This window comes from Streptomyces sp. NPDC001530, from assembly GCF_042894545.1.
GTDB lineage: Bacteria > Actinomycetota > Actinomycetes > Streptomycetales > Streptomycetaceae > Streptomyces.
In genome coordinates this window covers 469,259-525,277 of record NZ_JBIAVS010000003.1, presented here as the reverse complement: position 1 = coordinate 525,277, position 56,019 = coordinate 469,259, and the positions used below count along the sequence as shown (strand labels likewise).

46 protein-coding genes, 1 tRNA gene and 7 pseudogenes (2 of these 54 only partly in view) are annotated in these 56,019 nt (G+C 69.8%); 26 read left to right on the top strand and 28 right to left on the bottom strand.

From position 1 onward, the window contains the following. From ACFY0T_RS07930 to ACFY0T_RS07920, 3 genes and pseudogenes are all read left to right on the top strand, one after another. A protein-coding gene (locus tag ACFY0T_RS07930) for a hypothetical protein (protein ID WP_388865644.1) crosses the window boundary here: on the top strand, nucleotides 1-391 show its 3' portion. Its footprint begins 116 nt before the window's first position; only the last 391 of its 507 coding nucleotides appear in the window; its start codon lies beyond the left edge, outside the window; it ends in the stop codon at nucleotides 389-391. Between the two features lie 165 nt (nucleotides 392-556). Next, nucleotides 557-871 (top strand): annotated as a pseudogene (locus ACFY0T_RS07925) (MerR family transcriptional regulator); the annotation flags it as partial. A gap of 21 nt (nucleotides 872-892) precedes the next feature. After that, a pseudogene (locus ACFY0T_RS07920) lies at nucleotides 893-1,027 on the top strand (site-specific integrase); the annotation flags it as partial. Nucleotides 1,028-1,322: 295 nt separating this feature from the next. Here ACFY0T_RS07920 and ACFY0T_RS07915 read toward each other — a convergent pair. Beyond that, nucleotides 1,323-2,078 carry a helix-turn-helix domain-containing protein gene (locus ACFY0T_RS07915; protein ID WP_388865642.1) on the bottom strand — a complete coding sequence of 252 codons (756 nt, stop codon included), beginning with the start codon at nucleotides 2,076-2,078 and terminating at the stop codon, nucleotides 1,323-1,325. Nucleotides 2,079-2,314: 236 nt separating this feature from the next. On the opposite strand from ACFY0T_RS07915, the gene ACFY0T_RS07910 reads away from it, so the two are divergent. The 3 genes and pseudogenes from ACFY0T_RS07910 to ACFY0T_RS07900 all read left to right on the top strand — a co-directional run. After that, nucleotides 2,315-2,980: a DUF4097 family beta strand repeat-containing protein gene (locus ACFY0T_RS07910; RefSeq protein ID WP_388865640.1), complete on the top strand. Its 666-nt coding sequence runs from the start codon at nucleotides 2,315-2,317 to the stop codon at nucleotides 2,978-2,980. A 154-nt stretch (nucleotides 2,981-3,134) separates the two neighbouring features. Beyond that, on the top strand, nucleotides 3,135-3,950 hold the full coding sequence (locus ACFY0T_RS07905) for an alpha/beta fold hydrolase (protein ID WP_388865638.1): 816 nt from the start codon (nucleotides 3,135-3,137) through the stop codon (nucleotides 3,948-3,950). Nucleotides 3,951-4,063: 113 nt separating this feature from the next. Continuing rightward, nucleotides 4,064-4,442 (top strand): annotated as a pseudogene (locus ACFY0T_RS07900) (zinc-binding dehydrogenase); the annotation flags it as partial. A gap of 206 nt (nucleotides 4,443-4,648) precedes the next feature. Here the strand turns inward: ACFY0T_RS07900 and ACFY0T_RS07895 are convergent. Then, nucleotides 4,649-5,086, bottom strand: a complete 438-nt coding sequence (locus tag ACFY0T_RS07895) for a hypothetical protein (RefSeq protein WP_388865636.1) — start codon at nucleotides 5,084-5,086, stop codon at nucleotides 4,649-4,651. Here ACFY0T_RS07895 and ACFY0T_RS07890 point away from each other — a divergent pair. Continuing rightward, entirely contained in the window at nucleotides 5,085-5,489 is a 405-nt protein-coding gene (locus tag ACFY0T_RS07890; RefSeq protein WP_388865634.1) for a hypothetical protein, read from the top strand. The genes ACFY0T_RS07895 and ACFY0T_RS07890 overlap by 2 nt on opposite strands. A gap of 91 nt (nucleotides 5,490-5,580) precedes the next feature. Here the strand turns inward: ACFY0T_RS07890 and ACFY0T_RS07885 are convergent, their stop codons facing one another. The 6 genes and pseudogenes from ACFY0T_RS07885 to ACFY0T_RS07860 all read right to left on the bottom strand — a co-directional run bounded on the left by ACFY0T_RS07885 (nucleotide 5,581) and on the right by ACFY0T_RS07860 (nucleotide 13,275). After that, nucleotides 5,581-6,435: a helix-turn-helix domain-containing protein gene (locus ACFY0T_RS07885; RefSeq protein WP_388865632.1), complete on the bottom strand. Its 855-nt coding sequence runs from the start codon at nucleotides 6,433-6,435 to the stop codon at nucleotides 5,581-5,583. 87 nt (nucleotides 6,436-6,522) lie between these two features. Further along, a complete protein-coding gene (locus ACFY0T_RS07880) occupies nucleotides 6,523-7,491 on the bottom strand; it encodes an alpha/beta hydrolase (RefSeq protein ID WP_388865630.1) in 969 nt (322 codons plus the stop codon). Between the two features lie 163 nt (nucleotides 7,492-7,654). Further along, nucleotides 7,655-8,584 (bottom strand): alpha/beta hydrolase, encoded by a 930-nt coding sequence (locus ACFY0T_RS07875; RefSeq protein ID WP_388865628.1) that lies wholly within the window; start codon nucleotides 8,582-8,584, stop codon nucleotides 7,655-7,657. 189 nt (nucleotides 8,585-8,773) lie between these two features. Continuing rightward, complete coding sequence (locus ACFY0T_RS07870) at nucleotides 8,774-9,244, bottom strand: LuxR C-terminal-related transcriptional regulator (protein WP_388865721.1); 471 nt, start codon at nucleotides 9,242-9,244, stop codon at nucleotides 8,774-8,776. Nucleotides 9,245-11,102: 1,858 nt separating this feature from the next. After that, nucleotides 11,103-11,567, bottom strand: a pseudogene (locus tag ACFY0T_RS07865) (ATP-binding protein); the annotation flags it as partial. An 872-nt stretch (nucleotides 11,568-12,439) separates the two neighbouring features. Continuing rightward, nucleotides 12,440-13,275 (bottom strand): annotated as a pseudogene (locus ACFY0T_RS07860) (alpha/beta fold hydrolase). A gap of 522 nt (nucleotides 13,276-13,797) precedes the next feature. Here ACFY0T_RS07860 and ACFY0T_RS07855 point away from each other — a divergent pair. Together ACFY0T_RS07855 and ACFY0T_RS07850 are read left to right on the top strand one after the other, a co-directional pair. Next, on the top strand, nucleotides 13,798-14,523 hold the full coding sequence (locus ACFY0T_RS07855) for an alpha/beta fold hydrolase (protein ID WP_388865626.1): 726 nt from the start codon (nucleotides 13,798-13,800) through the stop codon (nucleotides 14,521-14,523). Between the two features lie 259 nt (nucleotides 14,524-14,782). Then, the gene (locus ACFY0T_RS07850) at nucleotides 14,783-15,619 is read left to right on the top strand and encodes an alpha/beta fold hydrolase (RefSeq protein WP_388865624.1); all 837 of its coding nucleotides are present in this window, start codon (nucleotides 14,783-14,785) and stop codon (nucleotides 15,617-15,619) included. 17 nt (nucleotides 15,620-15,636) lie between these two features. Here ACFY0T_RS07850 and ACFY0T_RS07845 read toward each other — a convergent pair whose 3' ends face one another. Beyond that, nucleotides 15,637-16,137 (bottom strand): carboxymuconolactone decarboxylase family protein, encoded by a 501-nt coding sequence (locus ACFY0T_RS07845; protein WP_388865622.1) that lies wholly within the window; start codon nucleotides 16,135-16,137, stop codon nucleotides 15,637-15,639. Between the two features lie 125 nt (nucleotides 16,138-16,262). Between ACFY0T_RS07845 and ACFY0T_RS07840 the strand changes: the two genes are divergently transcribed. Together ACFY0T_RS07840 and ACFY0T_RS07835 are read left to right on the top strand one after the other, a co-directional pair. Continuing rightward, nucleotides 16,263-17,243 (top strand): pirin family protein, encoded by a 981-nt coding sequence (locus ACFY0T_RS07840; protein ID WP_388865620.1) that lies wholly within the window; start codon nucleotides 16,263-16,265, stop codon nucleotides 17,241-17,243. Nucleotides 17,244-17,253: 10 nt separating this feature from the next. Beyond that, nucleotides 17,254-17,595: a GNAT family N-acetyltransferase gene (locus tag ACFY0T_RS07835; protein WP_388865618.1), complete on the top strand. Its 342-nt coding sequence runs from the start codon at nucleotides 17,254-17,256 to the stop codon at nucleotides 17,593-17,595. 217 nt (nucleotides 17,596-17,812) lie between these two features. Here the strand turns inward: ACFY0T_RS07835 and ACFY0T_RS07830 are convergent, their stop codons facing one another. Continuing rightward, nucleotides 17,813-18,130, bottom strand: coding sequence for a response regulator transcription factor (locus ACFY0T_RS07830; protein WP_388865616.1), 318 nt, complete (start codon nucleotides 18,128-18,130; stop codon nucleotides 17,813-17,815). Nucleotides 18,131-18,260: 130 nt separating this feature from the next. Here ACFY0T_RS07830 and ACFY0T_RS07825 point away from each other — a divergent pair. After that, nucleotides 18,261-18,860 (top strand): annotated as a pseudogene (locus tag ACFY0T_RS07825) (recombinase family protein); the annotation flags it as partial. A gap of 142 nt (nucleotides 18,861-19,002) precedes the next feature. Here the strand turns inward: ACFY0T_RS07825 and ACFY0T_RS07820 are convergent. Beyond that, a tRNA-Leu gene (locus ACFY0T_RS07820) sits at nucleotides 19,003-19,087 on the bottom strand. A 147-nt stretch (nucleotides 19,088-19,234) separates the two neighbouring features. After that, a complete protein-coding gene (locus ACFY0T_RS07815; RefSeq protein WP_388865614.1) occupies nucleotides 19,235-19,360 on the bottom strand; it encodes a hypothetical protein in 126 nt (41 codons plus the stop codon). A 218-nt stretch (nucleotides 19,361-19,578) separates the two neighbouring features. Between ACFY0T_RS07815 and ACFY0T_RS07810 the strand changes: the two genes are divergently transcribed. The 3 genes and pseudogenes from ACFY0T_RS07810 (at nucleotide 19,579) to ACFY0T_RS07800 (ending at nucleotide 20,284) form a co-directional block, all read left to right on the top strand. Then, entirely contained in the window at nucleotides 19,579-19,707 is a 129-nt protein-coding gene (locus ACFY0T_RS07810) for a hypothetical protein (RefSeq protein ID WP_388865612.1), read from the top strand. 60 nt (nucleotides 19,708-19,767) lie between these two features. Next, nucleotides 19,768-19,998, top strand: a pseudogene (locus ACFY0T_RS07805) (DUF2254 domain-containing protein); the annotation flags it as partial. Between the two features lie 124 nt (nucleotides 19,999-20,122). After that, nucleotides 20,123-20,284, top strand: a complete 162-nt coding sequence (locus tag ACFY0T_RS07800; RefSeq protein WP_388865610.1) for a hypothetical protein — start codon at nucleotides 20,123-20,125, stop codon at nucleotides 20,282-20,284. A gap of 67 nt (nucleotides 20,285-20,351) precedes the next feature. On the opposite strand, the gene ACFY0T_RS07795 is transcribed toward ACFY0T_RS07800, so the two are convergent. After that, entirely contained in the window at nucleotides 20,352-20,714 is a 363-nt protein-coding gene (locus tag ACFY0T_RS07795; RefSeq protein ID WP_388865608.1) for an ANTAR domain-containing response regulator, read from the bottom strand. Between the two features lie 415 nt (nucleotides 20,715-21,129). On the opposite strand from ACFY0T_RS07795, the gene ACFY0T_RS07790 reads away from it, so the two are divergent. From ACFY0T_RS07790 to ACFY0T_RS07765, 6 genes are read left to right on the top strand one after another with little or no spacing between them, the layout of a single operon-like run. Further along, nucleotides 21,130-23,547 (top strand): glycosyltransferase, encoded by a 2,418-nt coding sequence (locus ACFY0T_RS07790; RefSeq protein WP_388865606.1) that lies wholly within the window; start codon nucleotides 21,130-21,132, stop codon nucleotides 23,545-23,547. Next, on the top strand, nucleotides 23,544-25,073 hold the full coding sequence (locus ACFY0T_RS07785; RefSeq protein WP_388865604.1) for an ArnT family glycosyltransferase: 1,530 nt from the start codon (nucleotides 23,544-23,546) through the stop codon (nucleotides 25,071-25,073). Before ACFY0T_RS07790 ends, ACFY0T_RS07785 begins: the two co-directional genes overlap by 4 nt. Beyond that, nucleotides 25,070-26,347, top strand: a complete 1,278-nt coding sequence (locus ACFY0T_RS07780) for an alkaline phosphatase family protein (RefSeq protein ID WP_388865602.1) — start codon at nucleotides 25,070-25,072, stop codon at nucleotides 26,345-26,347. Before ACFY0T_RS07785 ends, ACFY0T_RS07780 begins: the two co-directional genes overlap by 4 nt. Continuing rightward, the gene (locus tag ACFY0T_RS07775; protein WP_388865600.1) at nucleotides 26,344-27,333 is read left to right on the top strand and encodes a hypothetical protein; all 990 of its coding nucleotides are present in this window, start codon (nucleotides 26,344-26,346) and stop codon (nucleotides 27,331-27,333) included. Before ACFY0T_RS07780 ends, ACFY0T_RS07775 begins: the two co-directional genes overlap by 4 nt. Further along, entirely contained in the window at nucleotides 27,330-28,430 is a 1,101-nt protein-coding gene (locus ACFY0T_RS07770) for an endo-1,3-alpha-glucanase family glycosylhydrolase (RefSeq protein WP_388865598.1), read from the top strand. Before ACFY0T_RS07775 ends, ACFY0T_RS07770 begins: the two co-directional genes overlap by 4 nt. Continuing rightward, nucleotides 28,427-29,896, top strand: coding sequence for a fibronectin type III domain-containing protein (locus tag ACFY0T_RS07765; RefSeq protein WP_388865596.1), 1,470 nt, complete (start codon nucleotides 28,427-28,429; stop codon nucleotides 29,894-29,896). The genes ACFY0T_RS07770 and ACFY0T_RS07765 overlap by 4 nt, the downstream gene beginning before the upstream one ends. On the opposite strand, the gene ACFY0T_RS07760 is transcribed toward ACFY0T_RS07765, so the two are convergent. Next, on the bottom strand, nucleotides 29,886-30,335 hold the full coding sequence (locus tag ACFY0T_RS07760) for a MarR family winged helix-turn-helix transcriptional regulator (RefSeq protein ID WP_388865594.1): 450 nt from the start codon (nucleotides 30,333-30,335) through the stop codon (nucleotides 29,886-29,888). The two genes, ACFY0T_RS07765 and ACFY0T_RS07760, sit on opposite strands and share 11 nt — an antisense overlap. 102 nt (nucleotides 30,336-30,437) lie before the next feature. On the opposite strand from ACFY0T_RS07760, the gene ACFY0T_RS07755 reads away from it, so the two are divergent. Beyond that, nucleotides 30,438-31,346 (top strand): LLM class flavin-dependent oxidoreductase, encoded by a 909-nt coding sequence (locus ACFY0T_RS07755; RefSeq protein ID WP_388865718.1) that lies wholly within the window; start codon nucleotides 30,438-30,440, stop codon nucleotides 31,344-31,346. On the opposite strand, the gene ACFY0T_RS07750 is transcribed toward ACFY0T_RS07755, so the two are convergent. The 3 genes from ACFY0T_RS07750 to sucC form a co-directional block, all read right to left on the bottom strand. Continuing rightward, nucleotides 31,336-32,892: an aldehyde dehydrogenase family protein gene (locus ACFY0T_RS07750; RefSeq protein ID WP_388865592.1), complete on the bottom strand. Its 1,557-nt coding sequence runs from the start codon at nucleotides 32,890-32,892 to the stop codon at nucleotides 31,336-31,338. The genes ACFY0T_RS07755 and ACFY0T_RS07750 overlap by 11 nt on opposite strands. 146 nt (nucleotides 32,893-33,038) lie before the next feature. Further along, nucleotides 33,039-33,938: a succinate--CoA ligase subunit alpha gene (sucD, locus tag ACFY0T_RS07745; RefSeq protein WP_388865590.1), complete on the bottom strand. Its 900-nt coding sequence runs from the start codon at nucleotides 33,936-33,938 to the stop codon at nucleotides 33,039-33,041. An 11-nt stretch (nucleotides 33,939-33,949) separates the two neighbouring features. Next, nucleotides 33,950-35,080: an ADP-forming succinate--CoA ligase subunit beta gene (gene sucC / locus ACFY0T_RS07740; RefSeq protein WP_388865588.1), complete on the bottom strand. Its 1,131-nt coding sequence runs from the start codon at nucleotides 35,078-35,080 to the stop codon at nucleotides 33,950-33,952. Between the two features lie 165 nt (nucleotides 35,081-35,245). Here sucC and frc point away from each other — a divergent pair, with 165 nt between their 5' ends. The 4 genes from frc (at nucleotide 35,246) to ACFY0T_RS07720 (ending at nucleotide 41,546) form a co-directional block, all read left to right on the top strand. After that, entirely contained in the window at nucleotides 35,246-36,475 is a 1,230-nt protein-coding gene (gene frc / locus ACFY0T_RS07735; RefSeq protein WP_388865586.1) for a formyl-CoA transferase, read from the top strand. A gap of 1 nt (nucleotide 36,476) precedes the next feature. After that, on the top strand, nucleotides 36,477-38,630 hold the full coding sequence (locus tag ACFY0T_RS07730) for an acetate--CoA ligase family protein (protein ID WP_388865584.1): 2,154 nt from the start codon (nucleotides 36,477-36,479) through the stop codon (nucleotides 38,628-38,630). 118 nt (nucleotides 38,631-38,748) lie between these two features. Beyond that, nucleotides 38,749-40,140 carry an OFA family MFS transporter gene (locus ACFY0T_RS07725; RefSeq protein WP_388865715.1) on the top strand — a complete coding sequence of 464 codons (1,392 nt, stop codon included), beginning with the start codon at nucleotides 38,749-38,751 and terminating at the stop codon, nucleotides 40,138-40,140. After that, nucleotides 40,140-41,546, top strand: a complete 1,407-nt coding sequence (locus ACFY0T_RS07720) for an OFA family MFS transporter (protein ID WP_388865582.1) — start codon at nucleotides 40,140-40,142, stop codon at nucleotides 41,544-41,546. The genes ACFY0T_RS07725 and ACFY0T_RS07720 overlap by 1 nt, the downstream gene beginning before the upstream one ends. Nucleotides 41,547-41,617: 71 nt before the next feature. Here ACFY0T_RS07720 and ACFY0T_RS07715 read toward each other — a convergent pair whose 3' ends face one another. The 11 genes from ACFY0T_RS07715 to ACFY0T_RS07665 form a co-directional block, all read right to left on the bottom strand. Beyond that, nucleotides 41,618-42,784 carry a sugar phosphate isomerase/epimerase family protein gene (locus ACFY0T_RS07715; RefSeq protein WP_388865580.1) on the bottom strand — a complete coding sequence of 389 codons (1,167 nt, stop codon included), beginning with the start codon at nucleotides 42,782-42,784 and terminating at the stop codon, nucleotides 41,618-41,620. A 157-nt stretch (nucleotides 42,785-42,941) separates the two neighbouring features. Beyond that, a complete protein-coding gene (locus ACFY0T_RS07710; protein ID WP_388865578.1) occupies nucleotides 42,942-44,369 on the bottom strand; it encodes an alkaline phosphatase family protein in 1,428 nt (475 codons plus the stop codon). Then, a complete protein-coding gene (gene eboE / locus ACFY0T_RS07705) occupies nucleotides 44,366-45,535 on the bottom strand; it encodes a metabolite traffic protein EboE (protein ID WP_388865576.1) in 1,170 nt (389 codons plus the stop codon). The genes ACFY0T_RS07710 and eboE overlap by 4 nt, the downstream gene beginning before the upstream one ends. A gap of 3 nt (nucleotides 45,536-45,538) precedes the next feature. Then, nucleotides 45,539-46,387, bottom strand: a complete 849-nt coding sequence (locus ACFY0T_RS07700; protein ID WP_388865574.1) for a TatD family hydrolase — start codon at nucleotides 46,385-46,387, stop codon at nucleotides 45,539-45,541. Next, nucleotides 46,387-47,223, bottom strand: coding sequence for an EboA domain-containing protein (locus ACFY0T_RS07695; protein WP_388865572.1), 837 nt, complete (start codon nucleotides 47,221-47,223; stop codon nucleotides 46,387-46,389). Before ACFY0T_RS07695 ends, ACFY0T_RS07700 begins: the two co-directional genes overlap by 1 nt. Then, nucleotides 47,220-48,149, bottom strand: a complete 930-nt coding sequence (locus ACFY0T_RS07690) for a sugar phosphate isomerase/epimerase family protein (RefSeq protein WP_388865570.1) — start codon at nucleotides 48,147-48,149, stop codon at nucleotides 47,220-47,222. The genes ACFY0T_RS07695 and ACFY0T_RS07690 overlap by 4 nt, the downstream gene beginning before the upstream one ends. Next, nucleotides 48,146-49,456 carry a UbiA family prenyltransferase gene (locus tag ACFY0T_RS07685; RefSeq protein ID WP_388865568.1) on the bottom strand — a complete coding sequence of 437 codons (1,311 nt, stop codon included), beginning with the start codon at nucleotides 49,454-49,456 and terminating at the stop codon, nucleotides 48,146-48,148. The genes ACFY0T_RS07690 and ACFY0T_RS07685 overlap by 4 nt, the downstream gene beginning before the upstream one ends. A 296-nt stretch (nucleotides 49,457-49,752) precedes the next feature. Continuing rightward, complete coding sequence (locus ACFY0T_RS07680) at nucleotides 49,753-50,982, bottom strand: inositol-3-phosphate synthase (RefSeq protein WP_388865566.1); 1,230 nt, start codon at nucleotides 50,980-50,982, stop codon at nucleotides 49,753-49,755. 180 nt (nucleotides 50,983-51,162) lie between these two features. Then, nucleotides 51,163-52,545 carry a ThuA domain-containing protein gene (locus tag ACFY0T_RS07675; protein ID WP_388865564.1) on the bottom strand — a complete coding sequence of 461 codons (1,383 nt, stop codon included), beginning with the start codon at nucleotides 52,543-52,545 and terminating at the stop codon, nucleotides 51,163-51,165. Between the two features lie 17 nt (nucleotides 52,546-52,562). Further along, nucleotides 52,563-55,061 (bottom strand): PQQ-dependent sugar dehydrogenase, encoded by a 2,499-nt coding sequence (locus ACFY0T_RS07670; protein WP_388865562.1) that lies wholly within the window; start codon nucleotides 55,059-55,061, stop codon nucleotides 52,563-52,565. 99 nt (nucleotides 55,062-55,160) lie between these two features. Then, a protein-coding gene (locus tag ACFY0T_RS07665) for a sugar phosphate isomerase/epimerase family protein (protein ID WP_388865560.1) crosses the window boundary here: on the bottom strand, nucleotides 55,161-56,019 show its 3' portion. The gene runs 146 nt beyond the window's last position; 859 of the gene's 1,005 nt are visible here — the last part of the coding sequence; the start codon falls outside the window, past its right edge; its stop codon occupies nucleotides 55,161-55,163.

Sequence of the window (56,019 nt, the reverse complement as noted above, 5' to 3'; positions counted from 1 at the left end):
GCCTGATCAAGTTCCGCGCCCGCCCCACCGCCGAAGCACTGGTCGGCGGGTCACGGGGGCGCTCGCCTCTCCGGCCACCCTGCTGCTGGCCCGCCACGACGCCGTCGGCAACCTGCGGCTGATCGCCCGCACCACCCCCCTGCTTACCGCCCAACGGCGCAACCTCGCACAGCGGCTGCATCCGGCCGACCCCGACCATCCCTGGCACGGACGCCGGTTCAGCGCCAGCTGGGGCACCCGCGGCGAACTGGAGTACCACCCCGTCCGCCCGGACCTGGTGGCGGAGTTCCAGGCCGACACCGCCGTCGACGAGGCCCGGTACCGTCCTGTTCGCTTCCTGCGGCTGCGCGACGACCTCGCCGTGCAGCAGGTCCCGCCCTTCGGCACGTGACCGCGCCCCGCGCAGCGGTCAAGCGGAGGCCGGGACGCCCATCCTGGCGAGCAGACCGCGCACCCGCGCCTCGATGGCGTCGCGGATCGGCCGGACGGCCTCGACGACCAGGCCGTGCCCGGTCATCGAGCGGCCAGTCCAGGTACCGCGCGCCGGGGAAGACGCGGCAGGCGTCCCCACACCGCGACGCTGCGCAAGTGGGAGCGCGCCGGGCTGGTGCGCCCGCGCCGCGACCCGCGGACCGGGTACCGCGTCTACGACGAGGCCGACGTGCGGGACGCCCGGCTGGCGCACCAGCTCAGGCGGGGCGGCTACCTGCTGGAGCAGATCGCCCCGCTGATCGCCCAGGTGCGGGCGGCCGGCGGGCCGGAGCCGCTGGAGGCCACCCTGCGCGACTGGCACGGTCGGCTGTCCGCCCGCGGGCGCGCGATGCTGGCCGGGGCCGCCGAGCTGGAGGCGTATCTCCGCGAGCGCGGATGAGATTTCGGCCGTCAGTAGGCCGGGGCGAGCCCGCCGATGCTCATGGCCAAGTCGCGGCACAAGAAGCCGGAGGACGTCCGGCGCTGCTTCCATCCCTCGGCCGAGGCGATCGCCGAGGTCACCAGCCTGCTCGCGCCCGGCGGCAGTAGGCGGTGAAGGGCGCGCGGGCCGCTTGCGGTCACTGTCCGGGCGGGGACTCCAGCAACTCCGCCGCGCGGCGCAGCGCGGCGGCCAGGCCGTACTGTGCCCACACTCCGCATCGACTTTCTGGACGGAGATTTCTGGATGACATCATCCCTGGTCGCCAGAGTGTCCGAAAAAGTAGAGGTTTTTGGACGGCGAGGGTGCGGATGACCGCGCGCTGTCGCGGACGGCCGCCGTGGTGGAACCCTGTGTTTCCCCGAGGACGCAGCCGGCTTCGTCTCATGGCTGTGACGATCGAGACGGCTGTCTATCCGTGGTCTGGACTTGGTTGGGCGGTGTCGCTTGAGGTTGTTTCGGGTTTGGTGTGGAGCACTTCGCGGGCCTGTTCGGCGGCGCGGGTGATGCTTTCGCTGATGAAGTCGAGGAAGCGGGCGATGTTCTCCAGGCGGGTGGCGGCGGGGGTGTGGGGGCCGAGGATGGCGACGCCTTGGCGTGCGGTTTCGACGAGCTGGTCGTTGGATCGGGCGCTGGCGATCGTCGCTTGGTAGAAGAGTTCGTCGTCGACGATGTAGCGGTCGCGGCGGCGTTCGTCGCGTTCTCGGCGGACGAGGCTCTGGCTCTCCAGGAAGGCGATCGCTTTGGAGATGGACGCCGGGCTGACCTGGAGGCGCTGGGCGAGTTGGGACGCGGTGAGGCTGCCCGCGTCGGTGGTGAACAGGCAGGTCAGCACCCGGGCCGTCATCTTGGTCAGGCCCGAAGCCATGAGGACGGTGGTGAGCGTCTCCTCGTACTCGGCCACGGCCTCGGCGTCGCGTCCGTGCGGCTGGGGGACTGACTCCGGCCCTCGGGAGGGGGCGGGCCTGCGCCGGTGGGCGCGGCGTTCGGTGGCGCGGTGGGCCAGGTCGGCGCGGTAGGCGGTGGGGCCGCCGTTGCGCATCACCTCACGCGTGATCGTCGAGGTCGGACGGTCGAGGCGTCGGCCGATCTCGGCGTAGGGGAGGCTGTCGGCCAGCCCCAGCGCGATCTGCTGGCGTTCCTGCTGGGTGAGCCTGCCTCCCGGCATCGCGATCTCCTTGGTGATCCTTCGTGGCGGTCCCTGATCCCCACTATAGCGTTCACTTCTCATCCATTGCAATGATCAGAGCAGTGGCCGTTGCGTTATCTTCAAGACCGTTGCAACAGTTTACCGGTCTCTACCTGCATAGATGTCAATTCTATGCAACAGGTGCGTTGCCGGATTTTGGAAAGCAACGTAGCGTTTCCGGTGTCAGAAACAACGAACGAGCACAGGAGAGCACGATGCAGAAGTTCGACACCCCCGCCCCGATCTCCGCCGTCCTGGACATCCCCGCCGGACGCATCCAGTTCATCGCCGCAGACCGCGCCGACACCACCGTCGAGGTCCTGCCCGCCAACCCCTCCAAGAGCAGCGACACCAAGACCGCTGAGCAGACAGAAGTCGCCTACGCCGACGGCGTCCTGCGGATCACGGCCCAGGCCCCCGACAACCAGCTCTTCGGCCCCTCCGGATCCATCGAGGTCACCGTCCAGCTGCCCGCCGGCTCCCGCATCGAGGCCAGGGCCGCCGGCGCCGAGCTCCGCGGCGTCGGACGCCTCGGCGGCATCGCCTTCGAAGGCGCGTACCGCCAGATCAAGATCGACGAGGCCGCGAGCGTCCGCCTCACTGCGATCGACGGCGACGTCGAGGTCGGCCGGCTGGGCGGCCCCGCGGAGATCAGCACCGCAAGGGGCGACATCCGGATCGCCGAGGCGGTGCGCGGCACGGTCGTGCTCCGCACCCAGTCCGGCGACATCTCGATCGCCGCCGCCGCCGGCGTCTCGGCCGCCCTGAACGCCGGCACCGACTACGGCCGCGTCAGCAACGCCCTCAAGAACGATGGCACCGCCGAACTCGACATCCGCGCCACCACCTCCCGCGGCGACATCACCGCCCGCAGCCTCTGAAGGAGCAGAACCAGGCCTGTCCGGCCGGGCCCACCGCGATCGAGATCCTGTCGGTCGTCGCCGAGGGCGCGGCCGTCCGTCCCGAGGGGCCCGCGATCCACGTGCAGGGCCTGGAGAAGCCGTACAAGACGCCTCACGCGACCAGGGGGAACACATGACGAAGAACAGCACTTCCTCGACCAGTTCGAAGTGGACCGGCATGGTGCCGGTTGACGATACGGCCCTGGCCGTCACCGACACCGGCGGTCCCGGGATCCCGGTGGTCTACCTCAATGGCCAGTTCGCCACCCAGGGGTACTGGCGGCGGGTCATCGCTGAACTGGGGACGGGGTGGCGGCACATCACCTACGACGAGCGGGCTCGCGGCAAATCGAAGCGTTCGGCGGACTATTCCTTCGAGGCAGCCGTCCGGGATGTCGATGCCGTTCTCGCGGCCAGGGGTGTGGACCGGGCGCTGGTGGTGGGCTGGTCCTACGGGGCGTTCGTCGGGGCGCACTGGGCCAGCCGGAATCCGGAGCGTGCCTTGGGCGCGGTCCTGGTCGACGGCGCGTTCCCGTACGACTGGCTCGACGAGGCCATGGAGCAGCGGATCCGCAAGCTGTTCCGGCGGATGGGCTGGTTCCTGCCGCTGCTGCGCCCGACGGGCCTGGCCCCGCGGATGACCGCCGAACAGCAGGCGAACAGCAACATCGAGCTCGGCAGGCTCTCCCGCGAGCGCGAGCTGGGCCCCGTGCTGGACAACATCACCGTCCCGGTGCGGTATGTGGTCGCTTCGGGGACGTCCTTCGGAAGCCGCGGTGATGAGCAGGAACGGATACGCACCAGCCTCGATACGGTGACCGCCCACAACCCGAATATCCAGATCGGCGCGAAGGTCGCCAGCAACCACGGTGCGATCCTCAAGAAGGACTTCCCGGCCATCGCCGAGGCCATACGCGAGGTCGCCGCCCTCGACCACGGGGGACGCTGAAGACACGACCATCGGACTGACGACAACTACACGTTCTCGCCACCATCGTCATCATCGTCCAGCTCGACCGCGTCCGTCTCGCGCAGGGGCCGCAGTCCTTCGCGCGGGACGGACGCGGTGAAGCTGTAGTAGCAAAGATCAAGGAACTCACGGGCGGGCGGGCTCGGCGCGCACTCGGTGGTCGAGGCCGTCGGAACCCACGAATCGACCCTGCAGGCGATCGGAGCCACCCGCCCCGGCGGGCACATGGGCTTCGTCGGCGTCAACTACGACGTCTCCATCCCCGGCTTCGACCTGTTCCTCGCCGGCATCCACATGGAGGGCGGCCCCGCCCCGGTGGGCCGGTTCCTGCCCGACCTGATCCAGCTCATCTGGGACGGCAAGATCGACCCGGGTAAGGTCTTCGACCTCACCCTGCCGCTGGAGCGGGCCGCGGAGGGCCACAAGGCCATGGACGAGCGGCGCGCCGCCAAGGTGCTCCTCACCCTCTGACCTGCCCCGTACGCACTCCCCGCCCGCCCCGTATCACCGCAGCGGGGCGGGCCGGCACCTTCGCTCGCTCCATAGGGGCGGATACCAGCCCAGCCCCAACCCCGATCTCCTGTCCGGCGCTGGCGGCCGACCTTCGTCTGGGCCGCGGCCGACTGTCCGGCTTGTGTCTCAGCCTCGTCCGAGACGATGAGTAGATCAGGGCAGCGTCAAGGGGTGCGGAGAGGGGCTGCGAACCCTCCCGATGACGGACCGTCAGCCGTTGAAGACGGCCTCGGAGCGGTCTCCGTGTTCGTACAGATCCCAGTACAGGGGGCGATCTGCTCGGGCGTGGCCGTCGGGAAACCCTCCGGGCCGCCCTCGCCGATCCAGACGTTGATCGCCACGTGCGCGGCGTGCACGCCGCTGCCGGCCAACTCCTTGTCCAGGTTGATCTCACAGTTGCGCAGGGCCGCGCCGGCGGCGTTGACGTTGCCCATCATGGGGTTGGAATCCACTGAGCCGCCGCCGGTGGTGAACAGCAGGGTGCCTGCGCCGGCTTCGCGCATCGCGGGCAGCCCCGCGCGGGCGGCGGCGAAGGCACCGTAGAGGGTGTACTCGATCTGCGGCTGCGGGTTCTCCACCGTCGCCTCGGAGGGGGCGGCCATGGTGAAGCCGGGCACCGGGGAGTGCGGGGCCGGGGACTACTCCTCGAGCGGGTGGAGGCGGCCTTGGCCAGCACTTCGCGACCCGCGGCGGGCCTCGGTCCACTCGTCGTTCTGCTCGGCCAGCACTGCGCCAACGAGCCGGAGCGAAGCCCAATCCGATCCGACCGTCGCCCCCTTCGCTCCCCATCCCGACGCGCTGGCCATCATCAACGGCCGTCACACCAGTCGCGGCCAACTCAACTACGCAGTCCCTGAAGCACTTCAGCTGCAACGACGCATCCGCCGCTGCAACGCAGACAGTGGCATCCAGCACGGCGACATCGTCGCGCTGTCCCTCGACATCTTCCTGCGGGCCAATGGCTACTTGCCCGACCTCGCCCCCTCCGGAGAAGACGCATCATGAGGGGATCCGACGACCAACTCCCGGAGGTAGCGGACCAACTCCCGCAACAGGAGCGATCTGTATCAGTGGTACTCGGCGAGCCCAGCTCCGGCTACGCGCATGCCTGCCATTCCCTGGGGGACATGCCGTAGGCGTCGCGGAACACCCGGCTGAAATGCGACGCGCTGCGGAAACCCCAGCGTCGTGCCACGGCGGCCACGGTCAGCTTTCTGTGTGACGACCGGCCCAGATCGTGTCGGCAGAATTCGAGCCTGCGCTGCCGTACCCACTGGCTCACCGTGGTGCCCTCGTTCTCGAAGAGCTTGTGCAGGTACCGGACGGAGATGTGGTGCGCGTCCGCGATCGACCGGGGTGACAGGTCAGGATCCATTAGGTGCTCTTCGATGAACGCCCGGATCCGTGCCAGCGTCTCGGTGCCTACGTCTGCCGCGTAGGCTGTCTCCCGTCTGGTCCCCTCCGTGAGGAGTTCCATGACGAGCACGGCGAGCATGTCCACCGCACTGCGGGCGAGCCGATCGCCGATCCTCGATCCGTGGAACTCCTCCTCGTCAGCGAGCGAGGACAGAATGACCGAGACCAGCGCACCCACGCCTTCACCACCCCGCACCGGTACCCCCACGACGTGGCGCAGTTCCGGCTCCGATACACCAAGATGGCGCCTGGACACGCGGAAGACCGTCACCTGGCAATCGCCGTCGGACTGCACGGCGTGGGGCCGATCATGGTCGTAGAAAACCAGGTCGCCGGGCTCCATTGAGACCTGCGTCCCTTTATGGGAGATCGTGGCCGCGCCGCTTATGTGCATTCTCAGGTACAGGAATTCGGAGTGTCCCTTCTTCGGAAGCTGAGAGAGTACGTGGATGAGCCCGGGATCAGTGTGCAAAGAGCGGGAGAATCGTTGTTCGACAGGGGTTTTCGGCATGTGTGTCATCGTCAACTCGGCCATGAGAACTCCAACCGGGTCGTAGTTCGTTGTGCAAGATGGGGCTGCTCCGCTTCGGCGTCGTCGCCGAGGTGTTCCCGGTACCGGATATCAGGCCGGACAGCAGGAGTGCAGCGCGTCGTGGAGGAATTCGCCGCCCTGCTGGGTCGCGGCCGTGGCGGCGCAGGTGTCCCTCATCGCGTTGAGCATGACGAAGTCATGGATGACGCCCTGGTAGCGCACGGCCGTGGTCGGCACGCCGGCGGCGCGCAGCTTGGCGGCATACGCCTCGCCCTCGTCGCGCAGGACGTCCGCCTCGGCCACGATGACCAACGCCTGTGGCAGCCCGCGCAGTTCGTCCAGGCTCGCCCGCAGTGGGGAGGCGGTGATCTGCGCGCGCTCGGCCTGATCGGTCGTGTACTGGTCCCAGAACCACTTCATGCCGTCGCGGCTGAGGAAGTAGCCGCTCGCGAACTGCTCGTAGGAATCGGTGTCGAAACGCGCATCGGTGACGGGGTAGTACAGCAGCTGCGCCGCAAGTTTGGGCCCCTTGCGCTGCTTGGCCAGGAGAGTGGTGGCCGCGGCCATGTTGCCGCCGACCGAGTCGCCCGCCACCGCGACGCGGTCCGGGTCGAGCCCGTGGGCGGCTCCTTCCTTCGAGATCCACAACAGTGCGGCGTAGGTCTCCTCGATAGCCGTGGGGTACTTCGCTTCGGGCGAGAGGCTGTAATTGACGAAGACCGTCGCGGCGTGCGCGCGTACGGTGAGTTCGCGCACAAGTCGGTCATGGGTGTGGGCGTTGCCGAAGACCCAGCCGGCGCCGTGTAGGTACAGGACCACGGGCAGCGGCCCCTTGGCACCGGCCGGGCGGAAGATGCGGATCGAGACCTCGCCCGACGGGCCGCCCGAGATGGACTGGTCCTCCACGTCTGCGCCCGGGACGGGGACGTCGCCGTCCTGGACTCTGTCCACGGCCGTTCGCCCCTCGACCGGGCCCAGGTCGTACAGGAACGGAGGGTGTGCGGTCGCGTCGGCGAAGTCCTGCGCGGCCGGCTCGAGAATGGGTGGGACGGTGGACATGCTGCCCTCTTGCTGTGCAGGACGTGCCGCCAAAGGCGGCCTTACGCCCTTCACCCTCGCAAGCAGCCTGCTCCGCACGCATCAGTATGTTGACGGTCCATCTCCGACGGCAGCAGCGACAGGTCGCCTCACCCACCATCCCGCCGCCCCGTTGAGCCGGTCGTCACCGCCGGTCGGCGAGAGCATCCTTGAGGAAGTGGCCGCCCTGCTTGATCGCCGCCAGCGTCGGCGGGCTGTCCTGCAGAGGTCTCAGGGACACGAAGTCGTGCACCGTCCCCAGGTAGCGGGCGGCGATCACCGGCACGCCGGCCTGCCGCAGCAGGCGGGCGTACTGCTCGCCCTCGTCCCGTACGACGTCCGCCTCCGCCGTCACGATCAAGGCCGGCGGCAGTCCCGCGAGGTCCGCAGTGGTCGCCCGCATCGGTGAGGCCGTGGGCTCCGCGAGTTCGCCCGCGTCGTCGGTGTACTCGTGCCAGTACGAGTCCAGAGCCTCACTCGTCAGGAGGTAGCCGGACTCGAACTGGTCTCGCGACGGGGTGGCGGAGTCCGGCTCGGTCATCGGGTAGTACAGCAGCTGTGCGCGGATACGGGGGCCGCCGCGCTGCTTGGCCATCATGGTGAGCGCCGTGGCCATGGTCGCGCCGGCACAGTCGCCTGCCAGCGCCAGCCTGCAGCCGTCCAGGCCAAGGGCGTCGGCCTGCTCCGCCACCGAGGTCAGGACCGCGTACGACTCCTCCAACGCGACCGGGTACCGGGCCTCCGGGGTGCGGGTGTATTCGGGCACCACGAAGGCGGCGGCACTCGCGGCCGCCAGCTCGCCGATCATTCGCGCGTGGGTCCGGGCGTCGCCCAGCATCCACCGGCCGCCGTGCAGGTATACGACCACGGGAAGTGGGCTCGTCGGCCGTGTCGGCCGGAACAACCAGAAGCCGACCAGCCCACGCGGGCCCACCGGTGCCACCCGGAACTCGGCGTCCAGGCCGAAGTCGTCGAACGTGTGACCTTGGATCTCCAGCAGTGCCTGCCGTCCGTCGGCCGGACCGAGCTGGTGGAGGTAGGGCGGTGCGGAAGAGGCGTCAACGAGCCGTTGCACGAGGGGATCCAGGACGACGGCAGGGCGTTCCGGCCCGCTTCGGCCCCTTACGGGCTCGAATTTCAACGGCTCACGTTTCCTTCCATCGTCACGGTCGGTCGTCCGCTGGATGGTCTGCGACCTCACCCCTGCCCCGAGGGGCTCCGGTGACACTGTGGGAGCAGCCCGCGGTGCGACTCGCTGTGGGGATCACAGATCGTCGAACAGATCGCGGAGCTGGTTGCGACTGCTGACACCCAGTTTCGGATACACGTTATAGAGGTGCGAGCTGACCGTGCGCGGGGAGAGCATCAGCTGCTCCGCGATCTCCCGGTTGCGCAGCCCTCGTGCCGCGAGCCGTACGATCTGTCGCTGCTGGGCGGTCAGTTCCGCCAGTGGGTCGGCCTGGGCGGGGGCGGTGGCCACACCACTCGCCCGTAGCTCGGCGCGGGCTTCCTCTGCCAGGGCGGACGCTCCGAGCCGGGTGAACGACTCGAGCGCGGTGGCAAGGAGCGGGCGGGCCTCCAGGGAGCGCCGCCGTCTGCGCAGCCACTGCGCGTAGTGGAGCCTCGCCTGTGCCCGGGCCAGCGGCCACTGATCGCCTACCGGGTTCACCGTGGCGAGCCGGAAGTGGTGTTCGGCGTCCTTCGGGTCGCCGGTCAGCGCGGCGGCGTGGTGCATCAGCAGCGTCATCCGGGTGGTCGGCTGCGGGCCCACCGCGGAGTCGCACTACCGCGAGGATGTGTGCCGCCTCGTCCTGTCGGCCCGTCCGCTGGGCGGCCGCGGCGAGATCTGCGATCGACCGGGGTGACAGGAAGTAGTGCAGAGACGTGCCGTCGTCGTCGAACAGCGATCTGAACTGCCGGAACGCGCCGTCGAAGTCACCGGCCGCGCTGGCTGCGATACCGGCGGCCCGCAGGATGCGTGCGTGGGTGGCGCGGTTCTCGTCCAGGCCGACCGCCGTCCAGGCCGGGTCCGCCGTCATGCCGGCGGTCTCGCCGCGCAGGGCCCGCAGGGTCGCCCGCAGCGTCTCGACGTCGATCTGCACAAACCTCAGCTTGTGCACCCCCGCGAGCGCCGCGGTCCTCTCCAGGTGCTCGTCGGCCTCCGCCCACCGGCCGTTGTCGATCAGCGCTCCCGCCATCGCGGTGAGCGTGGGCACGGCGGGGCCCATGGCACCGTACGCGCTGAGCATGGCGTACGTCCGGCGGAAGGTCTCCACGCACAGGTCGGACTCGTCGGCGTACCAGGCCACCCCGCCGATCCCGAGGGCCCGGGTCATCTCCGCGACGCTGGTCGCCGGCTCCGGCGCGCCCGCCCGCCGACGGATACCCCGCATCAACTCGGTGGCCTCGGCCGGGTCGACCGCGGCCAAGGTCACGGCCCGCACGGCAGTCCAGGTGTCACTCGTCGTCAGTTCGGAGTAGGGCGTGTCGCGGTTCATGGCCCCGGCCTCGTCCAGCAGGCCGGCGACCGGGCGCCCGATCTCCGGCAGGCCCGACTGGTACGCGACTGCCGCGAGCGCGCTGGCCACGGCGAACACGGTCATGCCGGACTCGGGGGGCTCCGGCTCCAGCGCGCTCATCAGCACCCGGAACGCCTGGCGCTGGTAGCCGAACAGGGACAGGGCCATGCCCGCGCCACAGGCCGCCATGCCCAGCAGGTCCCGATCCTCGGTCAACGCGGTGACCTTGTCGTACAGCTCGCCGACCCACGAGGGGTCGGCGGCGTTGGTGGCTGCATGCAGCGCCTTCACGTACCGGCGCGCCCGGTCGGCGGTCGTGGGACTGCACTCGGCGGACCGTTGCAGAGCCTGGGCCGCCGCGTAGAAGCCGCCGCGCCGCTCGGCGAGTTCGGCGGTGTCCTCCAGGGCCGCCGCCACGGACTCGTCCGGGCCGACGCATGCGGCAGCCAGGTGCCAGGCGCGGCGGTCCGGATCGGCCGTGAGGGCGGCCGCCAGATCCCGGTGCGCCTGCTGCCGGAGGAAGGCCGACGCCGCGTGATAGGAACCCGCGCGGGCCAGCGGATGTCGGAAGAGCACCCGCCCCTCCATGATGGCCACGAGGCTGGCCTCCTCAGCCGAGGCCCACGCCGAGAGATCGGGCCCCACGCCCGCGGCGGCCATGATCGTGGCGAGGTCTTCGCCTTGCGACGCCGCGGCGTACAGGATCAGCCGCTGGGTCGTCATGGGCAGGCCGCGCAGCCGGGCGGCGTACAGCTCCTGGATGCGCTCCGTCTGCAGCAGTCCGCCGCCTGGCAGCACGCCCGTGCCGTGAGCTCCGGGCGCACGGCACAGTTCGATGATGGCCAGCGGGTTTCCGCCGGCCTGCCGCAGCAGTTCGATCCGTGTCCGGCCGGTGGGTGCCTGCGGCTGGGCGTCCACGAGTTCGGCCGCGGCCTGCTCGGTCAGCGGCCCCAACAGCACGGTAGGCAGGTCTGCCGGAACCCCGGCGGGGGCCGTCTGCCCGCGTGCGGTCAGCAGCACCGGCACGTCCTGTGCCGTGATGCGGCGCATCACGAAACCGAGCACGTCGAGGGAGTCCCGGTCGAAGTGCTGGACGTCGTCGAGGGCCAGCAGGACGCGCTGCCGGTCCGAGACCTCGCTCAGCAGCGTCAGGACGGCCACACGCAGCAGCATGGAGTCGGGCGGACCCTCGGCGGGAGCGATACCAAACGCCGTTTCGAGTGCATTCCGCTGATGGTCGGCCAGGGTGGCGACGTCGGGCAGCACAGGCAGGAGCAACTGGTGCAGGGACGCGAAGGACTGCCGCGACTCGGTCTCGACGCCCTGGGACGCCAGGACGAGCGTTCCGCTGTCCCGCGCGTGGTCGCCGACGACCACCAGCAGCCTCGACTTGCCCGTGCCGGCCTCGCCGAGCAGGAGCAGCATCCGCGGTTCGCTGCGGCCCTCGACGATCTCCAGGAGGCGGGCGATCTCCGCCTCCCGGCCCACCAGGGACCCACCAGGTCCGGATGGGCGCAGGGTGCGGTGGCTACTCGCCATGCCGAGCCTCGGTTCCGACGCCCGCGCAGGGTATCCGGGGAACATCCATCAAGGGTTCGGCCACCACGATGTTCTCCCTTGCCACGTGTGCACCACCCTGCCCGTCACAGCGCGCTGGGCAGATGGCTCATATCTTGCCATCTGTCTCATTCGGCCTGTCCCGAAGGGCGATCTTGGGCAGAGACAGATCACGGTGCCGTGAGGAATTCCGGTGCCTGTCATCGGGCCGGGGCGGTGGGTCGACGGCCCGATGGTGGCGGGCAGCTCAAGCGCCGGGAAAGCGCATATAACGAGAAGGGTTGACGGCAGCGACGCCGCCGCGCCCGGCATCGGGTCGCCAGCGGCTACACGCCGGAGGCACCGCCGCACGCGCTCACAGCCGGTATGCCACGTCTGATCACGAAAGGGGCAGCGTGCCTCGACTCACACGCCGCGCGGCGCCAACAGCGGAACAGGCGCGGGTAGTTCATCGTTCATCCAGACGTGGCTGCGGAGGGACAGTGCCCCGGACCTCGCCCTTTGCCCACGGGGGCGAGCGTTCGACTGAAGCCCTGTCGAGCGTTCCGCCGAGAGGCGGCCGCCCTCCGCAGGCCACCACTCACTGCCCCGGCTGGTCTCCCCCGTCCAGCCGGGGCTTTCATCTCCGTGTGGCCCACGCCCCCACACCGCCGTCGTGCGGCCGCCGTTATCGGGTGAGCGTGACCGTGATCGGCTCGTTGGGGCAGCGGCTCACCTTCTCGGCGAGCGCGGTGTCCCCAGCCGGGATCCCCTGTCCCGCGGCCGGGGAAGCGGCGAGCGCCGTCGCGTCCTACCCGCTCCGGCGATCACGCCGACGACCTCGGTCAGCAAGCCGAGAGCCCTGGGGCGTGGAGTTACTTCCCCAGGAAAGTGAGGAGGCCGCGTTGACCTCCTCCGCGTGGGTCCACAGCAGGCCGTGCGGGGCGCCCTCGATCTCCACGTAGTCCGCGGACGGGAGGGCCTTGTGGAACGGCCGCGCGGTGCCCTCAACGGGCAGGATGCGGTCGCCCGTGCCGTGCAGGATCAGGGTCGGCACGTCGATGGCAGGAATGTCGGCCCGGAAGTCGGTGTACCAGGTCGACGGCGCGGCAGCGGCGGCGAAGAAGCCGCCGCCCGCGGCGACGTTCCAGCTGTTGCGGACCGCTTCCTCGCTGATCCTGGTGCCGAGGTTCTCGTCCAGGTTGTAGAAGTCCTGGTAGAAGGCGGTGTAATACGCGTAGCGGTCCGCCTTGACGGCCGCGACGACGCCGTCGAAGAACTCCTTCGGGGCGACCCCGTCCGGGTTGTCGTCGGTCTTGAGCAGGCAGGGTTCCAGCGAGGCCAGGAAGGCGACCTTGGAGACCCGGGCCGAGCCGTAGGTCGACACGTACCGGGCCACCTCACCGGTGCCCATGGAGAACCCGACCAGGACGGCGTCCCGCAGGTCGAGGGTCTCCATCACGGTGTTCAGGTCGGCCGCGAAGGTGTCGTAGTCGTAGCCGGTCGTCGGCTGACTCGACTGTCCGAAGCCGCGGCGGTCGTAGGTGATCACGCGGTAGCCGGCCTCCAGCAGCACGGCGCTCTGCCGCTCCCAGGAGTGGCCGTCGAGCGGGAAGCCGTGGATGAGGACGACCGGCTGTCCGGTGCCGTGGTCCTCGTAGTAGAGATCGATGGTGGTGGAGTTCTCCTGGCCCACGGTGATGTACGGCAAGGTCTCGTTCCTTCGTCCGGAGTGACTGACGCGCGCAGGACCACGCTCCGTCTCGATGAGACAGGGCGCTGTACGGAGGGCATCGGCCCATCGGCGTCCGACGTCCGGGCGTTCGCGGCGCGGGATGTCATCACGCTAGGGCGAACATCTCGCCGCCTGTTGTCCTCGAACGCACCGCTTCTTGCCTGGAAGTGCCAGGAAGGGACATGTCCCGGCCCGCTGCTGCGCAAGGCCTTCGAAGACGTCCATCACCCGCACCCCTCGGAGGCGCGGACGGACCACAAGTGGTGCACCAACAGACAAGGTGCCTTCGCCGGCCGCCCCTAATGTGCTGTTCAAGCCTGCGGCGCATCGCTTCGGCTCGGAGCCCGCCTGCGCCGCTCCCGCCAGGTGAAGCGCCTCGACCGGGGCAGTCGTCCGTGTCTCCTGGCGGCACTCGCTCCCAGCACAGGCAGCGGGCCTGACCGCGACCTCCCAGCCGCGCATCATCCGATCACCACGACATCAACAGGGAGTTGTGCCTTGTCCCGTTCCGACAGCCCGACCGTCGTCCTGGTCCACGGCGCCTTCGCCGACGCGTCCAGCTTCGCCCGCGTCATCCCCGAGCTGATCGCCCGCGGCCTGGACGTGGTGGCGCCGGCGGTGCCCAACCGCAGCCTGCTCGGCGACTCCGCCTACATCGCCTCGATCGTCCGTGAGATACCCGGACCGGTCATCCTGGTCGGACACTCCTACGGCGGTGCCGTCGTCACCGTCGCCGGCGTGGAGGACAACGTCAGGGCGCTGGTCTACCTGGCCGGCTACGCCCTGGAGGAGGGCGAGAGCCTGGGCGAGCTACAGGGTGGCTTCCCCGACTCCGACCTCGCCACCGCGCTCGTCTACACGCCGTTCCCGATCGAGGGCTCCGCCACTCCCGGCACCGACGTGTCGGTCCGGATCGACAAGTTCCCGTCCATCTTCGCCGCCGACGTCGACCCCCGCCTCGCGGCCGTCCTCGCCGCCTCCCAGCGTCCGCTTGCCGCGCAGGCCTTCACCGAGAAGGCACCGAAGGCGGCGTGGAAGACCAAGCCCTCCTGGGGTCTGGTCGCTGCAGCCGACCGCACCATCAACCCCGATGTGGAACGTTACGGCTACCAGCGGGCCGGCATGACCACCGTCGAGGTCGACTCCTCGCACCTGGTGATGCTTGCCCACCCCGAGCGCGTCATCAAGCTGATCGAGGAGGCCGTCCGGGCCACCGCCCACTGAGTCGGCCTGTCCCTCGGCCAGTTGTCTTGCCGTGGGGCCTCGGCCCCGGCGGTTGGCAGCCGCTCCTCCTCGACGCGGACGCTCCCTCGCCACCCACGTGGCGGCTTCGACGGGCGGCGCTTTCCGCTGCCCGACCGCGCGATCATCGCCGGCGCGGGCGGTCCGGGCTGTCGCGGCAACCCGATGCGCCCTGCTCACGCGCACCCGTCCCCGTCCGTATGGGGACGCATCCCCTTCACCGCCCCGTAGGAAGTCAACGATGAACTCACCGATCACCCGGCGCACCGTCACCGCCTCCCTCCTGGCCGGCGCCGCCGTCCTGGCGGCGCCCCGTGCCGCGTTCTCGGCCACGTCACCGGCCAACGACCGGTCGGCCGACTCGCACCAGCACCCGGTCCAGCCCACCATCGTCCTGATCCACGGCGCGTTCGCCGACGGCTCCAGCTGGAGCGCTGTCGTCGAGCGCCTCCAACGGCAGGGGCACCACGTACTGGCACCAGCACTGCCGTTGCGCGGGCTGGCGAGCGAGGCCGCCTACATCCGCAGCGTCCTGGACAGCGTTCCGGGACCGATCGTGCTCGTGGGCCACTCCTACGGCGGATCGGTCATCAGCCAGGCCGCAGCCGAGTTCCCACGGGTCAAGGCACTGGTCTATATAGCCGCCTTCATACCCGACGTCGGGGAAAGCGCGCTGGAGTTGACGAACAAGTACCCCGGCAGCACCCTGGCGCAGGCGACGTCCACCCAGTCCTACCCGCTGCCCGGCGGCGGCACCGGCGAGGAGCTGATCATCAAGAGGGACCTGTTCCGCGAACAGTTCGCGGCCGGCGTCGCCGTCCCGACCGCCCAGGTGATGGCCGCGGGTCAGCGTCCGATCACCGTCGCCGCCCTCCAGGAGAAGGCCACCGCGGCCGCGTGGAAGAAGATCCCCAGCTGGTACCTCGTGGCCACCGAGGACCGCAACATCCCACCGGCCGCCGAGCAGTGGATGGCCGACCGGGCCGGCGCCCGCACCATCACCGTCCGCGCACCCCACGCGGTCGCCGTGAGCGACCCCGACCCCGTGACCGACCTGATCCTGCGCGCTGCCCGCTGAGCGGACCGAGGTGGCGATCACCCACGCGGGGAACCGAGTGTCAGGGGGACGACGCGGTGCTTGCTCAGGACGGAGACCCGGTTGAACGCGTTGATGGTGATCGCCACCCAGATCACCGCGGAGATCTCGTCGTCGTTGAGGACCTGGCGAGCTGTTTCGTAGGCGCTCTCCTGCGCGACGGCGTTCGCGGGTTCGGTGGTCGCCTCCGCCAGGGCGAGTGCCGCGCGTTCCCGTTCCGTGAACAGTTCGGTGTCGCGCCAGGCGGCCAGCACGCCCAGACGTTGGGTGGTCTCGCCGGCGCGCAGCGCGGCCCTGGTGTGCACGTTGAGGCAGTAGGCGCAGCCGTTGATCTGTGACACGCGGAGGTTGATCAGCTCTACCAAGCTGCGGTCCAGCCCCGCCTCGGCGGCGACCGCGCGGACCGCGTCGGCCGTCTCGACCAGTGCGTGGTAGGCCTTGGGGCTCTGCTTGTCGATGCAGACCCGCCGGCTCGCGGGGTCTGCTGTGGTGTCACTCAACGTGGGCTCCTTCAGGGCCGCTCCCGGCCCTCGCTCGCTCTGCCGTGCATGTGATGGGACATGGACTTACTATCAGGCATGATTGTTGAATATGAAATCATCCTCGGGTGTGAGAGGGGCGTGCGATGAGCAACGTCGAAGTGGATCCCGCCGAACTGCGCTGCGATGCCGCGGACCACGGTGAGGCCGCGCCGCAGGTCGACGTGCTGTCCGCTCGGGACGTCCCGTTGGGCGGGCCAAGAGCGATGACGGTACGGCGCACGCTGCCCCAGCGTGCCCGCACGCTGATCGGAGCCTGGTGTTTCGTCGACCACTACGGCCCCGACAACGTCGCTGACACGGGCGGCATGGACGTCGCTCCCCATCCGCACACCGGCCTGCAGACCGTGAGCTGGCTGTTCAGCGGAGAGATCGAGCACCGCGACAGCCTGGGCAGCCACGCGCTCGTACGGCCCGGTGAGCTGAACCTCATGACCGGCGGGTACGGCATCAGCCATTCGGAAGTCTCCACCGCCCGCACCACGACCCTGCACGGCGTCCAGTTGTGGGTGGCGCTTCCCGATGAACACCGGTACACCGGCCGGGACTTCCGGCACTACGTGCCGAGCCCGGTCCGGGTGGGCGGGGCAGACATCAGAGTGTTTCTGGGATCCCTCGCCGGTGACACCTCTCCGGTGCGGACGTTCACGCCCTTGCTCGGCGCCGAACTCGTCCTCGATCCGCGCTCGACGACCACGCTCCCGGTGAATGCCATCTTCGAGTACGGCCTGCTCGTCGACCAAGGGGATGTCCGCATGGCCGGAACACTCCTGCACCCAGCGGAACTGGGCTACCTCGGCACGGGAAACGACACGCTGACGCTGACGAACGAGACGGACACCCCCGCCCGGGCGGTGCTGCTCGGCGGAACGCCGTTCGAGGAACAGATCGTCATGTGGTGGAACTTCATCGGCCGCAGCCACGAAGACATCGCCGAAGCCCGGGAAGCGTGGCAGAACGCATCCGACCGCTTCGGCAGGGTCGATGGTTACGACGGCGACCGCCTTCCCGCACCCGCCCTTCCGAACGCCACCATCGCACCGCGCAAAAACCCGACGCGCCACTGAAAGGCACACGATGACACGGCCCACCTCCGCTCCGATCGTCCTGCAAGTGGACGCCAAGCACCGGTACGAAATCCTGGTCGACGGCAGAACCGCCGGCCTCACCGCGTACCGCGACCGCGACAACCAGCGCGTCTTCTACCACACCGAGATCGATGACGCCTTCGCCGGTCAGGGCCTGGCCTCGCTCCTCGTCCAGCAGGCCCTGACCGACGTACGTGCCTCCGGGAAGCGCATCGTGCCGGTCTGCCCCTACGTGGCGAAGTTCCTCAAGAAGCACGAGGAGTTCGCCGACATAGCCGACCCCGTGACTCCCGAAGTCCTGCAGTGGCTGGAGACCGTGCTGGCTAGGTGAGCTCCAGGCACTGACGAGTTCAGTGGCCCGCATCGCATCGTGCCGCTCTTGCGGAGTCGAGTGCGATCTCGTCCGTTTCCACCAGAGCGGCCGCCCGAGGCACATAGCCGACGGCGGCAGGCCAGGCCTGTGCTGGTGCGGGGCGCGGGTGCTTCTTTGCGTAGCACCCCACTGTGCGGTGAGGGACAACAAGCGTGCGCGGCCACGAGGGTCATGCTCAGTTCGCGCTCAGCTTGTCCCTCAGCTGGCCCCGAGAGGTGATCCCGAGCTTCGGGAAGATGCGGTACAGGTGCGCGCCGATCGTTCGCGGTGACAGATACAGTTCCTGGCCTATCTCCTTGTTGGAGAGGCCTTCCGCCGCGAGCTGGGCGATCTGCAGCTCTTGAGGTGTCAGCAGGTCCCAGTCGGTACGGCTTTGACGCTTGCTGCCCTCGCCCGCCGAGCGGAGTTCCTGGCGGGCACGTTCGTACCAGGGCTCCACACCGAGGGCCGCGAAGGACTCTCGGGCGATCCGGAGCGGGGTGCGGGCTTCCATCACGCGGCGATGCCGTCTCGCGCAGCGGCTGGCCCGGCACAGTATCGCCCGGATCACCCGCGCCCTCAACGATGCCGGCATCCCTTGACCGTCCGCTGCCGACCCCGGTCTCAACCCGCACCAGTCCGGCCGCCAGTGGATCCTCACCACGGTGCGGTCCATCCTGGACAACCCCCGCTACACCGGCCGCCAGGTCTGGAACCGGCAACGCACCGACCACGACCTCATCGACCCCGCCAACACCAGCCTCGGCCACCGGGACGTGCGCTGGAACACCCCCACCGACTGGATCATCTCCACCGCTCCCGCGCACCCGGCCCTGGTCAGCGAAGCCGACCTCATCACGGTCCAGCACCTCCGCGCCGACCGGCCAACCGCCCCGGCCACACCTACCTCCTGGCCGGACTGCTGCATTGCGGACTGTGCGAGCGCCGGATGGAGTCGTACTGGGCCCACCGACCCGCCTACCGGTGCCGGCCCGCGGCCACACCAGCGCCACCCCACCCTCCGCCAGGCAGACGCCCAATGCCTGCGTCCGCGAGGACCGCATCCTGCCCAACCGCCCGCCCCACTCATCCGCCTCACCGACCACCAGTCCGAACAAGACGGGATACCCCCAGCAGACGCCGTTGCGCGCCTCCGGGCCAAGACCCTCACACTGACCTTCGACCCGACAGCCCGGACCCTCACCGCAGACACGCCACGACGAGAAAGGATCACCATCGGCTGACCACCGCCCCGCACGCGCACACCGCAGGAAGGAGGAGGCCAGGAACCCCCTGAAACGACAAAGCACCCGTGCCCGGCCGGGAGCCGGAGGCGGGTGCCAGTTTCCCCTGCCCGCAAAACGGGCACCATGGGGCAATGATGTGTGTCCGAGGGGGGACTTGAACCCCCACGCCCGATAAAGGGCACTAGCACCTCAAGCTAGCGCGTCTGCCATTCCGCCACCCGGACCAGGTGTCTGCCGCCTGGCCGGGGGTGTTCCCCGCGGCGACATGGACAACAATACCAAGGTTTCGGAGTGCCTTTCACCTGCGTATCCGCGTCGCCGGAGCGGATGCTGGGGGCGAGGTGGGGGTGCGCCTAGAGTCTCACCATGGGTTACTGACTGACTACCGAGGGTTTGCGGGAGGTCATCATCGCCGAGCTGACCGCGGTCACCACGGCGTCCGCGTCCTCGGCAATCCTGAGCAGCTCGCCGACCGTGTCGTAGTCGGTTCCTCGCAACCTTCGTGCTGTCTCTCCTCGTACTGGCGGCGTACGAGGAGAGGCCAACCCGCGGTCCGTCACGTCCGTCCCCCTGGTGCAGTCGGTCCTGACGCTCACCATGCTGGGGCTGAGCCTGCTGCTGTTCGTGATGTACGTGAACTCGACGCTGCGGCGCATGCGGGTCAGCCATGTGATCGACCCGGGTCACCTGGGAGTCGTTCAGGGTGGTCGCGCGCATGCCCGCGGTCCGGCCCTCGGGAGAGGAGGAGACACTCGGGCCCGAGACCGCGTGGGTCGCCCATCATGGGCGGGCCGGAGTGCTGCGGGACGTGAACATCGCCCGGCTGGTCAGGGCGGCGCGGTAGCAGGGTGTCGTACTGCGGCTCATCCCGCGGATCGGGGACTTCGCCGTACCCGGAACACCCGTGCTCCTCGCCGTGCACGGAGGTCCCGCTCCTTCCCGGCGCTCCCTGAGCTACACCGTCTCCGTGGGCGTCGAGCGCACCTTTCCCTCGGGTTCAGGCTGCGACAGCTGTCCGACATCGGGCTCCGCGCGCGTGTCGCCTGCCGTGAACGACCCGACCACCGCCGTGCAGACCGTGGACCGCATCGTGCAGCTCCCGGCCGCCGTCTCCGGCCGGCCGCTCGACGCCTCGTTGCACCGCGACCGGCGCGGCCGCGTGCGCCTGGTGCAACTCGTGCCGCGCTGGACCGACTGGTGGATCCAGTGTTCACGGAGATCCGGGGTGCGCGGCGGGCAGCCCGCAGGTCACGCGGCGCATGCTCGCCGGGCTCGACGATCCGCTGCTGGTCGCCCCCGCGGACGGGCAAGAGCCGCTGGTCCGCTGCCGCGAACTGCTCGCGCAGCCCGTGGAGCGGACGGTCCCCGAGGCGGCCGACCGCGCCTTCGCTCTGCGGCCCAACCGACAGGGCATCGGATAGCCGTACGACCACCGGCTGGGCCTCGCACACGGTCGGGTAGCCACAGCCAGGCACTGCGCCCACGCCCTCACGTCAGCGGAAACGCCCCCAGATCCACCCCGCCCCCCTTCGCGAAGTCCGCCGCCACCGCCCGCACCTTGCGGTGCTGTTCGCGGGAGAGGGCGACCAGCATCCGGAAGGCGGTCGCCTCGTCGCAGCCGCGGCGAGCCATCAGGATGCCCTTGGCGCGTTCGATCAGGGCGCGGCCCTCAAGGGCGTCCTTGAGCTGACGGTTCTCGGTTCTCAGCGCCTCCAGGTCGTCGATCATGTCCAGGACCGCGCGCATCGCGTCCATGAGCGTGAGTGCGTGGTCCCGCCGTGAGGGGGGTGGCGCGCCCCCGGGCGCGTCGGCGGGGGCTTCCGGCATGGGTGCTGATCCGTCGGAAGTCATGCGGGCCATGGTTGTCGCGAAATCCCGGCGCCACCAGAGTTTCCGTGGAGAATGCGCAGACTTTCACCTCGATGTAATAGATGCGTAGATCTGGCTACGTCTGGCCGGGACAGGTGAGGCGGGAAGCGACTCAAGGTGCAGTATGCGATCAACTCCGGTTAACAGCAGGCAAATTACCATCGGATACAAGCCGAATGCCGGGCGAATCACGCACGCCCGCTGCTAGCCTCTGGCTTCCGCTCCTGACCGTGGAGCCCGGTACCTTTCCGTACCACTGGCACGTCCCGTACCGCCCCGCGCCGCGTCGAGACCGTACGCCGCGAGGGTCACCGCTCGCTCCTCCGCCCGTGTCCTCGGGCGGCTTCGGTGTCCGTCGCGCTGCACCGCCGACGGGCACGCGTTCTGGGGGGACTCCATGGCGCACGTCATCAATTCCCGTACGGATGCCCGCGAGGGGGACCGTACGGATCACCCCGGTGTCCAGGATCTCGGCGGGGGCGGCGACGGCGCCGCGCCCCGGCTGACCGTCCTGGTGCCCACGCGCAATGAGCAGGAAAGCGTTCCACTGCTCCTCGACCGGCTCGCTCCCGCGGTCGCACCGCTCGGCGCGGAGATCCTGTTCGTGGACGACAGCGACGACGGCACGGTCAAGGAACTCGCGGCGCTCGCGCCCGGCAGCCGCATACCCATCCGTGTGCTGCACCGTCCGCCAGGTGTGCGCGGCGGCGGTCTGTCGGGCGCGGTGGTGGCCGGCGCCCGGGTCGCGCGCGGCGACTGGGTCCTCGTCATGGACGGGGATCTGCAGCATCCGCCGGGGGCCGCGGCGCTGCTGGCCAGGACAGCGATGCGGGAGGGCGTCGACATCGCCGTCGGAACCCGGTACGCCGGTACCGGTCAGCCCGAGGGGCTCGCGGGCGCCGGACGCCAGGCGACCTCGTCGACCGCGACGCGCCTGGTCAAGGCCGCGTTCCCGCGTCGGCTCGCCACCGTCAGCGATCCGCTCAGCGGGCTCTTCGCCTTTCGCAAGGACGCGATCGACACCGATCTGCTGCGTCCCGTCGGCTTCAAGATCCTGCTGGAGATCCTGGTACGGCACCCGGCGGCCCGGGTCGCCGAGGTCGCGTACACCTTCGCGCCCCGCGAGGCGGGCCGCTCGAAGGCCTCGCTCCGGGAGGGGATCGCGTTCGTACGGCATGTCGGGCGGCTGCGTCGCGGAGTGGCGGGCGGGCAGCGGCAGCTGCTGCGGATGATCGCGTTCGGAGCGGTCGGGCTGTCCGGGGTCGCGGTGAACACGGCCGCGCTGTGGCTCTTCTTCGATCTGCTCGGCGTCCATCATCTGGTCGGCGCGGCTCTCGCCACCCAGTTCTCGACCGCCTGGAACTTCGTCCTCACCGACGCCGCCGTGTACCGCAAGGGACAGCGGCAGGGCACTTGGTATGGGCGTGCCGGAAGGTTCTTCGCGATGAACAACCTGCTGCTCGTCGCCCGGCTGCCGCTGCTGCAGTGGCTGGTGGTGGCCGGCATGGGCGTGCTCACCGCCAACGCCTTCACGCTCGTCCTCCTCTTCCTGCTCCGCTTCGTGGTCAGCGACCGCCTGATCTATCGGGGAGGCGAGCAGAAGGTCCAACGGCGTGACCCCGTAAGGATGTTGGTGGACTCCGACGCGGAAAGCGCCGAAGCGCCCAGCCGCAAACGGTCCGTGTACCTCCCCTATCGGTACGACGTGGCCGGCACCGTCACCATTGGATCCCAAATCCGGCTGCCCGAGCTGGAGTTCTTCCGCGCCCAGTGGATCCCGGACGCGGAGGTCGACATCGCGATACGGGTCGGTGACGTCGGCCGGCGCAGGCCGCGCCGCCGGGCAGCCCTCACCGAGGATCGCGGCGAGTCGGCAGCGCTGCGGTACGAGGAGCACCTGGGCCGCTTCGGCGCCAACTTCCGCGTACGCCTCGGGCCGCCGATCACCGTGGAGGTCGGTCCGCTCCTCGCCCGCTCCCCCCACGTCGTGTACACCAACGTCGTCGAGGCGTTGCTCCGCTTCGTACTGATCTCGCGCGGGCGGATGCTGCTGCACTCGGCCTGTGTCGAACTCGACGGACACGGCGTGATGTTGTCCGCACTGACCGACACCGGCAAGACCGCGACCGTACTGCGGCTGCTGCGCGAGCACGGCGGACGCTTCCTGTCGGACGACATGACCGTGGTGGACGCCAGCGGGCGGGCCGTCTGCTTCCCGAAGCCGCTCACCATCAGCGCGCACACGCTGCGCGCCGTGCATGCCGAGGACCTGACGAAGAAGGAGTGGCGACGGCTCAACCTCCAGTCTCGCCTGCACTCCAAGGGTGGCCGGTCGATCGCGCTGATGCTGGCCCGCTTCAATCTGCCGATCATGGGCATCAACGCGATCACGCAGATCCTGGTGCCGCCGCCGAAGTACAGCGTCGACCGGCTCGTGCCCTGCCGGCTCGGATCGAGCGTCGAGGTGAAGGACCTGTTCGTCATCGAGCGCGGGGCGCCGTCCCTGTACGACCTCGACGGTGCCGAGGCGTTGGAGCGGATGCTCGTCAACACCGAGGACGCGTACGGTTTTCCGCCGTACCGCTATCTCGCGCCCGCGCTGCGCATCGGCAGCCTCGACCACGCCGAACTGCGCGCCCGTGAGCGGGAGATCCTCGCCGGGTTCCTCTCCGGAGTGCGCACCCGGGTCCTCGCCTCGGACTGCTTCGGCTGGGCAGACGAGATACCGCGGCTGCTGGCCGGGGAGCGGCACACGTCGCGTACGGCTGCCGAGGCCTGGCCCCGGTGGGGGCTGCTGCCCGGCGCCGCCGCATGACTGAACGGTTCGTGCTCCCTTCGGGAGCGCCCCGCACCACCCCGGTGCCGGCCCCCTCCGGCGCCGGGGTCTCACTGCGCCGCGCCGCGCCCCTGGTCGTGGTGCTGCTCGTCGCCGCGTTTCTGCGCCTGTATCGGCTGACAGACACCGGGTTCAACAGTGACGAGGCGGTGTACGCCGGCACGTCGGCCTCGCTCGCCGGGGACAGCCAACTCGGTTCGCTCTTCCCGGTGTTCAGGGCGCATCCCGTGCTCTTCCAGTCGCTGGTCTCGCTGGCACTGCGGGTCCACGAGAGCGACTGGACGGCGCGCGCGGTCCCTGCGCTGCTCGGCGTGGCGACGGTCGCGCTGACGTACGGACTGGGCCGCAGACTGTACGGGCGGCGGGCCGCGCTCGTCGGGGCGCTACTGCTGGCCGTGATGCCGTACCACGTCGTGGTGAGCCGCCAGGTGCTGCTCGACGCGCCGATGACGCTGTGCGCGACCGGGACGCTGTACTGCGTCGTGCGGTACGCCGAATCGCCCGCGCCGCGCTGGCTGTTGGCGGCGGGCGGCATGCTCGGGCTCACCGTCCTCGCCAAGGAGACGTCGATCGTCTTCCTTGGTTCGCTGTACGCCTTCTTCGCGCTGACCCCGGCCGTGCGCACCCGCTGGCGGCATCTGCTGCCCGCGCTCGGCGCGATCGCGGTGGTGGCGGTGGCCCATCCGCTGTCGCAGGCGTTGTCCGGGCACTCGAAGGCGGGCGGGAACTATCTGCTGTGGCAGATGTTCCGGCGCGCCAACCACCCCTACTCCTTCTACGCGCACGAAGTCCGCTGGGCCGTCGGCCCGTTGGCGGTCCTGGCCGCCCTCGCCGGGCTGGTGTGGCTACGGAGGGAGAACACCTGGCGGGAGCGGCTGCTGGTGTGCTGGGTGGCCGTGCCCGCACTGTTCTTCACGGTGTGGCCGGTGAAGGGCTTCCAGTATCTGCTGCCCGCCGCTCCCGTGTTCGCGGTCCTGGCGGGACGCACGCTGACCTCGTTCCCGCGCGTGCTGCGAGCGCAGCGGATCGCGGCGGCGGCCGCCATCTGCCTGGTGGTCGTCTCCCTGGCCGTTCCGTCCTGGCTGCGGACTGCGCCGCAGACCGGCACCCGGTTTCTGGCCGGGACCGGCGGGCTGCCCGGCGGGCGGGAGGCGGGACTGTGGGTACGTACGAACGCACCCGAGGGGGCACGGCTGCTGGCCATCGGCCCTTCGATGGCCAATGTGGTGCAGTACTACGGGCTGCGGCCCGTCTCCGCGCTGTCCGTCTCGCCCGATCCGGCGCGCCGCAACCCCAGCTACCGCGCCGTCGAGAACCCGGACCGCGCCCTGCGGGACGGCCGCTTCCAGTACCTGGTGTGGGACGCGTACACCGCCCGTCGTACGCGCTTCTTCACCGCCAAGTTGCAGGAACTGGTGGGGCGTTATCACGGGGACGCGGTGTTCACGGCGCGGAACGCGGACGGGGTGCGGGTCGTGGTCGTCTACCGGGTGAGGGCGTCATGAATTCCCGGTTGAGGGTGGTGTTCGTCGCGGTGATCCTCCTGCTGCTCGCGGGAAGCGGCACCGCTTCGGCATCAACTCCGAGTCCTCGTACGCCGATTGAGCACTTCGTCTACCTCATGCAGGGCGACCGCACCTTCGACCACTACTTCGGTACGTATCCCGGAGCCGACGGGCTGCCGCCGCGGGCCCGCCAGGCGATCGATCTGAAGCATCCGGACGACGGTCTGGTCGCGCCATATCCGCTGCACGACGCCACACCCGTGTCGCCGGGTGCCGGGCCCCTATTGGTCCAACAGCAGTACAACCGCGGGCGGATGGACTCCTTCGTCGCCGCCTTCAAGCGGCAGGGCCGGGACGGGCGCGTGGCGATGGGCCACTACGACCGCCGGGACCTGCCCTTCTACTGGAACGCGGCGGACCGCTACGCACTCTTCGACCACTTCTTCGCGTCTTCCCTCGACGGCACCCGCGCCAACCGCGCCCACTGGGTGACCGGCGGCCCCGACCTCGACCGGCCGACCGTCTTCGACCGGCTCGAAGAGGCGGGAGTCAGCTGGAAGTTCTACGTTCAGAACTACGACCCGAAGCAGACCTACCGCACCACCTCCCCCACCGACCCGGCCACCCAGACCGTACGCGTACCGCTCCTCGACATCCCGCGCTTCGTCGACGACCCCAAACTCAACTCCCACATCGCCGATCTCAGCGAGTACTACCGGGACGTGGAGCGCGGAACACTGCCCGCCGTCGCGTACATCGCTTCGTCCGGCGCGGGCGAGCGCTCCGCGCACTCCATCCCGGCGGGACAGCGGCTGGTACGGGAGCTGACATCACAGCTGATGGTCAGTCAGTACTGGAGCTCATCGGCGTTGTTGTGGTCCTACGACGGGTCCGGCGGCTGGTACGACCATGTGAAGCCGCCTGCCGGGCGCGGGCTGCGGGTGCCCGCGCTGCTGGTCAGTCCGTACGTGGCACGCGGCGAGGTGCAGCACGGTCAGTACGAGGCGGCCAGCGCGCTGCGGTTCGTGGAGGAGAACTGGGGGCTGCGCAAGCTCGGCGGACGGACCACCGAAGTGCGCAGCCTGGCCGACGCCTTCGACTTCGGGGCGCCACCGCGGCAGGCCGAACTCATCCCCGACGACGTCCGGGAGGCGGCGTTTCCTGTGGCCCATAGGCCCTCGCCTCTGCCTGCGTACGCGGTGTACGGCGGAGCCTGCGCCGTGGTCGCGCTGCTGTTGTGGGGGGCGGTGCGGCCCACATGGCGTATGTCATGAGGTGGTTGGCGCTCTTCGCGATGGTCGTCCTGGGTGGTTGTCTGCTGCCGACACCCGCGTTCGCGGCGAGCAAGGTCACCGTCACCGTACGTACTGAGCCTCAACTGGCCGGAGTGCGCTTCGTGTTCGATGGGCGGACGGCCGTCACGGGCGCGAACGGCACGGCACGCTTCACGGGGGCGCACGACTTCGACGGTCACACACTGACAGTCGATGACAGTGAACTCGGCTCCTCCGATGAGGAGTTCAGCTTCTCCCGGTGGGCCGGGCAGCGGGACCCCGACCAGGCCTTCCGGCGCGCGGTGGAGGGGCTGCCGTTGCGCGCGGACTACACGGTGACGGCGGCTTTCACGGCACGCTACCGGGTGACGCTGCGCTGCGTCGACCAGGACGGGAAGGCGGTGCCTCGGGCCCTGGTGCCGAAGGTGACCGTACGCAGTGACACGGGTCGCACGCAGCGGCTGCCGGTGGGCCGTCCGGTCTGGCTGGACGGCTTGCGGCCCGTGTACCGCAAGAGCGTGCTGACCTCGCGGCGAGTCGGTTACGTGCTGCTGTCGGCCGACGCGTACGGCACCAACACCGTGGACGCCGGCCGGCAGCGGTTCCGGCCCGCCGAGGTGCGGGAGGTCACCTTCACGACACCCTTCCACGATCTGACCGTCTCGGCGCGGGACGCCGTATTCGGTTCGGCCGCCGGGAGCACCGCGCGGGTGACGCTGCCGGACGGATCCGTGCGCGCCATCCCATTCGGCGACGACCGGACGGCGACACTGCGCGATCTGCCGCACGGGCAGTACGAGGTGGAGGTGACCGGCGGCAACGGGCTGCGGGCCGCGCAGCAGATCCGTCTCTCACGGACCCGGTCCGTGGATGTACGGGTGGTCAGCAGGGCCGATCTGGCCCTGGCGGCCGGGATGTTGGCGACGGTGGCACTTGGTCTGCTCCTGGTGGGGCGGAGGCTGCGCAGACGGCGGGGTGGGGTATGAGACGAGCGGCGCTGGTGATGGTCCTGGCCTTGGTGGCGGCCGGGCTGCTGCCGTTGCCCGCGCCCGCGGCGGAGCCCCGGGCGCCGCTCCTCGCCTACTACTACCAGTGGTTCGAACGCTCCTCCTGGCAGCGTGCGAAGAGCGACTATCCGCGCCTGGGCCGGTATTCGAGCGACGACGTCTCCGTGATCCGTACGCACATCGCGTGGGCGCGGTCGGCCGGCATCGACGGTTTCGTGGTGAGCTGGAAGTCCAATGCCGTCAACAACCGTCGACTGGAATTGCTGTTGACCGAGGCCAGAGCGCAGGACTTCAACGTGGCGGTGATCTACCAGGGCCTCGACTTCCACCGCCGCCCGCTGGCGACCGCCCGCGTCGCGGCCGACTTCCGGCTGCTGCGCGACCACTACGCGCGGGACCCGGCCTTCTTCCGCATCGACGGCAAGCCGCTCACCGTGTTCAGCGGCACCTGGGAATACTCGACCGCGGACGTCGCGCGGATCACCGGGCCCGTGCGGTCCCGGATGACCGTCCTCGGCACCGAGAAGAATCCGGAGGGCTGCCGCAGGCTGGCGCGGGTCACCGACGGGGACGCGTACTACTGGTCGTCGGTGAACCCCGACACCAATGACCGGCACGAGACGAAACTGCGCGTCATGGCCGAGACCGTGCACCGGGCGAGCGGTTATTGGATGGCGCCGTTCGCGCCGGGTTTCGACGCGCGGAAGGTGGGCGGCACGAAGTCGGTACCGCGCGACGGGGGCCGGACACTGCGCGCCGAGTACGCGGCGGCCGTGGCCTCGGACCCGGACGTGCTCGGGCTGATCAGCTGGAACGAGTTCAGTGAGAACTCGCATGTGGAGCCGTCGGTGGCCCACGGCACGCAGGCCCTCGACGAGCTGCGCCGACTGCGTGGCCTGCCCGCCTCCGCCTCGCCGTCGGTACCGCCCGCAGCGTATGGGGCCGCCCGGCAGCAACCCCTCGGCTACTGGCCGGGTTTGCTGCGGATCCTCGGCTGCACCGCCCTGCTGGTGGGCGCGGTGGCGGGCCTTGCCCGGCTGCGGGGTGTCAGAACGAGAAGGGAGAGAAGAACATGAGCAGAGGTTCGCTGACCAGAAAGACACGCCGCGCCGCGCTGGCCCTCGCACTGGGGGTGGGCGCGGCGCTGTCGTTCACGGCTCCGGCGCAGGCCGATCTCCCGGGCGCTGATCCGCAGTTGGCGCGGGCGCCGTATCTCTCGGACGCCACGACCACCTCGGTCCAGGTGAACTGGGCGACCACGACCCAGAGTCGGGGATCGGTCCGCTACGGCCCGTTGGGCAACTGCACCGCCAACACGGCCACTTCGGCGACGCTCGGCAGCCCGATCACCGTCGGGTCGACCCGCGAGTACGCCAACTCGGTGACAATGACGGGGCTGAGCGCGAGCACCGGCTTCTGCTACCGCGTCTTCACCGCCTCGGGAACCGACCTGCTCGGCTCCCTGGCCACCCCAAGCTTCACCACACCCGATTCGGCCTCCTCGACCGCGCCCTTCACCTTCGCGGTGCTCGGCGACACCGGCGAGACCACGAACAGCGGCGTCAATGACGGCTCGGTGAACGTGAACCAGGCCAACGTGATGAGCCAGATCGCGTCGAGTGGCGCGCGCTTCGTCCTGCAGACCGGCGACAACACCCATCCGGGCACTTCGCAGACGCAGTACGGGGACCTCAACCAGACGGGCCCTGATGTGAGTTCGTGGTTCGGCCCGTCCTACTGGACCCAGCCCGGCATGCGCCTCCCCCTCATCGGCACGGTCGGCAATCACAGCATGACGGCCACCTATCTGTCGGTGTGGAAGCAGTCGGCGCTGACGGCGGCGTCGGGCGGCGTCTTCGCGATGGTCGACTATCCGTCGTACCTCGGCTCGAACGCGATCAGCTATCCGACGACGTACTACGCCTTCACCACCGGCGGCGTCCGCTTCTACGTCCTCGACACGGCGTGGGGGAACTCCAACACCGGCTCCGCGACCGGTGGTTCGTGCGGTGCGCACTGCGCGATCTACGAGCAGGACGCGCACGCCCACTGGCAGAACGGGTCCGCCGAGTACGAGTGGCTGAAGGCCGACCTCGCAGCGCATCCGACCGGACCGAAGTTCGCCTTCTTCCACTTCCCACTGCGCTCGGACAGCGCGAGCGAGCCGAGCGACACCTTCCTCGCGGACGTCGAGCAGACGCTGCTGGACGGCGGCGTCGACCTCGTCTTCAACGGCCACTCGCATCTCTACCAGCGCAACACCGGCGGCCCGGGACGGATCGTCTCTTACGTCACCGGGGGCGGCGGAGCCGATGTGCACTCCGTCGGCGAGAACGGCTGCTCGGCGACCGACGCGTACGGGATCGGCTGGTCCTACAGCCGCAACCGCGGCTCGGCCTGCGGCGCCGCGACCGCTCCGACGGACGACGCACAGGTCTACCACTTCCTGAAGATCACGGTGGACGGCACCTCGGTGACGGTCGCACCGACCAACTCCCTGGGGCTGACCTTCGACGTGCAGACCTACACCGTCACTCCGTGACCCGATCCTCCGCCGCCAGGAGCTGCAGGGACCGTACGAGCGTAGCCGCCGCTTCCTCGTCCAGCGGGGCGAGGAAGCGGCGCTCCATGTCACGGCGCGCCCGCTCGGCGCGGCGCAGGCAGTCCCGGCCCGCGGCGGTCAGCTCCACGATGTTCTTGCGCCGGTCCTGGGGGCTGCGGCGGCGTTCGACCAGGCCGTGGTCCTCCAGGCCGTCGACGAGCGCCACCATCGTGGTGCGGTCGACGCCGAGCCGTCCGGCCGCTTCGACCTGGGACAACGGGTATTCGGCGGAGAACAGTGCCAGCACGGCGAGCTCGTGCCCGTCGATCCCCAAGGGCGCCAGCGCCCCGGCGGACGCCCGGGCCAGCCGTTGTTGGGCGTGCTTGAGGAGGTAGCCCAGCCGGGATTCAAGGGGCGCGGGAGGCTGCTCAGCGGTCACACCCAGACTGTACCCAAGACTGATGGTCAGCGATCCTGATGATTTGTTAGGCTGACGGATGTCAGCGAACAACGCGTGCGCTTCGGCATCAAGACCACCCCCATGCATGTCTCCTACGAGGACATCCGCCGCGTCTGGCTGGAGGCCGACGCCCTGCCCGCGATCCAGGACGCCTGGCTCAGGGATCACCTGCTTCCCCTGCGCGGACCCAAGAGCGGCCATACGTATGAGAGTTGGACCCTGCTCGGCGCCCTCGCCGCGCAGACCGAGCGGCTGCGGCTCGGGCTGCTGGTCACCAGCAACCGCATGCGCCCGCCCGCTGTCCTGGGAAAGATCGCAACGACCGTCGACGTCGTCTCCGGTGGACGGCTCGTCATGGGCATCGGCGTCGGTGGCACACATCAGCCGTCCGGCGCGGGCGGGATCGCCGGGGCGAATCCGGCGATCGCGGAGTACGAGGCGTACGGGCTGACGCTCGTCCCGCCCGGCGAGGGAATCGCCCGGCTCGGGGAGACCGTTGAGATCCTGCGGCGGATGTGGACGGAGGACGCCTTCGACTTCGAGGGGCGCCACTACCGGCTCCGGGGCACGCGGAACGAGCCCAAGCCGGTGCAGCGGCCCGGTCCCCCGCTGCTGATCGGCGGCTGGGGCACCCGACTGTTGCGGCTGGTCGCCGAGCAGGCGGACATCTGGAACATCCCCGGACCGCCGCACAACGGCGTCGAGTTCATCGCCGAGCGCGCCCGCGTGCTGGACGCACACTGCGCGGACATCGGGCGGGATCCGCGGGAGATCACCCGCTCCGTGCAGGTCGTCGTCTCGTACGACGATCCCGGCGCCACCCGCGCGGTGGTCGCCGAGCTCATCGGCATCGGCGTGAACCATGTCGTCCTCACCCTGCCGGCGCCCTATCCGCCGGGCGTCGCACGCTGGTTGGTGGACGAGATCATCGAGCCGGTCGACGGGCGGCGCCCCGATATGGACGCCGCCCGACCTCATCTCACGGCATGAGGTGATAGTCCGGGAAGTTGCCGGGCAGCCGCTCCCCCGCCGGCCCCTGTGTCACGGCACGCACCAGCAGCTCCCCGCCCACGAACGCACCGCGCCACGATGCGCCGAAGCCTCCGAAGAGTTCGTCACGGTCACCGCGGGAACGGGGCTTGCCGTGGCCGACCTTGAACGCGCGGATCTGCGGGGCGAGTCGGTCATAGGTCGCCTCGTCGTCCGTGGAGAGCGTGGCGACGAGCGCGCCGTTCGACGCGTTCATCGCCGCGAGCAGCTCGGCCTCGGTGTCGACCAGGACGATGGTGTCGACCGGGCCGAAGGGTTCCGCGTGGTGCAGCGGTGAGGACGGGGGCGGGTTCAGGAGCGTGACGGGCTGGACGTACGCCGCCGTGTCCTGGCCGGGCAGGAAGCGCGCATCGGACAGCTTGCCGCGGTGCAGCGGGACGGCGCCCCGGTCGATGGCCTCGGCGACCTGGTCGTGCAGTTCCTTGGCCTTGGCCGCGTTGATGACGGGACCGAAGTCCAGGGCGGGGTACGGGTCGTCGGGCTGCTCGACCGCGAGCGGGTGACCGATCCGCAGGGTGCGGACGGCCGGCAGGTACGCGGCGAGGAACTCGTCGAACAGCGACCGCTGGACGACGAAGCGCGGGTAGGCCGTGCAGCGCTGCTTGCCGTAGTCGAAGAGCTTGGGGACGACGGCCGTCAGCGCGTCCCAGTCCGTGAAGTTCCAGATGCCCCAGGTGTTGAGTCCTTCCTGTTCGAGTACATGCCGCTTGCCGAGGTCGGCGACGGCGGTGGCCACCGCGGCGCCCGTGTCGCGGCCGCCGACGAAGGAGACGCAGCCGATCTCGGGGGCGCGGACGAGCGCCTCCGACAACTCGCCGCCGCTGCCGCTGACGAGGGTGACGGGAATCCCTTCGCGCGCGGCGAGCGCGCTGGCCAGGGTGAGGCAGGCGACGCCGCCGTCGGTCGGGGTCTTGGCGATGACCGCATTGCCTGCCAATGCCTGTACCAGCAATGCGTGAACGAGCACGCTCATCGGGTAGTTCCAGCTCGCGATGTTGGACACGGGTCCGTCGAGTGCGGCCCGGCCTTCCACCATGGGCTCGATGCCGTCGACGTACCAGCGCACGCCGTCGATCGCCCGGTCCACGTCGGCCTGCGCGAGCCGCCAGGGCTTGCCGATCTCCCAGACGAGCAGGAGGGCGAGCAGTTCGCGGTGCTCGGTCAGCGCGTCGAGGGTGGCCGCCACGCGGGCGCGGCGTTCTTCCAGGGGCACGTGGCGCCAGGCGCGGTGCTGGTCGAGCGAGGCGCGTACGGCCTGTTGGGCGGTGGCGCGGTCCAGCCGTGGCGGGCCCGCGATGGGGCTTCCGTCGACGGGGCTGGTGGCGGGCAGCGCCCGGCCGTCCGCCTGCCAGGCGGAGTTCCAGAGGTTGAGGACACGGTCGTCCCGGAACGCCTCGGGGGCGACGGCGAGGCAGCGCTGCCAGGCGTCGGTCCAGGACGTGCCGGACTTCACGACGAGGGGGGTGGGGTTGAGGGTGGTTGCCATTCGGTGTCTCCGCTCTCGGTGCACAGTCGGGGGCGGGGGGCCTGGCTTCTGCGCAACCGCAGGATGCGTGGGGCCCGCGCGAACAGGGGTCGCGTACGTAAGGAGGAACGTAGTGAGAGTGTTCTGTTTCTGACAGTCACCCCACATTAACTATGAGTGACGTCACGTTCCGTTTCCAGCTGGGCCAGCACCAGCCGCGCCGTGTCGGTCGGTGTGCCGCCCACGCGCACCCCGACCGCCTCCAGGGCGTTCTTCTTCGCCTGGGCGGTGCCCGACGAGCCGGAGACGATGGCGCCCGCGTGCCCCATCGTTTTGCCTTCGGGCGCGGTGAAGCCTGCGATATAGCCGACGACGGGCTTGGTGATGTGGTCGCGGATGTACGCGGCCGCCCGTTCCTCGGCGTCGCCGCCGATCTCCCCGATGAGAACGATCAGTTCGGTGTCGGGGTCTTCCTGGAAGGCCGCCAGGCAGTCGATGTGGGTAGTGCCGACGACGGGGTCGCCGCCGATGCCCACGCAGGTCGAGAAGCCGATGTCCCGGAGCTCGTACATGAGCTGGTACGTCAGGGTGCCGGACTTGGAGACCAGGCCGATGCGTCCGGGCTTCGTGATGTCGGCGGGGATGATGCCCGCGTTCGACTGGCCGGGCGTGATCAGGCCCGGACAGTTGGGGCCGATGACGCGCGTGCCCTTCTTCGCGGCGTGCGCGTGGAAGGCGACGGAGTCGTGGACCGGGATGCCCTCGGTGATGACGACGGCGAGTCCGATCCGGGCGTCGGCGGCCTCCACAACGGCCGCCTTGGCGAAGGCCGGTGGCACGAAGACCACGCTCACCTCCGCTCCGGTCGCCTCCATGCCTTCGCGCACCGACCCGAAGACGGGCACGGCACGGTCGTCGAAGTCGACGGTCCGCCCGGCCTTGCGCGGGTTGACACCGCCGACGACGTCCGTGCCGGCCGCGAGCATGCGCCGCGTGTGCTTCATGCCCTCGCCGCCGGTCATGCCCTGGACGAGGACCTTGGACTCCTTGGTGAGAAAGATGGCCATGTCCCGCTCCTTCAGCTTGTGTTGGCGAGTTGGGCGGCACGGCGCGCGGCACCGTCCATGGTGGTGGCCTGCTGGACCAGGGGGTGCGCGCGGTCGTCGAGGATGGCGCGGCCGCGGACGGCGTTGTTGCCGTCCAGGCGCACCACCAGCGGCTTGGTCAACTGCACGGCCTCCAGGGCCTGCACAATGCCGTCGGCGACCGCGTCGCAGGCCGTGATGCCGCCGAAGACGTTGACGAAGACGGACCTCACGTCCGGGTCGGAAAGGATCACGGACAGGCCGTCGGCCATGATCTGCGCGGAGGCTCCGCCGCCGATGTCCAGGAAGTTGGCGGGCCGGGCTCCGCAGCCGGCGACCACGTCGAGCGTCGACATGACCAGGCCCGCGCCGTTGCCGATGATGCCGACCTCACCGTCCAGCTTGACGTAGTTGAGACCCTTGGCCGCGGCCGCCGCCTCCAAGGGATCGTCGTGCCCGGCGTCCTCCTCTCCCCAACGCGCCTGCCGGAAGCGGGCGTTGTCGTCGAGGGTGACCTTGCCGTCCAGGGCGAGAATCTGCCCCTGAGCCGTGCGGACGAGGGGGTTCACCTCGACGAGGACGGCGTCCTCACGGGTCAACACCTGCCAGAGCCGAACCAGGACGTCGACCGTCTGCGGGGGCAGACCAGCGGCCTGCGCGATCTCGGACGCCTTCGCCGACGTCACGCCCTCCGCCGGGTCGATGGGGATGCGCGCCACCGCCTCCGGCCTGGCCGCGGCCACCTCCTCGATCTCCATGCCGCCCTCGGTGGAGGCGATCGCGAGGAAGCGTCCGGCGGCGCGGTCGAGGACGTACGAGACGTAGAACTCCTTTTCGATGTCCACAGGCTGAGCCAGCATCACCTCGCGGACCGTGTGGCCCTTGATGTCCATGCCGATGATCCGGCGTGCCGTGAGCTCGGCGGCGGCCGGGTCGGCGGCGAGCTTCACGCCGCCCGCCTTGCCGCGCCCGCCGGTCTTCACCTGGGCCTTGACGACGACGCGGCCACCAAGCCGGCGGGCGATCTCCCGCGCTTCCTTGGGCGAGCCCGTGACCTCGGCCCGCGGCACCAAGATGCCGTGTTCCTCGAAGAGCCCTCGTGCCTGGTGCTCGTACAGGTCCATGATTCGGCTCCTGTCTTAAAAGTGCTGCACGACCCCTGGACATCACCCATCGGATGCGGGATAACAATCTTCATACAGTATCCGTCGACTGTATGCAATGTGCCGGGCATGGCTCACAACCAGCGACGCCAGCGCGCTCAAGGCAACGGACAAGTGAGGTGACCTGTGACGAAGGCTCTCGAAGGCATCCGCGTCCTCGACATGACGCACGTCCAGTCCGGCCCCTCGGCAACCCAACTGCTGGCCTGGCTGGGGGCGGACGTCATCAAGTTGGAGGCGCCGACCGGAGACATCACGCGGGGGCAGCTGCGTGACATCCCAGGCGTCGACTCCCTCTACTTCACGATGCTCAACAGCAACAAGCGGAGCATCACCCTCAACACCAAGACCGAGCGCGGCAAGCAGATCCTCACCGAGCTGATCCGCCGCTCCGACGTCATGGTCGAGAACTTCGGACCGGGCGCGGTCGACCGCATGGGCTTCACCTGGGACCGCATTCGCGAGATCAACCCGCGGATCGTCTACGCCTCCATCAAGGGGTTCGGGGACGGCCCGTACACCAACTTCAAGGCGTACGAGGTTGTCGCGCAGGCCATGGGCGGGTCAATGTCGACCACCGGCTTCGAGGACGGGCCACCGCTGGCGACCGGCGCGCAGATCGGTGACTCGGGCACGGGCATTCACGCCGTGGCGGGGATTCTCGCGGCGCTGTTCCAGCGGGAGAACACCGGGCGTGGTCAGCGGGTCAACGTGGCCATGCAGCATGCTGTGCTCAACCTGTGCCGGGTGAAGCTGCGCGATCAGCAGCGACTGGCACATGGCCCGCTCGCCGAATATCCCAACGAGGACTTCGGCGACGAGGTTCCCAGGTCCGGCAACGCCTCCGGCGGCGGCCAGCCCGGCTGGGCCGTCAAATGCGCACCCGGCGGCCCGAACGACTACGTCTACGTCATCGTGCAGCCCGTCGGCTGGAAACCGATGAGCGAACTCGTCGGACGGCCCGAGCTGGCCGACGACCCCGAATGGGCCACCCCCGAAGCCCGACTGCCCAAGCTCGAGAAGATGTTCCAACTCATCGAGGAGTGGTCGTCCACCCTCCCCAAGTGGGAGGTGCTGGAGAAGCTCAACTCCCACAACATCCCGTGCGGCCCGATCCTGTCCACCAAGGAGATCATCGAGGACGAGTCGCTGGTCGCCAACGAGATGGTCGTGAAAGTGCCGCACCCCGAACGCGGTGAGTTCATGACCGTGGGAAGCCCGCTGAAGCTCTCCGACTCCCCCGTGGATGTGACCAGTTCGCCGCTGCTCGGCGAGCACAACGAAGAGGTCTACATCGGCGAGCTCGGCCTCGGGGACGAAGAGCTGCGCCTGCTCAAGTCGAACGGGGTGATCTGACATGGTGCCCCAGGACCGCGCACTCAGGGTGCGGGCCCTCCTCGACGCCGTACGGGCCGAGGGACGGACCGCGCTCACGGCGCCCGAGGGCAAGGTGATCGCCGACGCGTACGGGATCGCCGTCCCTGGCGAGGAACTGGCGAGAGACACGGACGAGGCGGTGGCCTGCGCGGCGCGCTTCGGCGGGCCCGTCGTAATGAAGATCGTCTCCCCGGACATCCTGCACAAGACCGACGCGGGCGGCGTGGTCGTCGGCGTCGAGGGTGCGTCGGACGTGCGGGCAGCCTTCCGCAAGATCGTCGAGAACGCACGGGAGTACGACCGCCAGGCCCGCATCGAGGGCGTGCAGGTCCAGGAGCTGCTCCCGCAGGGGCAGGAGGTCATCGTCGGCGCGGTGACCGACCCGACGTTCGGGAAGGTCGTGGCCTTCGGGCTCGGCGGTGTGCTCGTCGAGGTGCTCAGGGACGTCACGTTCCGGCTCGCACCCGTGAACGCCAACGAGGCACTGTCGATGCTGGACTCGATCCGCTCGGCGCAGATTCTGCGCGGGGTGCGCGGTGCGCGGCCGGTGGACAGGCGGGCGATCGCCGAGCAGATCCACCGAGTCTCCGAACTCGTCGCGGACTTCCCGGAGATCGCCGAGGTGGACCTCAACCCGGTGATCGCCACCCCGGAAGGTGCCGTCGCGGCGGACATCCGCGTGATCCTCGCGGAACAGGCTCCCACCAAGCGCCGGACGCACACACGGGAGGAGATCCTCACCTCCATGCGTCGGCTGATGCAGCCCTCGTCGATCGCCGTGATCGGCGCCTCCAACGAACAGGGCAAGATCGGCAATGCGGTCTTGCGCAATCTCATCGACGGCGGCTTCTCCGGTGAGATCCATCCGGTGAACCCCAAGGCCGACGACATTCTGGGCCGCAAGGCGTACAGGAGTGTCACGGACATTCCGGGCGAGGTGGACGTGGCGGTGTTCGCCGTCCCCGCCCCGTCCGTGGCCCCACTCCTGGAGGAAGTTGGACGCAAGCACATCCCCAACGCCGTACTGATCCCCTCCGGGTTCGCGGAGAGCGGCCAGCCCGAACTCCAGGACGAGATCGTGGCCATCGGCGAACGGCACGGCATCCGGCTCCTCGGTCCGAACATCTACGGCTACTACTCGACGTGGCACGACGTGTGTGCCACCTTCTGCACGCCGTACGACGTGAAGGGCGGCGTCGCGCTGACCTCGCAGTCCGGTGGCATCGGAATGGCAATCCTGGGCTTCGCGCGCACTACGAAGACGGGCGTTTCGGCGATCGTCGGGCTCGGCAACAAGTCGGACCTGGACGAGGACGACCTGCTCACCTGGTTCGGCGAGGACCCGCACACGGAATGCATCGCGATGCACCTGGAGGACCTCAAGGACGGCCGCGCATTCGTGGACGCGGCCCGCGCCACGGTCCCGAAGAAGCCGGTCGTGGTCCTGAAGGCCGGTCGTACGGCGGCCGGTGCCAAGGCCGCCGGTTCGCACACGGGCGCGCTCGCGGGCGACGACGCCGTCTACGACGACATCCTGAAGCAGGCCGGCGTCATCCGGGCCCCTGGGCTGAACGAAATGCTCGAGTACGCGCGCGCGTTGCCGGTGCTTCCGACCCCCAAGGGCGACAACGTCGTGATCATCACGGGCGCGGGCGGCAGCGGCGTGCTGCTGTCCGACGCGGTGACCGACAACGGCCTCTCCCTGATGGAGATCCCGCCGGACCTGGACACGTCCTTCAGGAAGTTCATCCCGCCCTTCGGGGCCGCGGGCAACCCCGTGGACATCACGGGTGGCGAGCCGCCGTCGACGTACGAGGCGACGATCCGGCTGGGCCTTACGGACCCGCGCGTCCACGCGCTCGTCCTCGGCTACTGGCACACCATCGTGACCCCTCCCATGGTCTTCGCCGAGCTCACCGCGCGCGTGGTGGCCGAGTTCCGCGAGCGCGGGATCGAGAAGCCCGTGGTGGCGTCACTCGCGGGCGACGTCGAGGTCGAGGAGGCCTGCCAGTACCTGTACGAGCGGGGGGTCGTGGCCTACCCGTACACGACCGAGAAGCCGGTGGCCGTACTCGGCGCGAAGTACCGCTGGGCTCGTGCGGCAGGGCTGTTGGGGGGCGGGTTCATGACGTGAGTATGCGCGGGGGCGGTCGACGGTGCGCGTCGGCCGCCCCCGGGACCCGTAAGCGCACGAAAGGCATTTGGCAGGGGGCGCTGACCAGATCTTTCGACGCAAGGGGTGCTTGAGCGATATGACAACCACCGACTACTCAACGTCCGTCCCCTACAGGGAGGTGACGGACGTCAACGGCCGCGTCTACCGCATCGGTGAATCCGATCGGGACATCATGGGGCGACCACGCTGGACCATGGTGCTCTTCCCCTGGATGGGCATGCTGGGCATCAGTTCCTCGGAGTACGCGTTCACCTCGGCCGAGGACACACTGCACGAGGCACATCTCTGGAACAGCGGACACATTTTCTGGCTGATGGGTGTCTGGGTGTTCTTCCAGGCGGCCGTGGCCTTCCCGGCCGGACAACTGCGCGAGAGCGGGAAACTGCCCGCGCGGTACGCCATGATGCTCGGCGCGTTCGGCACGATCTGCGGCTACCTCTCACTGGCGTTCGCGCCGCACGTCATCGTCGCCTACATAGGCTTCGGCATGTTCAGCGGCATCGGAGCCGGCCTCGTCTACGCGACCTGCGTGAACATGGTCGGTAAGTGGTATCCGGAGCGCAAGGGCGGCAAGACCGGCATGGTCAACGGCGGCTTCGCCTATGGCTCGGTGCCCTTCGTCTTCCTGTTCACCTCGTACATGGACCTCAGCAACTACGAGAACGTCCTGGTGATGGTCGGCGTGATCTGCTGCTCCGTCGTCGCGTTCGCCGGCTGGTTCTTCAAGGACCCGCCCAAGGGCTGGTGGCCGGCGCACGCCGATCCGCTGAAGGTCTCGGACGACCCGAGGGTCCGGCGGGCACTGGAGAAGAACCCGCCGGCGGTGAAGCAGTACACCCCGAAGGAGGCTGCCCGAACGCCCGTCCTCTGGATGATGTGGTTCTGTCTCCTGTGCACGGCCGGGATCAACATCTTCGGCATCGCCTTCCAGGTGCCGTTCGGCAAGGACATGGGGTTCGCCGGCGGGATCGTGGCCACGGCGATGTCCCTGAAGGCCATCGTCAACGGCACCGGGCGCGGTGTGATCGGCTGGATCTCCGACAGGTTCGGCCGCCGCAACACGCTGATCATCGTGTGTCTGGTGCTGGGCTCCGCCCAGTTCGGTGTGCTGGTCTCCGGCCAGATGGGCAGCATGCCGTTCTTCCTGTTCTGCTCCATGGTCTCCGGATTCGGTGGCGGCGCGATCTTCCCGCTGTTCGCGGCCATGACGGCGGACTACTTCGGCGAGAACAACAACGCCTCCAACTACGGGATGGTTTACAGCTCGAAGCTGATCTCCGGGCTCGTGGGCTCCGGCATGGGCGCGGTCGTGGTCGGCGCGTGGGACTACGAGGGTGCCTTCGTCATAGCGGGCTCCATCGGTCTGGCGTCGGCGGTTCTCGCCCTGTTCCTCAAAGCCCCGGGCAGGCCGCAGGCCACCCGGCGCATCGTTCCCAACCCGCAACCGCTCGGCGAGGAGATGGCGTAATGACGGCGGAACCCATCGCCGCGAAGAACGCGTCGGACGACCCCGACGCCTCGAAACGCGCATACCGTGAAGTCACCGACTCCCGGGGACGTGTCTACCGGATCGGCGAGACTGACCGGGACATCCTGGGCCACTCACGCAAGTTCATGGTGTACCTGCCATGGATAGCCATGATGGCCATCAGCGTCTTCGAGTACGCGTACGGCTCGGCCGAGGACACCTTGTCCCACGCGCACGGCTGGACGCAGAGCAACACCTTCTGGATCCTGAGCGTCTGGGTCTTCTTCCAGGCCGGCATAGCCTTCCCCGCGGGCTGGTTGCGGGAGAAGGGAATCCTGACGGCCCGCAAGGCCATGTACGTCGGCTCGGTCATGTGCGTGATCGGCTTCCTCGCCCTGTCGCACCTGGGCAACGTCCTCCTGGCCATCCTGGGCTTCGGCGTCATCGGCGGCATGGGCTCCGGCCTGGTGTACGCGACCTGCATCAACATGGTCGGCAAGTGGTTCCCCGAGCGCCGTGGCGCGAAGACGGGATTCGTCAACGGCGGATTCGCGTACGGCTCCCTGCCGTTCATCTTCATCTTCAACTACGCGTTCGACACGGCCAACTACCACCGCGTTCTGGACCTCATCGGCTGCTACGTGATGATCGTGGTGCTGTCCTCCGCGTTCTTCTTCAAGGACCCGCCGAAGAACTGGTGGCCGGCGGACATCGATCCGTTGACGTACGGCGGCACCGAGAAGGGTGCCGCGAGCCTCGCCAAGAACCCTCCCGCGGTGAAGCAGTACACGCCCAAGGAGGCCATCAGGACCGGCATGCTGCCGCTCATGTGGATCGCCCTGGTCATGACTGCGGGTGTGTCGATCTTCGGAATCTCCTTCCAGGTCGACTTCGCCAAGGAGGTGGGCTTCGGCCCGCTGGTGGCGGCCTCGTCGATGGGCGTCATGGCCGTCATCAACGGCATCGGACGGGGAGTGGTGGGCTGGCTGTCCGACACCTGGGGCCGCAAGCAGACCCTGGTGTTCGTCATCGTCGTCCTGGGTCTTGCCCAGTTCGGCGTGATCTGGGCCGGTGACATCCACAGCGAGTCGCTGTTCCTGTTCTTCGCCTTCCTCTCCGGGTTCGGCGGCGGGGCCTTCTACCCGATGTTCGCGGCTCTGACGCCGGACTACTTCGGCGAGAACTACAACGCCACCAACTACGGGCTGGTGTACAGCGGCAAGCTGATCAGCGGCCTGTTCGGTGGCGGGCTCGGCTCCATGGTGGTCGCCGCCTGGGGTTACAACGGCGCCTACGCGCTGGCCGGCGGCATCTCAATGGTGGCGGCGGCGATCGCTCTGCTGCTGAAGCAGCCGGGACGGACCCGGGCGGGCACCTCGGCTCCGCAGCCGCAACCGGTCGGCTGAGGAGGGTAGTCCGGACAACGGGCGGCCCTTCCCACGACACTCGTCGTGGGAAGGGCCGCCCGTTTCGTTTGTCAGGACTGGTGACGCTTTTCGCGGAGGGCCGCGAGATTGTCGTAACCGATCTTCGCGTGCTTCAGCGACTGTCCGGGGTCGGTGGCGCTCGGGGCGTTGTCCTGCTCGACCATCGGGTTGTGGTAGTTCCTGGCACCGACGCGCGTGAAGAACGTGGTGTAGTCGATGACGCCGGTGCCGAACGGCACCATGTCGTATCCCATGCCGTTGGTGGTGTTGACGGTGCCGTCCTTGGCGTGGAAGAGCGGGTAGCGCTTGTTGTGGCAGGCGACGAGCCCCGCGGGATCGAAGACGTTCTCCTGAGGGGAGCCGTCGTGGGCCGTGTACGTGTGGAACTTGTACTGGGCCACGTGCGCCCAGAAGATGTCCATCTCCAGCCAGACCACCTTCGGGTCGGTGATCTTGAGGAAGTACTCCAGCTTGCGGATACCGGAGCTGCGGGTGGGGCGGCCCTGTGCGTCCAGCGGGCCACCGTCGAGCAGGAAGCCGTATGCCGCGTCGTGATTGTGGGTGTACAGCTTGATGCCCTCGCGGCGGGCGATCTCGCCGAGCGCGTTCCACTTGTCGGCGGCCACGTCCCAGTCGGCGCGGTAGGCGCTGCCGGTGGGGTCGCCGCCGGTGCCCATGTGCGCCATGCCGAGGATGTTGGCGATCTCCAGGTGCTTCTTGAAGGTGTCCAGGTCGGACGTGGTGAAGGGCCAGGACGGCGGTATGAAGCCGTGGTTGCCCTGCGCCCGCAGCCCGGACTCGTCGAGCCAGGAGCGCAGCAGCTTGGCGCCCTCGACCGACTCCAGGCTCGCGCCGCCCGGCGCATTGGCGTGCTGCCCGTATCCGGCGAACTCGACCTGCCGGTAGCCGAAGCGCGAGAGCTGCTCGAAGACCTCGCGGAACCCGGAGGGCAGATCGCTGGCGAGCGGGTCGCGGCCTGTCGCGTCCCTGACGGTGTAGAGGATGATGCCGCGCCTGTTCGGAGGGACGAGGACGTCGCCTCCGCGGTCCTGGCCCCCGTCGCCGTCCTGGGCCAGGGCGGGGGAGGCGCCGAAGACGGGTGCGGCGATCGCCGCGGTCGCGGCGGCGGTGCAGGTGCTGAGGAAGCGGCGGCGGCTGACGCCGAGGGTGCGACGCAGGGCTTCGCCGGTTCTGGATTCGTCGTTGAACGCGGTCACGGCTTCTCTCTTTCGGGTCGGTGTTCAGCGCTGGCGGATGCCGGACGGTCTGCTGCTTGTACGCAGGTCAGACGCGTACAGGTCACGCTGCGAGACGCGTTGTCAGTGGCGCGTGCTTCACTTTCTGTAGTCGCTCGTCACGGCTTGTCAGGCCTCGTCAGGTGAGGCCGGCCAGGTCGAGCAGCAGGGATTTCACTTCGGTGGCCGCGACGCGGCCGGTGACTGCGCGGGGGGTGGAGCAGATGATGAGCGGACCTTCGTCGTCGCTCAGGGGAAGGCGGCCGTGGCTGCCGCGAATAGGTGAGGGGTCCAGGGGCACGACCGCCATGCGGTAGCGCATGCCGAGCTTCTTGCGGGCCAGAGCCGTGGCCGCCTTCACCTTGACGTAGGGGTCGAGGGGATCCATGAAGAGCTCGACCGGGTCGTAGCCGGGTTTGCGGTGGATCTCGACGAGCTGCGCGAAGTCGGGCGCGTGGGCGTCGTCGAGCCAGTAGTAGTACGTGAACCAGGCGTCCGGCTCCGCGACGGCGACGAGTTCGCCGGAACGTGGATGGTCGAGGTGATGGGTCTTCTTGCCTTCGTCGTCGAGGAGTTGCTCGATGCCGGGCAGGTCGGCGAGCGCTGCCTTCGTGGCCTCCAAGTCCTCTGGACGTGGCACATAGACGTGGGCGATCTGGTGGTCGGCGACCGCGAAGGCACGGGAGGCCATCGGGTCGAGGTACTCCATGCCGTCCTGCGTGTGCACTTCGAGGAGTCCGGCGCGGCGCAGGGCGCGGTTGATGTCGATGGGGCGGTCCGCGCGGGTGATGCCGTACTCGGAGAGCGCGACGACGCTGCGGCCTTCGGCCTTGGCGTCGTCGAGGAGGGGAGCCATGGCCGCATCCAGGTCCGCGGCCGCCTGGAGGGAGCGCGGGTCGTCGGGGCCGAAGCGCTGCAGGTCGTAGTCGAGGTGGGGGAGGTAGCAGAGAGTCAGGTCCGGCCGGCGGGTGCGGTTGATGTGGCGGGTCGCGTCGATGATCCACCGGCTGGAGACGAGGTCGGCGCCGGGACCCCAGAAGTGGAAGAGGGGGAACGTGCCGAACTGGTCGGTGAGTTCGTCGTGCAGGGCCGGGGGCCGGGTGTAGCAGTCGGGTTCCTTGCGGCCATCGGCGTAGTAGACGGGACGGGGAGTGACGGTGATGTCGGTGTCAGCGCCCATGGCGTACCACCAGCAGATATTGGCGACCGTGTAGCCGGGGCGCGCGCGCCGGGCGGCGTCCCACAGCTTGTCGCCGGACACCAGGCCGTTGTGCTGACGCCACAGGAGTACGTCGCCGAGCTCGCGGAAGTACCAGCCGTTGCCGACGATGCCGTGTTCGGAGGGGTGGGTGCCGGTGAGGAAGGTGGACTGGGCGGCGCAGGTGACGGCGGGCAGGACAGTACCCAGGGGCGCCTGGGAGCCGGACTGTCCCAGGGCCTTGAGGTGCGGCATGTGGTCGAGGAGACGGGGGGTGAGGCCTACGACGTCCAGGACGAGGAGAGGGGTGGGACGGGGGTGCTCGTCGAGGCGCTCGGGCTGAGGTGTCGGTGCCGGAGGTTGGTTCACGGCAGCTCCTTGAGGCCGAGGTCCGTCAACAGGTCGCGGGCGAGGGCGAGTTCGGCGGCGGTGCCGTCGGCGAGGTGGGCGCGGGCGCGGGGGCGCAGCTCCGGCGGGAGGGCCTGCCAGGTGTAGGTCTCGACCTCCAGATGGCGGGTGAGCGGGTGCGGGCCGCCGACGAGGTGGGCGAGCGCGGCCTGGAGTACGGGGAGTGTGGAGGTGAGAGGCGCGGCGGGGGCCGCGTGCAGCGGGACGTGGAAGTGGGCGCGCCATGGCGAGGCGTCGGGCAGGGCGTCGCCCGTCAGGGCCTCGCCGAGGTCGTCGGTGCCGCGCAGGCCGGCGGATGTCCGGGTGCGGGTCTGGTGCAGGAAGCGGGGTTCGTCGAAGGCGGCGAGGGCGGTGCGGACTTCGGGGAGATGGGGGTGTTCGGCGTGCAGGGCGGCCGAGAGCTGCGACTTCACGACAGGGACGCGGGCTTGGGTGAGCGCGTCCAGAGCGGTGTGCGGGTCTTCGAAGGAGGTGGCGAGGTGACAGGTGTCCACGCAGATGCCGATGCGGTCGTGGCCGATCGCGGTGAGCGGGGTGAGGGCGTCGGTGGTGGTCTCGACGGTGCAGCCGGGTTCGGGTTCCAGGCCGACGCGGATGGAGCGGCCGGTGAGGTCGTGCAGGGCGTCGAGGCGTTGGGCGAGCGTGCTCAGCGCGGTGAGGGCGGTCGCCGCCCGCTCGTCGTCGTACGCGGTGCGCCAGGCGAGGGGCAGTGTGGAGATGCTGCCTTCGGTGACGTCGTCGGGAAGGAGCTGGGCGAGGACGCGGGCCAGGGAGGTCGTGTGGTCGAGCCGCTCCGGGTCGGCCCAGTCGGGCTTGTAGACGCGGTACTTGACCTCTTCGGCGCCGAAGCCCTCGTACGGGAAGCCGTTGAGGGTGACCACTTCCAGGCCGCGGCGGTCGAGTTCGGAGCGCAGGCCGCGCAGCGCGGACGGGTCGGTGACCAGCGTGTGGGCAGCGTCCTTGGCGAGCCACAGGCCAATGCCCAGGCGGTCGCGGCCCAGACGGCGGCGGACGGGTTCGCAGTGGTCGCGGAGCTGGGCGAGGACGCCGTCGAGGGTCTCGGCCGGGTGGACGTTGGTGCAGTAGGCGAGGTGGACGGTGGAGCCGTCGGGGTGCCGGAAGCGCATCGCTCACTCCCCGCCGCGAAGGATGGAGTTGCCTTCGTGGGTCGCGTCGGTGCCGGTCACGTCGAGAGACAGCCGTCCGCTGAGCCCGTAGAAGGCCACGGGGTTACGCCACAGCACCCGGTCGACGTCGTCGTTGGCGAACCCGGCCTTCAGCAGGGCGTCACCGACCCGGCGGGTCTTGAGGGGGTCGCTCCTCCCCCAGTCCGCGGCCGAGTTGACGAGCACCTGCTCCGGCCCGTACTCGCGCAAGATCGCGACCATCCGGTCCTCGTCCATCTTGGTGTCGGGATAGACGGAGAAGCCCAGCCAGCAGCCGCTGTCCTTGGCCTCCTTCACGGTGGTCTCGTTCAGGTGGTCGATCAGGACCCGTTCGGGGGAGAGAGCGGACTCGCGGACGGCGTCCAGGGTGCGGCGCAGGCCGGCCAGCTTGTCGCGGTGCGGGGTGTGGACGAGGGCGGGCAGCCCGTGGTCGGCGGCGAGCTGGAGCTGGGCGGCGAGGGCGGTGTCCTCGGCGGGGGTCATCGAGTCGTAGCCGATCTCGCCCACGGCCACGACCTGGTCCTTGACGAGATAGCGGGGCAGTTCGTCGAGGACGGGGACGCAGCGGGGGTCGTTCGCCTCCTTGGGATTGAGGGCGAGCGTGCAGTGGTGGGCGATGCCGTACTGGGCGGCGCGGAAGGGTTCCCAGCCGAGGAGCGAGTCGAAGTAGTCGAGGAAGGAGGCGGATGAGGTGCGGGGCTGGCCGAGCCAGAAGGACGGCTCGACGACGGCGCGGACGCCCGCGGCGTGCATGGCCTCGTAGTCGTCGGTGGTCCGTGACGTCATATGGATGTGGGGGTCGAAGATGCGCATCAGGACTCCTTGCCGGAGGTGCCGGACGTGCCGGAGGTGCCGGGTCCCGCGGATGCGCCGGGGCTTCCGGAGGCACCGGGGCTTTCGGACGTTCCGGTGGGGGTGGCCGTGGGCTCGGTCAGGGCCAGGACGCGGTACAGGTCCTCGGGTACGGGACGGCCCGCGGCGGCGCGTTCGTCGGCGTAGTCGGCGAGCATGCGGGCGAGTTCGGCGTCGGCGCGGGCGCGCCGGGGCAGGTCGGCCACCTCGTCGAGGGCGACACCGGTGAACAGGCACTTCAGGACGGCATGGCGCCAGTTGTGGGCGTCCAGGTGCTCGGCGGCGTACGGACCGACGGCGGCGGCGAGGAGCCGGGTGTCGTTGGTGCGCAGGGCGTCCTCGACGAGGGGTAGTGCGTCGGGGCCTGGCACCAGGTGCGGCAGGGCGTGCAGGACGGCTCGGCGTTCGGCGGCGGTGCCCTGGCGGTAGACGCGGGTGAGTGCGTCCGGGTCGGCGCGGGCGGCGTGCAGGAGGAGCACGCGGGCGGCGTCGGCGTACTCGGGCCCGCATCGGCGCCCGGCCTCGGCGATCCGCAACTCCCAGACGGAGATGGGGCCGTGCGTGCCGGGGTGGGCGGCCGCCTCGTCGAGGGCCTGGTCGAGCCAGGCGCGGGCGGCTGAGCCGAGGTGGGTGTTCAGCCGGGCGTGCAGGGCGGCGAGGGCGGGCTGGGCCGGGTGGCCGACCTGGCTGGGTCGGCCGCCGTGGTGGTGCTCGCTGTGCGGGCCGCCCTGGTTGTCCTGACCGTGCTGGCTGTGCGGGCCGTGCGGGCTGTGCTGGGTGCGGTGCGGGTGGCTCATGGGGTTCTCCCTTCGGGGCCCTTGGGGATCGCCCGGGCCGCGCGGTGGAGGAACGGGAGGGACAGTTCGGCGAAGTGGGGGCCCGCGTGGGAGTGGCGGGGCAGTTCGACGACGGTCAGGGCCTGGTAGCCGGTGGCGGCCAGGGCCTCGAGCACGGGCGGGAAGTCGATCTCCCCGTCCCCGAACGGGAGGTGTTCATGAATGCCGCGGCGCATGTCCTCGATCTGGACATGGCGCAACCAGGGGGCGGCGGCGCGTACGCAGTCGGCGGGAGGAAGGGGTTCGAGGCACTGGCAGTGACCGATGTCGAGGGTGAGGCCGAGGGCAGCCGGATCGCCAAGTGCTCGGCGAAGACGGTGGAAGTCGGCGAGGGTGGCGAGGAGGTGGCCGGGTTCGGGTTCGACAGCGAGGGGGACGCCGGCGCGGGTGGCGGCGTCCAGCACGGGGGCGAGCGCCTCGGCCAGGCGTTTCCACGCGGTGTCCTCGTCCGTGCCGGCCGGGGTGACTCCGCTGAAGCAGTGCACGGCGTGGGCGCCGAGGTCGGCGGCGACCCGCACGGCCCGGATGAGCAGGTCGACGCGGCGCGCACGGTCGTCCGGGTCGGGGTCGAGGAGCGAAGGACCGTGTTTGCGCCGCGGGTCGAGGACATAGCGGGCGCCGGTCTCCACGGTGACGCCAAGTCCCAGCGTGGCCAGCCTGTGGGCCACCCTGCGGGTGCGGGCGGCCAGGTCAGGGGCGAGGGGGTCCAGGTGCATGTGGTCGAGGGTCAGGCCCACGCCGTCGTAGCCGAGGTCGGCGAGGAGGGAGAGTGCGTCGTCGAGACGGAGGTCGGTGAGGCCGTTGGTGCCGTAGCCGAAGCGGAGGGGGTGGGGCACCGGGGCGGGGCTCGCTTGGGCGGTCGGGCGGGGGCGGGGGCTCGTGGTCATGTGACGCTCACCTTCCTCGCGAACGTGCGGGCCGCTGGGGCGAGAGCGGCGGTCAGGAGAGCGGTGACAGGGGCACCCGCGCGGGCGGCGAGGGTGGCCTGGAGGGGGATCATGGCGCGGATTCCACCGCCGACGGCTCGTTGGGTGAGCGGGGGTGAGGGGTTCAGGGCGGCGTGGAAGAGAGGGCGAGCGGAGGTGGCTGCGTAGGCGAGGGTGAGGGCTTCGCGCAGGGTGTCTGTCACGGGGTTCGGGGAGGGGCTGGGGCCTGGAGCGGCGCCGGATGCTTGGCCGCGTCTCGCCGTCGGGGCGTCAGCGCGTCCTGGGTGCCGAGCCGTTGAGGCATCGCCGCCCGGCCGCCCCGCGCCCGACCGGCGGTTTGACAGTGCCCAGGCCAGCGCACCGGTCGTGGCCAGCCCTGCCAGCGGTGCCACCGACGAACCGCCCTGCGTCTCGCCGCGCGACACCGTCGTCACCGCGAGGGTGTGGGTGGCCATCGTGAGGGCAGAGGGGAGGGCGCGGCGGGCGATGCGACAGGCGGCGGTCACGCCGAGAAGCACGTCGGCGGCGCGCGCAGCACGCCCAGTGGTCTCCGTGGAGAGCAGCCGACCCCGGCTGCGAGGCCTGGCAGCGGTGGCCACAGCGCCAAGCAGCACATCCCGCCCGGGCGCGGCACGTCCGGTCGTCGCCGCGCCGACGAACCGACTCTGGCTCCCAGCCGTGCCAGCGGTCGACACAGCGCCGAGTGGCACGGCCGGGTCGCTCGCAGCACGTCCGGTCGCCGGCACGCCGACGAGCCGATCCCGGCCACCGGCCGTACCGCCGGTGGCCACAGCGCCGAGGAGTACGTCCAGGCCGCGCGCGGTTGCCATCGCGGCAGGGCCGGCGGGGGTTCGTTTGAGCGTGAGGTCGTATGCCCAGACGGTGGCCGCGAGGGGGGCGGCGATCGCGAGGGAGGGGCGGCCCGCGCGGGCTGCCAGGGCGAGGCCCGCCGCCGTCAGGGCTCCGGCCGCCGCGAGTGCCGCGGCCGGGTGGATGCGGCCGGAGGGCAACGGGCGGTGCGGGCGTTCCACTGCGTCCTCGGCTCTGTCGGCCCAGTCGTTGAGGGCCATGCCCGCCTCGTAGAGGCAGAGGGAGGAGCCGATGGCGAGAAGGGTGCGGCAGTTCGGGCGGGTGCCGACGGCGGCGGCCCCCGCGAGGGCGTCCCCGGGGACGGTGAACAGGGCGGGCAGGCGCAACAGTTCGGCCCAGGCCCAGGCATTCGCTCGCGCCCTCGTGCCCAACCCGGCCGCACCGCCTGCCCTGGCCACGCCGGCTGCACCGCCCGCACCGGCCACCCCTGCTGCACCGCCCGCCCCAGCCAACCCGGCCGACGCACTCGCCCCGGCCAGCCTCCTGGGGGCGCCCTCGCTGGCCAGCCCAGTGACCGCACTCGCCCAAGCCCATCCAGTCACCGCACTCGCCCTAGCCAGCCCAGCCGCGGCGCTCGCCCTCGTCAACCAGGCCGTCGCGCCGACCTCAGCCACGCCCACCGACTCGCTCAACCCAGCCGGCTCGCGCTCCCCAACAGAGGCGCCCGGTCGGGCCGTCGTAACCCGCCGCAACCTCACCAGCCCTCCCCCGCAAGTCCCCGCAGCCGGCCCGCGAACCCCGCCAAGGCCGCGTACTGCTCGCCCAGTGCCGAGGGCCCGTCCCCCACTGGGTCCTTGAAGTAGAAGGCGAGTTCGCTCAGTGGGCCGGTGAGGCCGGCCTCGTGGGCCCGGGCGGTCAGGCGGGCGAGATCGAGGACCAGGGGGGCCGCGAGCGCGGAGTCGCAGCCCTGCCAAGTGGTCTGGAGGATCATGCGCGTGCCGAGGAAGCCGTCGAAGGCGATGTGGTCCCAGGCGGTCTTCCAGTCGCCGAGGGCGGGCACGTCGTCGATGTGGGTTTCGCCCTCGGGGGCCGTGCCGAGGGTGTCCGCCAGGACGCGCTCCTTGCCGGCGTTCTTGGCCGCGGCGGCGGCCGGGTCGGCGAGGGCGGCTCCGTCGCCGCCGCCCAGGAGGTTCGTGCCGGACCAGGCGCGGACCGTCAGCGCGCGCTGGGCGAACATCGGGCCGAGCACCGACCGGAGCAGCGTCTGGCCGGTCTTGCCGTCGCGCCCCGCGTAGGGCAGCCCGCTGGAGTCGGCCAAGGACGCCAGCGCCGGGTGGTGCAGGCCCGTCGAGGGGGTGAAGTTCACGTACGGGCAGCCGGCCCGCAGCGCCGCCGCCGCGTACAGCGAGCTCGGCGGCAGTCCAGCCCCGCCCCCGCCGCCGGCGCCCTCCGTGAAGGCCGCCCCGGCACGAGCACCCTCCATGGAAGCCACCCCGCGGGGAGCCGCCACCCCAGAAGCCACCCCACCCGGAGCCGCCTCCGTCGAGGCCACGTTCACCACGACCGCCCGGGTCAGTCCGTGTCGGCGTACGAAGTCCCGTATGTCCGTGGCGAAGGCGTTCACAAGTTGAGCCGGGTCGCGGGTGTCGCCCGGGACGGGGCCGCCGGGTCGGATTTCCCGGTCGGCGGCTTCCAGTTCGGCCGCGATCGCCGACGGGAGGCCGTGTGGGAGGACGCCACCGGCGACCAGGGCCTCTGCCCGTTTCGGGAGCGGGCAGTCCACCGTGTCATGGCCGCCGAAGACGAGGGACGGCAGGGCGGGCAGGCCGCAGTCGGCGAAGAGGTCGGTCTCGGTGACCATGCCCGTCGGGGCGTGCAGGCCGGCGGTGACGGCCGCGCAGCCCGCGATGACGGTGGTGGCGACGGAGCCGCGCGCTCCGATCAGCCACACCCCCACCCGGGATTCGGAAAGGGACGCGGACATGGGCAGCCTCCTTGTCGTACGTCAGCCAGGAGATGTGTCAACCAGGAGATTCGTCAGCCGGGAGAAATGGCAGACGGGAGGAATGGCAGACGGGAGATATCGCAGACGGGAGACACATCAGCCGGTAGAAGCGAGGGCGAGACGGCGGGCGGGAGTACGGCGTCTCCCGCCCGCCGCCGTTCAGTCGCCCGGCGAAGCCGTGTGTGCCAAGGGCTTCGTGGGCAGTTCCTTGATCCGGACGTTGCGGAAGGACACCTCGTCGTCGGCCCCGTGGTTCTGGATGCCGACGTGCCCGTCGCGCAGGCTCCGTGCCGGATCGGTGTTGGTGAAATCGTTGATCTTCACGCCGTTGAGCCAGACGCGGAGCCGTTCGCCCTCCACGCGGATCTCGTACGTGTTCCACTCCCCCGGCGGGTTCAGCGCGCGGTCGCGCTTCTCGATGTCGGCGGACTGGAAGCTGTACACGGCCCCGGTCGTGCGATCGGGGGCATCGGTCGCGTCGATCTGGATCTCATAGCCGTTGTTCACGGCAGACCAGGGGTCGTCGGAGGCCGGGAAGCCCACGAAGACACCCGAGTTGTCGTCCCCGGCCAGCTTCCAGTCCAGCTTCAGCGAGTACGACCCGAAGCCGGAGTCGGTCCCGGAATCGGTCCCCGCTCCGGCGTACCAGAGCATCCCCAGCCCGCCGTGCGACGTCAGAGTGCCGTCGTCCGACAGCGAGAACGAACCCGGTCCCGCCTGCTTCCACGCCGACAGCGACTCGGCCGTGCCGTCGAAGAGCGGCCGGTAGCCGTTCTCCGGGCGGCAGTCGGCCTGCGCGTCGCCGATGGCGTACCGGATGCCGCCCAACAGGTGCTGCCGGAAGGCTGGTTCGGCGTAGGACTCCTTGGTGTGGCCGCCCCCGGTGTAGAAGGCGCGGCCGCCCTGGTACTCCTGGCACCAGGCGATCGGATGGTCGCCGCTCATCGTGCCGCCGGTGTACGAGGACTCGTCGAGCGAGGCCAGGACATGGACCCGGTCGCGGGGATTGGAGCGGTAGTTGTACCACTCGTCCGTACGGTTCCAGGCCTGTGGCAGTTCCGAGGTCGCCGGGTGCGAACCGTCCTCGACGTCGACCGTCGCGCGCTGGATGGCCGGGTGCGACTGGAAGTACGCCCCCACGAGACCGCCGTAGAAGGACCAGTCGTACTCGGTGTCGGCGGCCGCGTGGATGCCCACATAGCCGCCGCCCCGCCTGATGTACCGCTCGAAGGCGGTCTGTTGGGTGTCGTCGAGGACGTCACCGGTCGTGGACAGGAAAACCACGGCGTCGTACCGGGCGAGGTTACGGGCCGTGAAGGCGCCCGTGTCCTCGGTGGCGTCGACCGCGAAACCACCGGCCGTCCCCAACTCACGTACCGCCGCGATCCCTTCCGGAATCGAGTCATGCCGGAAGCCGGCGGTCTTGGAGAAGACCAGGACGCGGCTCTCGTCGGCTCCCTTGGAGGCGGCCGGTCCCGACACACAGCCGATGAGCAGAGCGGCCGCGGCACCCACGGTCAGTATCTGTGCCGATGTGCGCATGCCCGTCACCCCTCCCGTCAGCTCGTTGTGAAGGTGAAGTCGTCCACGTCGTAGAGCGCGCCGGTTCCGCTCCCCTTGAAGACGAGGTAGAGCGTGGTGGTGCCGCGCGGTGCACCGGTGAGGTCAGCGCTCACGTCCTGGAAGGTCTCCCAGCCGCCGGTCACCGGCACGGTCGCGGTGCCCAGCAGTCGGCCGGTCGAGGAGCCCGCGCGGACCTCGAGGGTGCCGCCCGATCCGGCGGACGAGATACGTGCCGTGATCTTCGTGGCGTTGCTCAGCACATACGGCTCGAACGAGATCCAGTCGCCGTTGTTGATGTCGCCGACCGTCTTGCCGCCGTACGCGGTGGCCTTCGTCTGGACCGTGATTCCCGAGCCGTTGCCGTAGTGCTCGGCCTGGCGGTGCCTGGGCTGGGCGACATGCTGGTCGTGGCTGGTCAGCGAGGCCTGGCCGCCGCCTCCGCCGTCCGTGTACTCGGCATCGAAGACTCCGAAGATGTTCGCGTCGTCGTCATGTCCGTCGCCCGCGCCGGTCGAGATGGTGCCGCTGCACCCGTTGGCCGAGGTCAGAAGGTGGCCGTGGCTGTCGTGCCCGAGGATGAAGTTGACCTTCACCTTGGCGCAGTCGATCGGCCCGTCCTCCGGGTCCGTCACCTTCACCTTGAAGGGCACGGTGTCACCGAAGCTGAACAGCTGGCCGTCACGCGGGAGTTCAAGGGTCACCTTGGGTGCGGTGTTGCCGACCACGACCTGCACACTCGCACTCCCCGTACGACCTGAGGCGTCCTTGGCCGTCACGGTCGCCGTGTAGGTGCCGTTCTTCTTGTACGTGTACGCCGGGTTCGCCGCCGTCGACTTGCCGCCGTCGCCGAAGTCCCAGCTGTACGTGAGGGCGTCACCGTCGGCGTCGGACGAACCGACGGAGGAGAAGCGGACCTTGAGCGGGGCCTGTCCCGAGGTGCGGTCGGCCGCGGCCTGGGCGACGGGCGAGTGACCGTCGGTGGCGTTCTCGATGCGGTACAGGCCCGAGTTCTCGTCGCCACCGAACCAGGCGGTGCCGTAGTCCAGGACGTACAGCGCGCCGTCGGGTCCGAACGCCATGTCCATCACCTGGGTGCCCGTCCACGGGAAGGCGTTGATGGACTGCACGGTGCCGCTGCCGTCCGACACGATCCGCTTGATCCAGCGGCGGCCGAACTCTCCGGCGAAGAAGTTGCCGTCGTACGCCTGCGGGAACTTCACCGGCGAGTCGAGCGAGGCGTCGTAGTGGTAGACCGGGCCGCCCATCGGGGACTCCGAGCCGCTGCCGAACTCCGGGACGGAGGCTCCGTCGTACGGGATCCAGGCGGGCTGGGCCGGAGGCAGGTCGGTGAGGCCGGTGTTGTGCGGCGAGGTGTTCTTGGGTGCGGCGCAGTCAAAGGCCGTGCCCGAAGCGCCAGTTGAGAAGTCGTAGTCCACGTAGGCATCGTTCTTGCCGGTGCAGTACGGCCAGCCGAAGTTGCCGGGGCCGGTCACCCGCGCGAACTCGACCTGGCCGCCGGGGCCGCGTGCCGGGTCGGCCGCGCCCGCGTCCGGGCCGTAGTCACCGACGTAGACGATGCCCGTCGCCTTGTCGACACTGAAGCGGAACGGGTTGCGGAAGCCCATCGCGTAGATCTCGGGGCGCGTCTTGTCCGTGCCGGGCGGGAAGAGGTTGCCGTCGGGTATGGAGTACGAGCCGTCGGCGTTGACCTTGATGCGCAGGATCTTGCCGCGCAGGTCGTTGGTGTTGCCGGCCGAACGCTGGGCGTCGAAGGCCGGGTTACGGTCGGCGCGCTCGTCGATGGGCGTGAAGCCGTCCGACTGGAAGGGGTTGGAGTCGTCGCCGGTCGAGAGGTAGAGGTTTCCGGCCGCGTCGAAGTCGATGTCGCCGCCGACGTGGCAGCAGATGCCGCGGGAGGCCTGGACGTCGAGGATCTTCTTCTCGCTGGCGTTGTCGAGGGTGCCGTCGGCCTTCAGAACGAACCGCGAGAGGCGGTTGACGCCGTCGAAGGGCGCGAAGTCGGCGGCCGTTCCGGTCTCGGGGGCGTCGCCCGCCGGGGTGTTCAGCGGCGGCGCGTAGTAGAGGTAGATGTAGCGGTTGGTGGTGAAGCCGGGGTCGATGCCGACGCCCTGCAGGCCTTCCTCGTCGTGGGAGTAGACGGCAAGCTTGCCCGCGATTTTCGTGTTGCCCGCCGCGTCGGTGAGGCGGAGTTCGCCGTCGCGCGAGGTGTGCAGGACCGAGCGGTCCGGGAGCACGGCGAGCGACATGGGCTCGCCGACCTCGGGTTCGCCCTTGGCGAGGGTGACTTGCTGGAAGTCCTCGGCAGCGGCGGCCGTGGCGTCACCCGGGTCGGCGACGGCTGCGCCGGCCGGGGGTGTGGTGAGGGTGAGGGAGGCGGCGGCGAGCAGCGCGCCGCTCAGCAGGGCGAGTGCCCCGCGGAGTCTCGGACGTCTCGAGTGGCTCGTGTTCTTCCTGTTTCTGGCGTTCGGGTGCACGAAATGCCTCCATGACGGGGCTGGTCGTACGGGGCGGGTGCGTAACGCCGGGGTGCGCCGTCACCCCGGAACTCGCTGAACTGAACTTGCTGATGCGGCCTAGTCGTTGCCGCCGAACGCCGCGTCGAACGAAGCCGACGGCGGCTCGAAGTCGTATGCCTTGAGGCGGGTCAGGGCTTCGGGTGCGCCCTGTAGCCGGTCCATGCCGGCGTCCTCCCACTCGACCGAGATGGGGCCCGCGTAGTCGATGGAGCGCAGCATCCGGAAGACGTCCTCCCAGGGGACGTCGCCGTGGCCCGCGGAGACGAAGTCCCAGCCGCGGCGCGGGTCGCCCCAGGGCAGGTGCGAGCCGAGCCGGCCGTTGCGTCCGTCGAGCCGCTTGCGGGCTTCCTTGCAGTCCACGTGGTAGATGCGGTCGCGGAAGTCATAGAGGAAGCCGACGGGGTCGAGGTCCTGCCACACGAAGTGCGACGGGTCGAAGTTGAGGCCGAAGGCCGGGCGGTGGTCAACTGCCGCCAGAGTCTTGTGCGTTGTCCAATAGTCGTATGCGATCTCGCTCGGGTGGACCTCGTGGGCGAACCGCACGCCCTGCGCGTCGAAGACGTCGAGGATCGGGTTCCAGCGCGTCGCGAAGTCCTCGTAGCCGCGCTCGATCATCGACTCGGGCGCGGGCGGGAACATCGCGACCAGGTGCCAGATCGCCGAGCCGGTGAAGCCGATGACGGTGTCGACGCCGAAGGCCGCCGCGGCACGCGCGGTGTCGGCGATCTCGGCGGCGGCCCGCTGCCGTACGCCCTCGGGTTCGCCGTCGCCCCAGATGCGGGCGGGCAGGATCGCCTGGTGGCGTTCGTCGATGATGGCGTCGCAGACGGCCTGGCCGACCAGGTGGTTGGAGATCGCCCAGCACTTCAGGCCGTACTTGTCGAGAAGCGCGTGCCGGGAGTCGAGGTACGCCGGG

Bases quoted from the DNA above. Each gene is read 5' to 3' on its own strand.
- ACFY0T_RS07915 (WP_388865642.1), bottom strand. From the start codon at position 2,078: ATGCCGGGAGGCAGGCTCACCCAGCAGGAACGCCAGCAGATCGCGCTG.
- ACFY0T_RS07910 (WP_388865640.1), top strand. From the start codon at position 2,315: ATGCAGAAGTTCGACACCCCCGCCCCGATCTCCGCCGTCCTGGACATC.
- ACFY0T_RS07905 (WP_388865638.1), top strand. From the start codon at position 3,135: ATGACGAAGAACAGCACTTCCTCGACCAGTTCGAAGTGGACCGGCATG.
- ACFY0T_RS07890 (WP_388865634.1), top strand. From the start codon at position 5,085: ATGGTGAAGCCGGGCACCGGGGAGTGCGGGGCCGGGGACTACTCCTCG.
- ACFY0T_RS07895 (WP_388865636.1), bottom strand. From the start codon at position 5,086: ATGGCCGCCCCCTCCGAGGCGACGGTGGAGAACCCGCAGCCGCAGATC.
- ACFY0T_RS07885 (WP_388865632.1), bottom strand. From the start codon at position 6,435: ATGGCCGAGTTGACGATGACACACATGCCGAAAACCCCTGTCGAACAA.
- ACFY0T_RS07880 (WP_388865630.1), bottom strand. From the start codon at position 7,491: ATGTCCACCGTCCCACCCATTCTCGAGCCGGCCGCGCAGGACTTCGCC.
- ACFY0T_RS07870 (WP_388865721.1), bottom strand. From the start codon at position 9,244: ATGCACCACGCCGCCGCGCTGACCGGCGACCCGAAGGACGCCGAACAC.
- ACFY0T_RS07850 (WP_388865624.1), top strand. From the start codon at position 14,783: ATGAACTCACCGATCACCCGGCGCACCGTCACCGCCTCCCTCCTGGCC.
- ACFY0T_RS07840 (WP_388865620.1), top strand. From the start codon at position 16,263: ATGAGCAACGTCGAAGTGGATCCCGCCGAACTGCGCTGCGATGCCGCG.
- ACFY0T_RS07835 (WP_388865618.1), top strand. From the start codon at position 17,254: ATGACACGGCCCACCTCCGCTCCGATCGTCCTGCAAGTGGACGCCAAG.
- ACFY0T_RS07830 (WP_388865616.1), bottom strand. From the start codon at position 18,130: ATGGAAGCCCGCACCCCGCTCCGGATCGCCCGAGAGTCCTTCGCGGCC.
- ACFY0T_RS07810 (WP_388865612.1), top strand. From the start codon at position 19,579: ATGCCCGCGGTCCGGCCCTCGGGAGAGGAGGAGACACTCGGGCCCGAG.
- ACFY0T_RS07800 (WP_388865610.1), top strand. From the start codon at position 20,123: ATGCTCGCCGGGCTCGACGATCCGCTGCTGGTCGCCCCCGCGGACGGG.
- ACFY0T_RS07795 (WP_388865608.1), bottom strand. From the start codon at position 20,714: ATGACTTCCGACGGATCAGCACCCATGCCGGAAGCCCCCGCCGACGCG.
- ACFY0T_RS07790 (WP_388865606.1), top strand. From the start codon at position 21,130: ATGGCGCACGTCATCAATTCCCGTACGGATGCCCGCGAGGGGGACCGT.
- ACFY0T_RS07785 (WP_388865604.1), top strand. From the start codon at position 23,544: ATGACTGAACGGTTCGTGCTCCCTTCGGGAGCGCCCCGCACCACCCCG.
- ACFY0T_RS07780 (WP_388865602.1), top strand. From the start codon at position 25,070: ATGAATTCCCGGTTGAGGGTGGTGTTCGTCGCGGTGATCCTCCTGCTG.
- ACFY0T_RS07775 (WP_388865600.1), top strand. From the start codon at position 26,344: ATGAGGTGGTTGGCGCTCTTCGCGATGGTCGTCCTGGGTGGTTGTCTG.
- ACFY0T_RS07770 (WP_388865598.1), top strand. From the start codon at position 27,330: ATGAGACGAGCGGCGCTGGTGATGGTCCTGGCCTTGGTGGCGGCCGGG.
- ACFY0T_RS07765 (WP_388865596.1), top strand. From the start codon at position 28,427: ATGAGCAGAGGTTCGCTGACCAGAAAGACACGCCGCGCCGCGCTGGCC.
- ACFY0T_RS07755 (WP_388865718.1), top strand. From the start codon at position 30,438: ATGCATGTCTCCTACGAGGACATCCGCCGCGTCTGGCTGGAGGCCGAC.
- ACFY0T_RS07750 (WP_388865592.1), bottom strand. From the start codon at position 32,892: ATGGCAACCACCCTCAACCCCACCCCCCTCGTCGTGAAGTCCGGCACG.
- sucD (WP_388865590.1), bottom strand. From the start codon at position 33,938: ATGGCCATCTTTCTCACCAAGGAGTCCAAGGTCCTCGTCCAGGGCATG.
- sucC (WP_388865588.1), bottom strand. From the start codon at position 35,080: ATGGACCTGTACGAGCACCAGGCACGAGGGCTCTTCGAGGAACACGGC.
- ACFY0T_RS07730 (WP_388865584.1), top strand. From the start codon at position 36,477: ATGGTGCCCCAGGACCGCGCACTCAGGGTGCGGGCCCTCCTCGACGCC.
- ACFY0T_RS07725 (WP_388865715.1), top strand. From the start codon at position 38,749: ATGACAACCACCGACTACTCAACGTCCGTCCCCTACAGGGAGGTGACG.
- ACFY0T_RS07720 (WP_388865582.1), top strand. From the start codon at position 40,140: ATGACGGCGGAACCCATCGCCGCGAAGAACGCGTCGGACGACCCCGAC.
- eboE (WP_388865576.1), bottom strand. From the start codon at position 45,535: ATGCGCTTCCGGCACCCCGACGGCTCCACCGTCCACCTCGCCTACTGC.
- ACFY0T_RS07700 (WP_388865574.1), bottom strand. From the start codon at position 46,387: ATGCGCATCTTCGACCCCCACATCCATATGACGTCACGGACCACCGAC.
- ACFY0T_RS07695 (WP_388865572.1), bottom strand. From the start codon at position 47,223: ATGAGCCACCCGCACCGCACCCAGCACAGCCCGCACGGCCCGCACAGC.
- ACFY0T_RS07690 (WP_388865570.1), bottom strand. From the start codon at position 48,149: ATGACCACGAGCCCCCGCCCCCGCCCGACCGCCCAAGCGAGCCCCGCC.
- ACFY0T_RS07680 (WP_388865566.1), bottom strand. From the start codon at position 50,982: ATGTCCGCGTCCCTTTCCGAATCCCGGGTGGGGGTGTGGCTGATCGGA.
- ACFY0T_RS07675 (WP_388865564.1), bottom strand. From the start codon at position 52,545: ATGCGCACATCGGCACAGATACTGACCGTGGGTGCCGCGGCCGCTCTG.